We start from the raw sequence: 57,671 nt of genomic DNA, 5'->3' as shown, positions 1-57,671 counted from the left end.
GGCAAGACCGCGAGCGGCTCTGCATCGACCGATTGCGTCGCACGGAATATTCGGATCTCGCCTTTGACGACGAATGACGGGTAATTGTTGTAGCCAAGAAACGTAACAGTTTCGCCCGCAGCTGCAGTCCGTTGCGACTCGACCAGCCCGACATTCAGAACGGGTGTGACCACAAGTGTGTCTGCCCGGAAGCGTACCTCATGTTCGTCGGCTACCGTTGCTGTTTTTTGCACGGCTTGTGGCTTACGATTTACGTCTTCCCGCTCGCTCTGTGCCATCCCAGCGTCAGCCTGAGCAGGCGCTGGGGTGGCAGGTGGTTCTGAAGCGGACAATTCTGCTGCGACCAAAGCGGCTTTTGATACACTTGCCTTTGCTGAGGCGATCTGCGCGGGCGGCGTCTGCACCGCACGAGCAGGCCTAGGTTTTGAATCCCCGGCTACAGGAACAGGGGTGACTGGAGCGGCCGACATTCCGCTCCGGTTAGGAATCGCTTGAATGACAGGATTACTGACATAAATTATCGGAGCCGCAGAGGCAGCCAGCACGGCATTTGGTTGGGGTGAGACATTCTCTGACGCTTGCGCACTGACGCTTGATGCAGCCGTTGCGACAGCAAGAACGGAACAGCGCACAGCCCAGTTAGAACGACCGGTTTTGACACTAAGTGTGCGGTTCATCATCGTTTTGTTCCGTGACTTTTTCATGGCAATTTCTCCCCGCCCACTCCATCTCTTGTCGATGCGGGGGTCCCCAAACTGGTTTCTGTTTCAGCTGGAGCGACGCCAAAGTTAAGCTCGCCGAACTTGCCTCGCGTAAGGCGCATAGAGCGCGGATTATCGGTTGTGGTGTCCCAGCCAAGCGGCAGGGTCCGCGTGTCGACTTTCAATACGAAGTTGGAACCGATACGAGCGTCAGGAACGGCCGCGCAGGCGATGTGATATCGGCCAAATTCATCGGTGGTAATCAACTGGCCATTGACGGTGGCGAGGCGAACGCCAGGAACCCCTGGCTCGTTCTCGTCCTGATACCCATTGCGGTTGGCATCTTCGAAAACTTTGCCGAGCAATTCCGAACAATCGAACACTGCGCTTGGCACGATCGAAACGACGGCTGTACCACGGTTGGAAATTGCACTGCCATCGGCGCCATTCTGGGCGAGCCCGGTATTGACCTTTTCACCGCCAGTAACACCGGCACCAATAACTAGGGTCAGATTGTAGCTGACCGATCCGTTTGCCGGGATGACTTGGCCAGACCAAAGAACCGTCCGGTCGTTGACAGTCGGTTCGGTAGCCGCACCGGCGACGACCCCGGTTCCAAGCACATATTTCATGCCGGCAGGAAGAATATCGACGACGTTCACGCCGGAACGCTGGACGTTTTCGGTGTTGCGGACGGTAATTTCGTAAGGAACGACATCACCGACATTGGCCGACCGCTTAAAGCTCGTTTTGGTTACGATGAGCGGGGTCCGCGTCAGGAATGGATCCAGCGGAATGTGGTTGAAGATAATGTCCGGATCGCCTGCCTCCAGGCGGAACGTCAGATAGTAGGGCGGATTTGCTACCGTTGGCACAGTCGGCTCCGGATTGATCCGGACAGGCGCGGCAAGGCCGGTTGGATCAAACGGTCCTGGCTGCGGCGCAATTACAGTCGAAAGATCGTTAAAGCCGTTAGGCGGCGTGATGCTTATCGAATATTCGCTCTCGCCGACAGGACATTGGGTTGCGGCGCCTGGAATGATATCGAACCTGTATTCACCGCTAGCGCCCGTTATTTGGTTGCTTTGTGAAGGGTCCAGATAGCAAATTGTTGGTAGCGTATTGCCGTTGCGATCCAGCAGCGTGGCTGTAACGCCCGCGATCGGGGTTCGCGCCACGGAATCATAGAATATGCCTGATGGATCGATTGGCAAATTCTGGTCAATGACAGTTGTGTTTGCTGCCAGTGTCAAATCCTTGATGATGTCATAGACGACATTGTTTTCCGGATTGCGGAAGACAATGTCGTAGCCATCACCGCTCAACAAATCGGCTACAGCATAATTGCCGTTCGTATCGGTCCGAACTGTAGCAATAACTTCGCCATTGCGGCGAACTTCGACAATCCAGTTTCCGCGCCGTGTGTCGCCATTATCAAGCCCGCCATTCGCGTTATTGTCGGTGTAAACGGTACCTTCAATGCCGCTGCGTGCGGGTTCAACCACGATGGTAACCGTGCTGGTTGCGCAATTAGTCGGATTGAGCGTCTCGCAGATCTGGTATTCGATTGTGTAAGTTCCCGCGGGAACGTCTGGAGAAACTGAAACCGTGCCCGTCGCAGGATCGAGAACAACTCCTGGATTAGCGGCAGGTGAGGCAATCGTTGCGGTAATATGAGCCGGATCGACCGGCTTTCCGTTCAGCGTATCATTGGCAAATACATTAAGCGCGATATTGCTGCCGGTTCCAGCGCGGACAGGCTCCGGCTCATCGGCCGATGCCACAATCTCTGGCGCCAGAATCTCTATTGTCACAGTGCTGGTCGCACAATTGGTGGGGTTGAGAATCTCGCAAATTTGATAGGTAATCGCATAAGATCCAGCAGGCGTACCCGAGGGCACGTCCACAAGCCCGGTTGCCGGATCAAGGGTAGGTATGGGTGCGCCTTGGAATGCAGGCGTGGCGGTAGTCTGGATAGTCAGTTCAACGGTTTCCAGAGTGACTGGAACCCCGTTCAATTCGTCATTGGAAAGGACGTTGACGATGGCACCGCCGCCATCAGCGCCATTAACAGGATCAGGTGTATCGACATCTGCCACGATATCTGCGGCAGCAACTTCAACGCTGATTGTCGCAGTAACGCAATTGTCGGGGTTCAAAGTCTCGCAAATTTGATAGTCGAAACTGTATGTGCCAGCCGGAGTGCCAGCGGCCACATCGACATTGCCGGTTGCCGGGTCGAAGATGAGCTGGGTCGGAACGGCGGATCCGTCAGCCACGCTCAGCAAAACATTCGTAGGGTCGGCCGCCAAACCGTTGACGGTATCGCCGGTAAAGACATTGACCACCGCGATTGCTCCGTCAGCGCCATTAACGCCTGCTGCGACGTCGCCAACTGCCACAATCGGGCTTGCTGATACTTCTATCGTGACTGTGTTCTGCGCGCAGTTGGTCGGGTTCAACTCTTCGCAGATTTCATATGTAATAGTGTAGGTGCCAGCAGGTGTGCCAGCAGGCACATCAACCAGACCCGTTGCGGGATTCAGTGTAGGTACGGAATCACCCGCATTGGCTGCTACAGCAGCCGTCACCACGCGAATATCGACCGTATCTAGCGCTGCAGGCGCTCCGTTCAGCGTATCACCGTCCAGCACGTTCAGCACCGCCGGAGCTCCAACCGCGCCATTGACGTTCGATGCACGATCGGAATCAGCAACAATCACCGCGAACAGAGTATCAATCTCTGTAATCGCGTTGTCAGCTACGTTAGTTTCGATAGCCTGGCCTGGCGCGGTGACGGTGGCCGTGTTGGACACGTCCCCCGCCACCAGCACCGTAGGCACAGCCACAGCTACGAAAGGCAGGATACTGGTCAACATCCTAGCAAGCGGCAAGCTTGGCAAACCTAGATTGTTTTGAAGGTTATACATGAGCAATCCGCTTGCGCCTCTTGTTAACTTAGTTGACCGAACAATTGTAAGTGATGGTCACTGACTGACCGTTGCCGATCGTGCCGAGCGTGATGCCCGGTCCTGTCAGATCGCCCACGGTGAAGGTGCCTGCTGGCACGCCATCGCCGGTGATCGTCACCGTGTTGGTTGCCGTACAGGTCAGGCCTGCACCCGGAACATCGCGGACAAGCGCACCGGTTGCCGCATCCGGTCCCGCATTGGAGACCACCAGCGTGTAGGTGACGGTATCGCCCGACATGACGGAAGTGACGCCGTTGTCCTTTGTGATCGCCAGATCGACTGATGGTGCAACTTCGATAGTCGCGGTTTCCGTCGCACAATTGGTCGGGTTGATCGGGTCACAGATCTGATAATCAATCGTGTACGTTCCGGCAGGCGTATTCGCCGGCAGCTGCACCTGACCTGTCGCCGTATCCAACGTTGGCACTGGGCCAGCATTGATCGGTGTCGCTGCGGTCACCACGGTTACTGTGATATTGCCAGCTGTTACCGGCTGTCCGTTCAAAGTATCACCATCGAGCACGTCGAGAACATCGCTCCCACCGGTCACACCGTTCAGACCACTTACGGAATCGGCATCTGCGGCGATCGCCGGAGCTGCCACAGTGACCGAAGCCACCGCCGTATCGCAATTGGCCGGGTTGAGTGGATCGCAGATCTGGTAAGTAATTTCATACAGGCCAGCAGGAGTATTCGGCGCTACCGAAACAAGTCCAGTCGTTGTGTTGAGCGTTGGAACCGGACCGCCATTGATTGCGGTTGCTCCAGTAATGACGGTGACATCAACATCGCCAACAGTCACGTTCGCGCCGTTCAGCGTATCGCCGTCAATAACGTCGAGCACATCAGCTGCGCCAGCCGTGCCGTCGACACCGGTTACGCTGTCGGCGTCGGCAACAATTGCCGGTGCGTCGACCGTAACCGAAACGGTCGCGGTTGTGCAATTGGTCGGGTTGAGCGCCTCGCAGATCTGATAGACGATATCATAGGTACCCGCAGGGGTGCCCAGAGGAACAGATACCGAGCCCGTTGTGGTGTTGAGCGTTGGCACAGGGCCGCCATTAATCGGCGTTGCCGGAGTATCTACGGTCAGGACTACGTCTGCAGGGTTAACTTGGACGCCGTCGATGGTGTCGCCAGTGAGAACATTGACCACATCGTTTCCACCGTCAGCACCGTTAATGCCCGTTGCCGTATCATTGTCTGCGGCAATGACAGCCGCATCGACTGTGATTGTGGCCGTTTCGGAAGCACAATTGGTCGGGTTGATGACATCACAAATCTGGTAGACAATATCGTAAGTGCCCGCCGGAGTGTTTGGCGCGACAGAGATAAGGCCAGTCGAGGTATCGAGTGTCGGCACAGGGCCGCCATTAATCGGCGTTGCCGCAGTTGTGACCGAAACGGTGACATTGGTGGTGGTCGCAGCTGCGCCGCCCAGAAGGTCGCCATCCAGCACATCGAGCACGTTATTGCCGCCAGCCAGTCCGCTGATCCCGCTAACACTGTCAGCATCTGCTGTAATGGTAGGTGCGCTGACATTTACGGTCGCTGTGGCATCTACGCAGTTGGTCGGATTTGCGGTTTCACAAATCTGGTAATCGAATGTGTAAGCGCCCGCGGCGGTGCCAGAAACGACATCGACAGAACCATCTGCAGCGTCAAAAGTCAGGCCGGTTGGCACCGCTGTGATGGCGGTAATTGTCACATCAGCTGTCGTTGCAGCTGCACCGTTAAAGGTGTCGAGGTTTAATACGTTTAGAACATCAGTGGTTCCCGCAATGCCGAAGTCGCCAGTTGCGGTGTCATCATTGGCAACAATCGTCGCAAAGATTGTATCGGTATCGGTCGCACTATTGTTGGCGGTGTTGGTTTCAATCGCGCCCGATGGCGCCCCAATCGTGGCGGTGTTGGAGGCTTGCTGCGCATAGGCAGTACCCGGAACAGCAAGCGCGAGGAATGGCAACACACTTGTCAGCATCCGCGTGGCAACCGGACGGCTGACACCTGCGATGAAGGATTTGTTTTCAGAGTTTGCATTAAGGTTTTGCATGTTAATTCACCTGGCAAGAGTAAGTGAGGATGGCCGACTGGCCGGAAGCAAGCATTCCAAGAGTGATCCCGGAGCCGGCAAGGTTGGAAAAAGTGAAAGAACCGGCAGGAACGCCGTTTCCGGTGATAGCTACTGGAGCGTTAGAGGCGCATGTAATCCCTACGCCCGGAGCATCAGTAACAACGGCTCCTGTGGCCGAATCTGGTCCACTGTTTGTGGCGGTTAGAGAATAGGTGGTTGTCGAGCCTGCGAACACGGCGTCATCGCTTTGGTCGGCGTCCCCGTTCACCCCTGGTGTATTGGTCTTCTTGATCGACAAATCGACCGATGGTGCAACGGTGACCGAGGCATTTGCAGTCCGGCAGACGGTCGGGTTCAAAACGTCGCAAATCTGATAGTTGAAGCTATACACTCCCGCGGGAGTATTGGGTTTGACCCCGACCACCCCGGTTGCTGAATCAAATGTTAGTTGCGACGGCAAACTTGAAGCGGGTGCCACGCTGAGGATAGCGTTTGAAGTTGTTGCGGGGCCGCCGTTGACCGTGTCACCGGTAAGCACATTCAACACGGAAGTATTGCCCGCGAAGCCATTCACGCCGGTAGCTGTGTCATTTACCGCAGTTGGCGGCACATCATCATCGACGATTGTATGGACCGCGCTGGTGTTGGCGCTGCCTCCACACGAGGTGGTCGATGAAATGACGAAATTGGACGGGTCAGGTGTGATGCTGAGCTGAATTGTCTCGGAGGATTCAATCGACCCATCCTGAACAATCGAAAGCCCAAGCGGGATTCGCGCAGACTGATAGTCACCGGCTGGTATAGTGATAACAAAGCTATTGGTTCCGCTGGGCGTTGTGTAATCCGAACCTAAGGTGGCAGTTCCGCCTGTCACATTGACCTTAACATTGACGCTGGAAGTAAACGCGCCTGTCACGCGCAGTGCGGTAAGGTTTGGGCTAACGGCACCTTCCACAGCGGAAGTCGCCGCCGGATCAAATTCGATATAGGCGCCAAGTGTGATCTGGATGTCGTCGAGAAAATTACCGACAGAACCGGCATCGGTGGTTACGAACTGCATGCGCTGAACGCCCGAAGGTCCGGTATATGTAACACCCGTTGTATTCGCCCGAAAATCCCAAGCAGCCGCATTGGTTGCGACCGACGTTTGAAGGTTTTGGATAACAGCGCCTGTGCTGCTCGCGATCTGGAAGATTGCCGTTTGACTTGCGAGTCCACCGGCCCGTTTTCGGTGGGCAAAGCGCCACCGAATTCGCTCTCCATTCACCAAGCAGACGTTTTGGTAAAGCGCGCCAGGCCGGTTGGCATTCATTTCGGCGTGGACCGCTCCATCGGCCGATGTCACACTTTGGAAACCACTATCCCACAGTTCGATCTCGTTTGTGGTACTGGTCCAGCCTGGAACGCTGGCAGCGGGAATGATCTGAAAGTTCGGTGCCCCTGGCCCCTGCGGATCATTCGCTTCAAAACTGGGGTTTTCGATCGAGCGCTTCACTTGCGCGACAGCAACCGAAGGGGCGATTAAACCGCCCACGGCAGACAAAAGCACTAAACCGGCCTTTAATCTCAAGCTGTCTAAATTCTTGTCGAATATCATCGTGCAACCCTATTGCTGATCTTCTGACCAACTTTCTTGAGGCTGCTGACTAGATTGGAATGGTTAACGCACTCTTCAGATTAAGTACGAAACCCGCTCTTATACAATAATTTACAATTGAGTGGGGTTGGCGGCCTGAATGAGAAATTCACCAATTTTTCTCGCTATTTCAGATTATAACCTGCGAGTATCCGCTCAGTCCCGATGGAGTAGGGAACGAGCAATGCTGCGATAGGGCTGGCATCATCACGGCAATACACTCCGGCCAAATACAGAAAAAGGGACGAGCATTGCTGCCCGTCCCCATTTCTTGGCCGGTTCCTTGATTGACCGGCGGTAACTCAAACTGCCGGCACTGCCAGTCCTAGAACCCCACTTTTGCACCCAAACGGAAGATGCGGCCCAGCGGGTTCCCGATAAACGGATTGTAACCCAGCGGAATGCGCGCTTCGGAAGCTTGTGCATCAGTGAAGTTCTCGACGGAGAACTGCAATTGGGCATCGAACGACTGGATTGGCAAGTCATAAGCGGCATGGAAATCATGCTGGGTATAGCTTGAGATAGTCCGGCCGAAGTTGGTTCCGCCAGCACTCGTGGTCGCACATGGCGCGGGCAATGCTGGGCAACGTTCGTCATCGACCCCATCAATATAGCTTGCGCCATAACGCAGGTTGAGACCGCCCACATTGTAATTGACGTAGGCATTGCCGCGCCATGCCGCAATTGAACCGGGTAGGCGGTCAAGGTTGGCTAGGCCGACAGCGCTAAATCCATCGCGCAGCAGATTGCCGTTCAAATTAAAGTCACCAACATCATAGGTCAGAATATGGCTGGCATTTACGCCAAGTGACGCCGTTCCAGGCCCGATGTCCGTGGTAAAGCTGGCCGACATGTCCAAACCGGTTGTCTTGGTTTTTGGACCGTTGACCCACTGCGTGAAGATACGCGAGATATTAAGACCGGTAGTGGTTCCCTGAACACATGCGCCGCCATCAAATGTGATGAGCGGTGCGAAGGCGTTGCTACAAGTCGCTAAGCCGCCAGCAACCGGCACAACGTTGCTAGCAATTGCCTGTGCGTCGGTTGTGGTGATCTCGCCTTCGAAATCATAGCTCCAATAATCGACCGAGAAGTTGAAGCCGCCAAAATCAACGACTGCACCGATATTATAGGTGAAGGCTGTTTCAGGCCCTAGATCAGCAGGGTTCCCGGCAATGTCGACAGCCTTGAAATTACCCGCTGCTGCCGTAATTCCGGCCAAGGTTGTCACCGCGTTGTTAGACACTTGCGAGGCCAACGGACCACGGAATGTAGTGCCAACCGAACCACGAAGTACGAGGAAGTCTGTTGGCTCCCAACGGACCGCACCCTTTGGATTAAAGGTCGAGCCAATCGAGCCGCCATAATCTTCAAAACGGGCGGCTGCTGTAATTTCCAGCGTATCGGAAACCGGCACCTTCACCTCTGCGAAAATGGCTTTCACGTCTTGTTGCAGTGACTCCGGCCGTGAACCGCCGAGGAAGATGAAAGAGCCAGCACCTTCCAAAGGACCGCCGACGCAGCTCTGGTCGCCAAGAATAACACATGGATTGAGGTCCAAGTTCGATTCAGGGCGAAGCGCGCGTGAAATAAGATCGAGCTTGCGATATTGCGCGCCCGCCGCCCAGCCGATGTTGCCACCGCCTAGATCAACGTTGAATTCGCCGGAGAAGATTAAATCAGCGACGAAGGTTTCTTCGGTTTCTTCAACGCCGTTGGTGACTTGAAGAAAGCGGATCAGGTCGACACTGTTCTCGTTTCCGGGAACATAAAATGGGTTGGTTAGGCCCAATGAAGGATGGCCCGGACCCGCATTGATGAACGGGTTGAACCACATACAGGCACCCTGACCGGGCACACCTGTTGCGGGATTGCAATTTTCGCCGCCGAGGCCATTCAATGCATCTTGCAAACGCGAGCCGACAAAGCCGGGTGAGCTGCGGCGGCGTTGGTAGTTCGCCCAGGTAAGGGATAGCTGGCTGCGCAAATTGTCATTGATGTCTTTTTCGAAGGTTCCCGACAGGCGGTAGGCCTTGTTGTTGGCGGTTTGGCGTCCAGAGCCGCGTCCCGGATCGGTCGGGTTGCCAAGGTTGCCGAACGGACGCCACAGGAAGATGCCGATGGGACCGGCAATCGGAGCGGTCAGGCCAAGCTGATTGGCAAAGACTTGCGCGCCGGGATTGTCAGGTGAAACGGAGAAGCCGCCGCCGAGCCTTGCGCCGCCTGGCCCCTGAAGTGGCGGGTAGCCGGGTGAGGTGCCGATCCGGTCAAGATCGGTTTGTGCATAGGTGAATTCGCCGTGAAAGCGGAAAGTGTCGGTCAGATCGACGTCTGCCTGGACATATCCTTGGTATTGGTCGGTCTCTTCGATCAGATTGTCGAACGGAACGAAGCTGAAGCGGCAAATTCCGTCAGGCGTTCCGCCGGTTTCCGCGCAGCCAACATCGGGACGCGCGCCAACTCCCGGAATAATGAAAAACCCTGGCGTAGCCAGCGCCGACCAGGCCGATGGGTTCACCGAATAGGGCTGGAAGCCATACTCGCGCTCGGTTGTCGGAAGCTCTGACCGGTGCTGCCAACCAATGCCAGCCATAATGTTGAGGTCACCAAAGTTCTTTCCGATTAAGACTGAAGAAGTGTAATTGCCATCTGAGCCATCGATGAATTCGTAATCACCTTGGACTTGAACCCCTTCAAAATTCTTCTTGGTGACAAAGTTCGCAACGCCGGCAATCGCGTCAGATCCGTAGGTAGCAGCAGCGCCATCCTTCAGAATTTCAATCCGGTCTAGCGCGAACAGTGGGATCGAGTTTGTATCGCCATACCCGCCGCCGACTGCACCTGGCGCGGTCAAAGTCCTGCGGCCGTTAAACAGCACCAGTGTGCGGGTCGGGCCAAGCCCACGCAAATTGATTGAGCCTAAGCCCTGATTACCTTGCGCGGAGGGGGAAAACTGGTTCGAGTCGCCGAGCACACTGCCAACTTCAGGCAGGTTCTTGATGAATTCGAGCGGCGAGGAAATCCCGCTCTGGTCCAAATCTTCGCTCGAATAGACATCGACCGGAACGGCTGCATCTTCTGGAGTGCCGCGAATGAACGAGCCCGTTACAACGATCTGGATGTCAGAGTCATCCGCCGGGGCATCTTGTGCGTGAGCAATTGAAGGCACCGCCGCTGCGGACAAAATGAGCGCAGATACCGCGCTCGTATTGAGTAAGATCGACTTGTTCATTCCGTTCTCTCCCTATGGTATTCTTTTTTTGTAATGCCATCCTGCGCGCTGCAGACAGCCTTTGTCAAAACATTTGGTAATGAAGGTTGTGCAGTGGCGACAGGTCCGGCCTATCCGACTTTTCATTATCGTGATTGAAATCATTGGCTTATTGATAGTCGGTTGCACGCATTTTTCTAACAGGAAAGCTGACGAGAACGCTCGATTTGTATTTCATCACAGCTGCGACCAAGCCACCGAAGCAGCCAATCGATTCCAGAGGTTGAATTGCTGGATTGCTTTGCGGCTCAGTTTGGTTGCACATGGCCCAAATGCAATCTGCGGGGACACCACAATGGACATAATCGCATCAGGACTGGCTTTTGCCGAAGCACCACGCTGGCATGACGGGGCCTTTTGGTTCTCCGATATGCATGATGATAGAGTCTTCAAGATCCTGGCTAGCGGTTCGGCCGAGCTAGTTTGCAAAGTCGATGGAAGGCCGTCTGGCCTTGGTTGGTTGCCCGGTGGTGATATGCTGATCGTGTCGATGACTGATCGCCAGTTGCTACGCCGGGGTCACGATGGGGCAATGTCGGTTCATGCCGATCTTTCAGATATGATAGGAAAGCGGGCCAATGACATGGTCGTGGACCGGTGTGGCCGCGCTTATGTCGGGAATTTCGGCTTCCACACCGATGAAGATGAACCTGTCGCGCCGACTATTTTGGTTCGGGTCGACCCAGATGGCACTGTGCACCAAGCAGCCGACCAGATGGTGTTTCCTAACGGCACAGTAATCACGCCCAATGGCAAAGTGTTGATCATCGCAGAAACCTACGCCGCGCGGCTGACGGCGTTCGATATTGACGAGGATGGTGGTTTGAGCAACCGGCGGATTTGGGCGCAGTTTACCGATGGCTCGGTTCCCGACGGTATCGCTCTGGACGAGGAGGGAGCTGTTTGGGTGGCGTCGCCTACCAATGCACGCTGCGTTCGGGTCCGCGAAGGAGGCGAAATCTTGCAAACAATCGACACCGGTCAACAAGCCTTTGCCTGCGCATTGGGCGGCGATGACCGGAAGACTTTGTATATCGCGATTGCCGACTCTGCTGACCGGGAAGACTGCAGGGCAGGGCGCAACGGCAAGGTTATCACAACGCGCGTGGAAATTGCGGGCGCTGGCTTGCCGTAATATGATACCCGCTTAGCTGTCGCTCTTGATTTTGGCCAATTCGGCCAAGTTGGCGTTGTGCTGGGCTTTACCTATTTTGTAGCGGCTGACGGCCAAGATCATACAGCCCCACAACAGCAGTTGGCTAGGGGCGAGCAATGCACCCAATTGCCAGATCGTATCTTCAGGTACATCTTCCAATGCAGCATTCTGCGGGAAAGATATTGCCGACAGGACTATGCCGGCGGCGAATGCGCCTAGGCCCTGATTGGCTTTCCGGATGAAGGTTATTGCGGCGAAAAACACGCCTTCGCTGCGGCGGCCGGTCTTCAGCTCGCTTTGCTCGACGAGATCGGCAACCATTGAATAGAGAACGGCTTGCAGTGCGATAATCAACCCCAGATCGATTGTGTTGAAGGTGACAACAAGAGGGAACAGCAGAGGGTCACCATTGGCAGGCATCAAATCAAACAATCGCAAAATCACCGGCATTGGGGCGAGGCTGAACGCTATCGTCCCGAATATCACCACCGAATTCTTTTTTCCGAAGCGCCTAACCATTCGCGGTGCAATCAGTAGACCCAGAAAGGCGGAGATAAACACGAGAGCGGTCCAGAGAAATATCTGCTGCGCCGAGAAACCCCAGAAATAGGTAAGCATCAAGAAAGATAGCGCTGCAGTTAAGCCGGTCGCAACCGCGCCAAACAGGGTAGCTATAAATAGCGCCATGAAGCTTCGCTCGCCAAGTGTCTCGAACAATTCCCTGAATACAACTTTCAATCCGCGAATATCGCGTTCTGGCGGCTTGCGAAGATGCGGAATGTGATGATGGGTGCCGACAGCGGAAACCATGATCGCAGCAAAAATCAAGACAGACGCAATGATGCCGTAGGTTTGATATCCGTCCCTGTTCAGGGTGCCGACCGGGTATTGGGCCGTCGCGACCAACAACACGCCAAACATCAGCACGCTCATCAGATTTCCGCCGAACCAAGCAAAGAAAAGCCGCCAAGCTTGAACTGTGGTGCGCTCATCATAATCCTGCGTAAGTTCAGGCATCAGCGCGGAGCTGGGCGTTTCATAAAATGTGATGAAGGTGCGGATTAGTATCGCGAGCATAAGCAGATACCAGAACAGACCTGCCTGCCCCCATTCGGGCGGATTCCAAAGAAGAAAATAACTGACGGCCACTGGGATTGCAGCAGCATACATAAAGGGATGCCGTCTGCCCCAACGGGATCTGTAATTGTCCGACCAATAGCCGACCACCGGATCGCTGACAGCATCGACAACCAAGGCTAGTAAAATTGCCAGCCCGACCAATCCGGGTTCCAACCCGACAACGGTGCCGTAATACAGCAACAAGAAATATCCGAAGCCGTTTTCCTTGATGCCATAGGCCGATGCCCCGAAGCCATAAGCAACTTTGGTCCAAAGTCCCAGTTTTGGTGCGGTGCTGCTCATCAAGATTGCTCCAGCTAACTGAGGCGTCTGTTGGGGTTTATCGGTATGAAAAACCATTCAAACGCGATTGAACTCTTGCGTCAGATATCGTCGGCCGACACATATTCCTCTACGTCGATTTCACCCGCCATCCGGGCTACGGCTACTGCGACTGTTGCATCGCCGGTCACGTTGGTCATCGTGCGCATCATATCCATGATGTGATTGATACCAGCGACCAATGCGACCGTTTCCAATGGCACACCGATCGAGGTCAATACGAGCGTCAGCATTATCAGGCCTGAGCCTGGAATTCCCGCTGCGCCGACAGAACCAAGAGTTGCTGTAATTCCGATCAAAACATACGCAGTCCAGCTCAGATCAATGCCGTAAACATTGGCCCCGAAAATTGCCACGAGACCCAAATACATCGCTGTACCATTCATGTTGATCGTCGCGCCCAGCGCGATGACAAAGCTCGAAACCGACCGAGATACGCCCAAGTTTCGCTGAACGCACCGAAGCGTAACCGGCAGCGCAGCGTTTGAAGATGCGGTGGAGAAGGCCACCACTTGTGCATCAACAATGCCGCGGTAGAAATCTATCAGCGGAAGTTTAGCGATAAATTTGATGATGAAAGGGTACATAACTAGGATAATAATCAAGCAGCCGATATAGTTGAACAACACCACTTGCGCGAGGCTCTGCAAGACGTCGACGCCCAACGTGCCTGCGACCCAGACCATCAGCGCAAAGACGCCGAACGGCGCGAGTTCCATGACGATCATCGTCATGCGCTGCATCACCGCTGCGCCGGCATCCATCGCCCGCACGATCGGTTCGGCTTCCTTGCCCGCCATCAGCACAGAAATACCAAACAGCAGTGCGAAGATGATTAGCGGCAGGACCTGCCCTTCAGCCATGGTCGCGACCGGGTTGTCGGTTACCATGGAAAGGATCATATCGACGGCGGTTGTCGTTGAAGCTTCGGGCACCTCTGCGCCTTCGGGGAGCTCTACGTTCACCCCTTTACCAAGACCAAACAAAGTCGCCAATGTCAGACCAAGCGTCACGGAAAATGCCGCGGTCCCGGCGAATATCATCAACGCTTTGCCGCCGACATTCCCAAGCTTCTTAAGATCACCAAGCGCGGCAATCCCCGATACTAATGAGAAGAAGATGAGCGGCACGATCAACATCTTGATCGCCCTGATAAATAAGTCGCCAATCCACTTGATGCTGGTCGGGTCTGCCCCGCCAAACAGGCTAAATTCCTGCCAGACCCAGCCCAGGCTCGTCCCTAGGATCAATGCCCCGATCACGCGTTGCCATAATGGAATGGAAAACCACATTTTGAACATCACAGATCCCTGTTGAACGAGCGGTCTATCCGCTTCTATCGGGGCGGACCATCATCGAAACGGCCCTATCAGTCAAACGGCTTGTGGATTTTCATCCATTGCTTAGTTCTTTGAACTTAAGCCTGCACCACTTCTTGCCGGATAGCGCCGAAGATTGAGTGGCCGTCTTTGTCCTTCATTTCGATGCGAACCATGTCGCCCGGCTGCATAAAGCGAGTCTTCGCAGCGCCATCGGCAATTGTTTCGATCATGCGGATTTCTGCGATGCAGCTATAGCCAAGTCCGCCTTCGGATACAGGCTTGCCCGGGCCCCCATCTGCGCCTTTGTTGGACACTGTGCCCGATCCGATTATTGCACCAGCGCCTAATGGGCGGGTTTTGGCAGCGTGAGCCACCAATTGAGCGAGGTTGAACGTGGCATCTTGGCCCGCTTCGGCACGGCCAAACGGCTCGCGATTATATTCAACCAGCAGCGGCAAATGGATCAGGCTGTCAGACCATGCGTCACCCAATTCATCAGGCGTAACAGCCACGGGTGAAAACGCGCTGGAGGGTTTCGATTGGAAAAAGCCAAAACCTTTTGCCAATTCACCGGGTATTAGTCCGCGTAAAGACACGTCATTGACCAGCATCAGCAATTTAATGTGACCCGCGGCATCCTCGGCAGAAACGCCCATTGGCACGTCATCGGTAATAACAGCAACTTCGCCTTCCATGTCACAGCCCCAAGCGGTGTCGCCCAATGGGATATCGTCGCGCGGAGCGAGGAAAGTATCACTGCCGCCCTGATACATTAGCGGATCGGAGTAAAAGCTTTCCGGTACTTCGCTACCGCGCGCTTTGCGGACCAATTCGACATGGTTGATATAGGCGCTGCCGTCGGCCCATTGATAGGCGCGGGGCAAGGGGGAGTGTGCTTCGCTTTCGTGAAAGCGTTCGCACGGAACGGTTTGATGTTCGACATCGCGATACAGCACTTCCAGATCGGGTGCGACGCGATCCCAATTGTCGAGCGCATATTGCAACGTCGGGGCAATATTTCCAGCTTCGCAATAGCGCGTGACGTCTTTCGAAACGACAACCAACTTACCATCGCGTGTACCGTCTTTGAGCGTTGCAAGTTTCATAGCAGTCAGTCTCCTTGGGGGGCTTTGTAATCCGGGCTATCCGGCTGGTTGTCAGGGTATGCGCGCTCAAATTCGGGCAGGGCGAGGCAAGCCGCTTCGATACGCGTGGTGTATGGTTTGTCGCTTAGATCGTAGCTAAATTTACGCGCATTGTAGAGCTGCGGCAGCAATACGACTTCGAAAAATCCGGGCCGCTCAAACAGGAAATCGCCCGTGCCGATTTGCGCCAATCGTTGCTCGACCGGATCAAGTGTGCGCGCCAGCCAGTGGCGATACCATACTGCGACTTCTTCTTCAGAATGACCTAGCGGGTCCGCTAGGTAACGCAGCACCGGTAAATTGTTCACGGCGTGGATCTCGGTCGCAACGGCATAGCCCAGCTCGCGCGCGGTGTAGCGGTCTTCCAAATCACTCGGCAGTAGGGGCGGCTCTGGATAGGCTTCGTCAAGCCATTCGAGCAGCGCCATCGATTGCGCGCGGTCGCGGCCATCTGCTTCCAGCATAGGGACCGAACCAAAGGGATTGCGGCTGGTATATACCGTGCCCTTTTGCTCTGACGTCCGCAGATCCACCGGCAGATTTTCGTATTCGAGGCCCTTCAAATTCAGCGCAATTCGCAACCGGTAGCTGGTTGAGCTACGGAAATATCCGTGAAGCTTCATCAAAACGCAGCCAGTCCTGTGATGGCGCGGCCAAGGATTAACGCATGCACATCATGCGTGCCCTCGTAAGTATTCACCGTCTCCAAATTCACCATGTGCCGGATGACATGATATTCGTCGCTAATACCGTTGCCGCCATGCATATCGCGCGCTTGGCGGGCAATATCGAGCGCCTTGCCGACATTGTTGCGTTTGACGATGCTGATCATCTCCGGCGCAAATTCACCACGATCCATCAGGCGCCCGACTTGCAGCGATGCCTGCAGGCCAAGACCGATATCGCTCATCATGTCGGCCAGCTTCTTTTGATACAGCTGTGTATTGGCGAGTGGGCGGCCAAATTGCTTGCGGTCCAGACCATATTGCCGAGCGGCGTGCAGGCAGAATTCCGCTGCGCCCATTGCGCCCCAGCTGATGCCGTAGCGTGCTCGATTGAGACAGCCGAACGGGCCCTTCAATCCCTGGACATCGGGTAGTAATGCGCTGGCGGGGAGCTTGACCTCGTCCATCATGATCATGCCGGTGGTCGAGGCGCGCAAACTGAGCTTACCTTCGATCTTCGGTGCGGAAAGGCCTTCCATGCCTTTCTCTAGCACAAAGCCGCGAATACCGTCGCCGTGCGCCTCGCTTTTCGCCCAGACGACGAAAATATCGGCGAAAGGAGAATTGGAAATCCAGGTCTTAGCACCGGAGAGTGAGTAACCATCGCCGTCTTTCTTGGCGTAAGTCCGCATCGAGCCGGGGTCAGAACCTGCGTCGGGTTCGGTCAGGCCGAAACAACCGATCAATTCGCCGCTAGCAAGACCTGGCAGATATTTCTGGCGCTGTTCCTCGCTGCCATATGCCTGGATTGGATACATCACGAGGCTGGACTGGACCGAAGCCATCGAACGATAGCCGGAATCGACGCGTTCAATCTCGCGCGCGATCAGACCGTAAGCAACATAGCTGGCACCTGATCCACCATATTCTTCGGGCACGGTTGCGCCAAGCAACCCTGCTTGACCCATCAGCGGGAACAATTCAGGCGCGCTCGTTTCGTTTCGGTAAGCCTGCTGAACACGGGGCTGCAATTCATCCTGAGCGAAGCCATGAGCGGCGTCGCGTATCATGCGTTCTTCTTCGGTCAGCTGGGACTCCAGATTGAACGGATCTTCCCAATTAAACGGCACCATTCCGGCCATGATTACTCCTGAAACTAATGTTTTCGTTCTCTTGCAGCCTTGCTTGTGGGCCGCAAGTGCAATGACTTCAAGGGGTGTTTCGCTGCGCCGCCTGATGCAATGCCAATGTGCGCTCGGCCTCACGCAAGTGAAGCATTTCTGTCATTTTTCCGCCTACTTTAATTACGCCTTTGCCGGTATTGCCAGGATCAGCGAAAGCATCGCGGATGGCCAGCGCACGTGCGACCTCCGCTGGCGAAGGGCTAAACGCTGCATTGGCGATTTCAAGCTGGTCGGGGTGGATCAGCGTCTTGCCGTCGAAACCTAGCTCGGCCGCTTGGCGGCATTGGGCGCCAAGGCCTGCCAAGTCGGCAATATCGTTGAAAACGCCGTCGATAATCGAAAGCCCGAATGCGCGGGCACCGACCACCGCTTGGGTCAATAGCGGCAGGAAGGGGGTGCGATCAGTGTCCAGTTTGGCCCGCATCTCCAGCGCGAGATCATTGGTGCCCATGACATAGGTCGTAAGGTTTGCTGCCTTCGCCTTGGCTGAAATTGCACTCAATTGGGTGAAGGCGATGCAAGTTTCGAGCATGGCCCACAGTTCCGGCCCGCCACCCAATTGCTGGCGATAAATTTGTGCTTCGTCCGGGTGGCACAGCTTGGGGACCAGTACTGCAGCCGGGCCGCAGCCAGCCATCGCGGCGCAGTCTGCAGGTCCCCATTCGCTGTCGAGTGCATTGACGCGCACCACCAGCAATCGGTGGCCAAAGCCACCTTCACTTACCGCTGCAACCGCTGCCGCACGCGCTTGTGCTTTGGCTTCGGGAGCAACCGCGTCCTCCAGATCTAGGATTACCGCGTCGCAATCCGCCGCACGCGCTTTGGCAACCGCGCTCGCACGGTTGGCGGGCAGGTAGAGAACGCTGCGGAGCGGGCGGATTTGGTTCATTTCTTCCGGTTCGCCAGCAGATCATCGACCACACTAGGGTCTGCGAGCGTTGAAGTATCACCCAGATTGCTTACGTCATTTTCCGCTATTTTGCGCAAGATGCGCCGCATGATCTTGCCGCTGCGCGTTTTCGGCAGGCCAGGGGCAAATTGGATTGCATCGGGCGTGGCAATCGGGCCGATTTCCTTGCGGACCCATTTGACCAATTCGGCGCGCAAGTCTTCTGTATCTTCGACATCGGCATTGGTCGTGACGTAAGCGTAGATGCCTTGCCCCTTAATGTCGTGCGGCATACCGACAACTGCAGCTTCCGATACGCTGTCATGCGCGACCAGAGCGCTTTCGACTTCGGCGGTGCCCATTCTGTGGCCCGACACATTGATCACGTCGTCGATCCGGCCAGTTATCCAGTAATAGCCATCTTCGTCGCGCTTGCAGCCATCGCCAGTGAAATACATGCCGGGGAAGGTGTTGAAATAGGTCTGGAAGAAGCGGTCGTGATCGCCGTAAACCGTCCGCATCTGCCCAGGCCAACTGTCAGTGATAACTAGTGGGCCATCGGTAGCGCCGGCCTGGATGTTACCGTCATTGTCGACGATTTCCGGCTTGACCCCGAACATCGGCTTGCTTGCGCTGCCGGGCTTGAGAGCGGTCGCGCCGGGCAACGGCGTGATCATCGCTCCGCCGGTTTCGGTTTGCCACCATGTATCGACGATCGGGCAGCGGCGGTCTCCGACCACGCGATGATACCAGTCCCAAGCTTCGGGATTGATTGGTTCACCGACAGAACCAAGCAGGCGCAAGCTTTTGCGGCTGGTCTTGGTCACCCATTCATCGCCCTCGCGCATCAGGGCACGCAAAGCAGTCGGCGCGGCGTAGAAAATTTCCACCTGATGCTTGTCGATGACTTCCCAGAAACGCGAGTGATCGGGGAAATTGGGCACGCCTTCGAACATTACCTGCGTCGCGCCATTTATCAGCGGCGCATACACCACATAAGAGTGCCCAGTGACCCAGCCCACATCGGCCGCGCACCAATAGACCGGCATTTTGCCATCTGCGTTGGGTTTGTAATCAAACACATACTGATGCGTCATGCTGGTCCACACAGCATAGCCGCCGGTGGTGTGGAGCACGCCTTTGGGCTTTCCGGTCGAGCCCGAGGTATACAGAATAAACAACGGGTCCTCGGCATCCATCAATTCAGCAGGACAATCGCTGGATGCACCATCCATCACCTCAGTCCAGTCGACATCGCGACCCGACACAATTTGAACATCGGCGCCCGTCCGGCGCAGCATAATTACGGTCTCGACCGCCACTTTGTCGCACGCCGCATCGACATTGGCCTTCAGCGGAATCGGTTTCCCACCGCGCAACCCCTCATCGGCCGTGATTACGATATTGGACTGACAATCCTCGATTCGGCCTGCCAGCGCGTCGGGGCTGAAGCCGGCAAAAACCACCGAATGAACCGCGCCAATCCGCGCGCATGCAAGCATCGAAATTGCGGCTTCGGGAACCATCGGAAGATAGATGGTGACCCGATCGCCTTTCTTGACGCCGCGTGACTTCAGAACATTGGCGAAACGGCAGACATCACGGTGCAATTCGCGATAGGTGATTTTCCGAACGGTCTCGGAAGGATTGTCAGGTTCCCAGATAATCGCGACCTGATCGCCGCGTGTTTCCAAGTGCCGATCAAGCGCATTGGCTGTGATGTTGAGCTTGCCGCCTTCAAACCAGCGAATATGGAAATCTGCTTCGTCGAAGGAGGTGTCTTTGACGGTATGGAACGGTTCGATCCAGTCGATCCTTTGCGCCTCGTCGCGCCAGAAACCAGCCGCATCATCAATCGAGCGTTGGTACTTTTCCAAATAGGTCGCGCTATCGATCAGCGCGTGTTCTGCCCATTCAGCTGGAACTGGAAAAAGTGCATCGCTCATTAGTCGTTCCTAATCAGAGTTTGCCGAATTTATCTTCATATCCAGCCGTATCGCCAGCATCGAGTAGCCTCGCCTGCTCCGTCCAGTTGTCGCGCCGGATGCGGCCTTCAAACCGGCCCAACTTGGCATCTATCTGATCGATGTCGGCATCGTTCCATCCGGCTATTTGAGCGAACCGTGTAATCCCAAGTTCATTGAGCAAAGTCTTTAACTTCGGACCTACACCCTTGATGCGGGTCAGATCGTCACCCTTTTCGGCCTTGATTGCAGCGGGGGCAATTGTTTGAGCAGCAATTGTTTCGGCTGGCACTACGATAGCTGCTGGTGCTCCTACGGGCGGAACGACTGGCGCAGTCGCAGCAGGCGGCGCGTCGATTAACGCCTGATTGCGCGATGCGGGACCCTTGCCTTCGTCGAGCACGTCGCTTTTGTCGGTCTCAACTTTGGTGCGGCGTAGCGCGACAAATATCCACCACGCGACGATCAGTCCGACCACCACAGCAATCACAAAAAGCGGCCAATTGGCCTGCACCAGTTCCATCACAGTGTCGTATCCTCTTCAATCTCGATAATCTGTTCATCAGGCGTGCGGCCCCAGATCAGCCAACCCATAATCAAGCCGATTGCGTAAGCAGCGAGCAGCAGAACCATCAATTCAAACCAGATCGGCATTTCTTATCGGGCTCCCGGAGTGTCGACCGGCGTTGGTTGCAGCGGTTCGGTCGCAATCACTGAAAATTCGATTCGCCGGTTTGCTGGATCGGATGCATCAAGCCCTTCGACCGGATTGCGCGAGCCAACGCCTCTTGCTCGCAATCCGTCGCGCGGAATGCCGCGGCGGATCAGCGCGTTTCTTACTGCGTTTGCGCGTTCGCGCGATAATGCCAGATTGCCTGGTTCCGGCCCTGAATTATCGGTGTGCCCGACAATCGCGATTATACTGCCAAGGCAAGGGCGCAAAGCAGCCTCCACTTCATCAAGTAATTCGCGGCTGGAACTGTCCATCGAACTCGACGATTCTTCGAATCGGATTGTCCGTGCACGCAGCAGGCTTTCCACATCTTCCTGACAATGCATCGGCGTCCGCGCTTGCTCGCCGCGTTCGACGATTGCTGTGCCATCAGCCCAACGTATTCCGCCAACACCCGCTATTGCCGCAACTGCTTCAGCAACTTCGGCGCGATTTGCCTCGTCCAATCCCTCGCCGCCGGTGAGAACCGGATGGCGCGAGGGCCAATCGTTTATGGTGCTAAAATCCGCGGTAACATCACCGCCGCCAACCTGTTCGATCACGATTTTCGCCTTCGCTGCAAGCTCCTCTGCCATGGGCTGGGAGGTGAATCCTGCTCCGACAAAGGCAAGCGCCGCTGTTGCGAGTGCGCCGGAAATCAGGGCTATAGTCGGTCGGATCGGCATGGAGGCATCTTAACCGCCCGCAGCCCATCCGGAAAGAGCCTAGCGCAAGCTATCCGCCGGGCTGATCGGCCAATCCTTCGGCAATTTCGGCCAATTCGGGGAAATCCTGCCGCCAGTCATCGCCATTGCTACCAGTCATTTTACCAATATCGCCGAAATCATAGCTACCGTGCAATTTATCTCCGCACAAATTCTGGATTCTGGCGCATACTTACAGAACCGCAATGTTGGACTTAGGGTTACACCTGTAACCTAACACACCTATCGCAAGCTATTGAAAGAGAATAATTATCTTGTTGGGTTTCGGGTTACACATTTGCTCGGGGTACGCCGCGCGCGGCTGGTCGGGTGCTGTCGGATAGGTCATCAAACGACGATAGCGAAAGCGGTAGATGTAGGAAAATTCCTTGTATTCGGAATAGCTTACCGAGCACTGGTTGCTCTATTCCGGCTCAGCAGATCTTATTGTCGGGATCATGCTATCTATCGAACCTTGCCCGACTTCCAGCCCACGCACCAGATATAGCGCGCAAGGTACTTGATCACGCCCGAGGCTTGACCACAGCGCCGACATCTCGGTCACCGCCAAATCCTGCCATTCAAACGACAGACGGTCCAACCCGGAAGGTAGGTCGGAAGAAGTCTCGCGTGACATCCGGGGATGCGCAGTAAATTGGGCAATTGCCCCCTCCAATGCCGCAAGCGATTTCGTGTAATCTTGGTAATGCGCCGAAACCATTATCATCAATTTCAAATGCAGCGATGGCTGCGCCGGGGCACGGGGGCCGCCGCCGCGGACAGGGGCTGCCATGTTGGATATCGAAGCCTCGCGCTGGAGTTGGACTAGGCTTAGATAAAGTCCCTCGGGCTGCTCTGCGGTAGGAGGGGTGGCGAGATAAACGGACTGAAGGTCAGAGCCGCTCTCGCGGCGCAATTCCCGGTTCAAATGTTCGGCAAGAAAACCCAAGGTTTCAGCAATCATCGATGCCCTCATTTCCTAATTATTCCGCGAGATTATCAACCATCCGATTTCGACAAATTCTTCCGGAACAGGACCCTATCCTCCGGCCCGAACCCTTTGTGCCAGATAATCCAGCCATAGGTGAGCAATATTGCAGGGATACCGAATATCAGTTCGGCCCATTCTGGCAGGAACGTGGCCGCGAATCCGACGACAACCGCAGGGCCAGCTGCCCAGACCAGCGCCCAGCGCCAATTGTTGATCGGATGGCCAAGGATGCGGCCAAGCAACCACGCCTTGACCAGCGAGGATAGGCCCAGCGAAATGGCAAGCGCTAGCGCGGCAGCAGCAGCCTTGAATGGCTCGCCATATTCCAGATGGACCACGAGCATTATCAGCGCGATTGTCAGTAACGCTTGGAACACGATCGTGCTGATCGAAATCCACAAATTGCGCACTCTTGCAACATAGACCAGCACCGCTTCCGAAACGACGGCAGTTCCCGCGACGACTTCCGCCACCAGAAGGAAGCCGAGCGCGCCAGTACCGCCGACAAACTCGGGTGCAAACAGACCCATCACGCCTTCGCCCGGAATACCCAGAGCAAGGCCGATGCCAGCCTGTGCGGCCAAAATCCAGAAACCGACCTGGCACACTTGCTGCGCGATTGCGGCGTAATTTCTGGTCTTCAAATTCTTGGTGATCACCGGGCTCAGGATTGGTTCAAAGCTGGTTTTCAGTTTCTGCGGCAAGCTGGCGATTTGCTGCGCGGCCCAGTAAATGCCGACCGCAACCGGTCCTGCGAACCAGCCGAGGATGAGAATGTCGAGCAGTCTTGTGCCGCGTTCCACCGCATCTGCGGTCGCCAGCGGAACAGCGCGCCACACCAGCTTGGCCATGTAGATCGGATGAGGGCGCCAACCTCTGGGCAGACCATAAGTGCGCAGAAATGACCAAAGCCCAACGAGTAACCCCGCATAGATCGACACCAGATAGGCCATCGTAAGCCCGCTATTTTGGATCCAGCCGACATAGAAAAATGCGCCAGCCGCAATTGAAATCGTCCATGGTTCGACCACCGCGCGCGCGCGAACAGTGGTGGCAATGTCATAACGATAGGCCTGCGCGGCAAGGACAATCTCTGTCAGTGCAAATGCCGGAATGGCGAACACCAGCAGCTTGTCCATATCGCTGTAATCGCCATTGGGATAAAGCAGTATCGGTGCGAACCACAGGATCAGCATCGGGATTATGGACAGCATCACCGCCAGCAGCATTGCGTCAAAAACCAGATTGGCGGGGCGATCGTCGCTCTCCTCCAGCCGCTGCGCTAGCCCGCGCTTTTCACCCATCGAACAGATCAGCGAGGTAATCTCGATAACTACCAGCGCATAGGCGAAAATGCCCAGCGCCTCTGCGCCATAAAGCCGCCCGGCAATGAACATGAACGGTATCCGAGCCGCAAGTCGCAGCACAAAGCCGAACATATTGGTTCGCCCGCCTTTGGCCAAGGCGGCGATGTCGCCCTGATCCGCGGGTTCAGTCGGGGCAGTGGCGTTCATGCGTCGCTGTCGTGTTCGGCGCGCAAGGGGCGGGCAAGCAATTGGGTCACAACGGTCTGTGCAGGCTCGCCGGCCAGCAAACGTGTTACGCCTTCGACAATCGGCATTGCGACGCCGCGCTTATGCGCCAGTTCATTGAGAACCGGCGCCGTATGCGCGCCTTCTGCGACGGTCTTGCGGTCGGCCATCAGCGCCTCGGGCGATTGCCCTTGGCCCAGCGCTTTGCCGAGCGAGAAATTGCGGCTGGAAGTGGAGGAGCAGGTCAGCACCAAATCGCCCAGGCCGCATAGGCCGGCAAGCGTTTCGCTCTGCGCACCCAAGGCTTCGCCAAACCGCAGCATTTCGGCATAGCCGCGCGCGATCAGCGCAGCGCGCGCATTCTGGCCAAGACCCAGTCCGTCGACCACACCGCAGGCAATCGCGAGCACATTCTTGACCGCTCCGCCAATTTCCGCGCCCACGACATCGTCCGAATAATATGGGCGGAATTGCGGACGGGCGATAAGCGGTTTGAGCCGTTCCCATTGTTGTTTGCCGCCACTGCAAGCGAGCGTGACCGCCGTCGGCAGTCCGGCTGCGACCTCATGCGCAAATGTCGGGCCGGACAGGATTGCGATGTCGCTGCCGGGTGCGGCGTCTTTCGCAACGTCGTTCATCAGTCTGCCGGTGCCTGCCTCTATGCCCTTGCTGCACAAGACAAGGTCTGCCGGGTGCGCCTTCATGGCACCAAGGACAGCGCCCAGATGCTGTGCCGGAGTAACTGCAAGGATGGCCGAGCACGGTGCCAGATCAGCCAAGTTTTCGGTTGCGCGAATTGCTTCAGACAATTTGGCAGATGGCAGGAACAAGCTGTTGCGGTGCTGCGAATTTATCTCTTCAACGAGCTCGCTCTCGCGGGCCCACAACACGATCTCGCGGCCATCCGATGCAAGCATTTGTGCAAGCGCAGTGCCCCATGCGCCGCCGCCGATTACGCCAACAGGTGTCATACTCTCGCTCATCCCTTCGCACCTGCACCGCGTACGGGTTCAGCTTCGGGATCGAGCGGCCAACGCGGCCGCGCGACAAAATCAAGCGGGTCCGATTGACCCAAGGCAAGCCGCTCGGCACCTGCCCAAGCGATCATCGCGGCATTGTCGGTGCACAGCGCCATGGGCGGCGCGACAAAGCGCATATCGTGTTTCGCTGCGAAACCTTCGAGAGCGCTGCGGATCGCCGCGTTGGCCGCTACGCCGCCTGCGACAACCAAGGCTGGCATTGGCTCGCTGGCGTCAAGCGAAACCCGCAAGCGGTCGAGCAGGCAGTCAATTGCTGCCTGCTGGAAACTCGCTGCAAGGTCAGCGTCGGAGTGCTCGCCAGATTGTTGCGCGCGCATAACCGCGCTTTTCAGGCCTGCAAAAGAGAAATGGGGCTCCCCGCTGCCGACCAGTGGGCGGGGGAGGGGGACTGCTTTCGCATCGCCCTCCAGCGCCAGTTTCTCGACGGCTGGTCCGCCGGGATAGCCGAGGCCCAAAATCTTGGCGGTTTTGTCAAACGCTTCGCCCAGTGCATCGTCGATGGTGGTCGCAAGGCGGCGGTATTGACCAACGCCCTCAACCCGCAAAATCTGGCAATGGCCGCCCGAAACCAACAGCAAAGCATAGGGAAATTCGAGTGATGCATCAGCAAGGCGTGGCGATAAAGCGTGGCCTTCAAGATGGTTGATCGCGATCAGCGGAACATCGCTGGCCATTGCGAGCGCCTTTGCGCTGACCAATCCGACCATTACCCCGCCAATCAGGCCGGGACCAGCGGTTGCTGCAATCGCGTCCAGATCGGCCAGTTCCAAATCAGCTTCGTCCATCACTTCGGCGATCATCGGGGCCAGTTTTTCTGCATGGGCGCGTGCGGCAATTTCGGGAACAACTCCGCCATAGGGGGCATGCGCCTCTATCTGGGAGGCGATCCGCTGCGACACAATTTCCCGCTCGGTGGTGACCAACGCGACGGCTGTCTCGTCACAGCTGGACTCAATTCCAAGGACAATACCCATGGCTCTTTCCCTTAGCGACATGGCCCGTTAGAGCAAGCTTACCTATGACCAAACAGCCAAAATTACGCCTTGGAACACGCCAATCCCCGCTCGCGGTAGCGCAGGCAGAAGAGGCACGAGAGCGTCTGTGCCAGGCTCACGGTTGGGACGAAGCTGATATCGAGCTCGTCAAAGTGCGCGCCAGCGGGGACAAAATTCAGGACCGCCCGCTGGCCGATATCGGAGGTAAGGCGCTGTGGACACGCGAGCTGGATATCTGGCTCGCCGAAGGCAAAATCGACGCGGCGGTCCATTCGATGAAGGATGTCGAGACAATCCGGCCTGACAGCCTGACGATTGCCGCGATACTCCCCCGCGAAGACGTGCGTGACGTGCTGATAGGCGCGCGGTCTATCCGCGAAATTCCGCAAGGTGCGAGAATCGGCACCAGCGCACCGCGCCGCGCGGCTCAGATGCTGCACCAGCGGCCCGATTGCAGCATTGTTTCGTTTCGCGGCAATGTTGCCACGCGGCTGGCTAAACTTTCTGCGGGCGAGGCGGATGTGACCTTGCTCGCTGCCGCTGGTCTTAACCGAACAAACCGGCAGGGTACCGGCACCGCGCTCGATCCTGCCGAATGGCTTCCTGCCCCGGCGCAGGGTGCAATCGGTATCGAATGCAACACAGCTGATGCGCAAACACGCGCATTCCTCGCCGCAATCGACGATGCTCCGAGCAGACACTCAGTAATGGCCGAACGTGCTATGCTCGGAGCGCTGGGCGGAACCTGTCACAGCCCGATTGCAGTTATGACGACCCGTGATGGTGAGATGCTCGCGCTGAGAGCCGCAATTTTCAGCGCGGATGGTTATGAACGGGCCGAAGGCACAATCCGCATGGCTCCCGGCGATATGGCCGCTGCTGCTGGGCTTGGCCGCGATTTGCTCAGCCGCGCGCCGATCTCAATCACAAAGCTGTTTGAAGGCGGCTGATTGTGTCGCAGGCGCGCACTATCGTATGTATCAGGCCAGAGCCGGGGCTTTCGGACACCGTCGTCAAGGGCCGGGAATTGGGGCTGACCATCACAGGCGTCCCGCTGTTCACAATCGAACCGCTTGATTGGGTTAATCCCAAGCGCGAGGATTTTGACGGAATTCTGCTGGGCAGTGCCAATGCGATCCGTCAAGGCGGAGAGCAGTTGAAGCATCTTAAACGACTGCCTGCCTATGCGGTCGGCCGAACAACCGCGAAGATCGCGCAAGCGGCTGGCTTCACCATCCAAGTTGTGGGGAAGGGCGGGTTGCAGGCTCTGCTCGACAATTTACCCGTCCGGCCAATCCGCCTGTTGCGCTTGGCGGGGGAGGAAAAAATTCCGCTTTCACCCGCCTCTTGGCAAGAAATCGTGGAAAGAATTGTCTATCGTTCGGTCGCTTTGCCGATGCCCGATACGCTGCCTGCCATATTGGCAAACCATGCGATAATAGCGCTGCATTCAGCAAGCGCAGCTGAGCATTTTGCAAGTGAATGCAGACGGTTGGCAATAGATCGCGGCACTATAGCTGTGGCAGCTCTCGGCCCCAGAATAGCTGACGCAGCAGGCGATGGCTGGGCTGAAGTCGCCGTGGCGGCTGCGCCCGATGATGCCGCTTTGCTGGCCATGATTCAAAACATGTGTAAATAACGAGATAAGGTCGCACTTGCTATACAACCGCATTTGAAAGCGGGCCGAAGAACGGAAATTGATGGACCGACAAATCTCAAGTCCCCGAAAGAACGGGTCCTGGCAGGCGATATTGGGCGTCACACTTTGCGCTTTCTTGCTTGGCGCTCTGCTGGTCGGGTACTTTACGTGGGACGGCGAGCCAACTCGGGGCGACGTTGCAGTAGAAAATGAAGCTGTGGGCGTAACTGCCGACGCTATTGTAGATGATGAAGGGCCCAGCCCGGCCCCGTCGGAAGCGGCGACCGTGGAAGATGCGGCGCAAGCAACCGAAGCAGTCGAACGCGTAGAACAACAACAAGGCGGCCTAGACCAGCGATTGGCGGCGGCAGAACAGCGTCTGGCGCGGCTCGATCTTCAGGCTCAGGCAGCATCGGGCAATGCCGGACGGGCAGAAGCTTTGTTGATTGCATTTGCTGCGCGCCGTTCGCTCGAACGCGGCGCAGAGCTTGGCTATCTGGCGGACCAATTGCGGCTACGGTTCAGCGATGCTCTGCCCAATGCGGTCAACACAGTGATTGAAACATCGCGCAATCCCATCACTATCGATCAATTGATTGCACAGCTTGATGGCGTGGCACCGGATCTGACTGTGAACAGTGATGAAGGCGCAATTGAAAGTTTGAGGCGGGGGTTGAGAGAGATGTTCATCATTCGCCGTGAAAGTACGCCGTCGCCGCAGCCCGAACGCCGGGTAGAGCGAGCACGACTATTTCTGCAAAGCGGCCGTGTTTCTTCCGCGATTCAAGAAGTTGAGAGCCTGCCTGGTGCAAATAATGCCGAGTCCTGGATTGCAGATGCGAAACGGTATGCAGCGGCCCAGCGGGCGCTAGATCTGATTGAAACTGTTGCCGTGGTCGAGCCGGAGCGTCTGCGCGATGGCAAAGGAACCCCCATCAAACAGCCCGGACCGGGCCAGCAATCACCCACAGAGCAATAGTCAAAAACTAGCCGGTTTTCTATCAAGGCAATTCATGCCTTTAGCAGTTCGGGCATATCGCCGGTCATGCCGCGTGCTTCATCCATGAACCAGTTTTTCAAGATAGGGGTGCGCTGGACGCCGGCCATTCCCAGCCGCCGCGCTGCAGATGCGGTCTTGCCCGGTACCCCGAACAAGCGGGTGAGCCCGTCGGTGGCGAGTGCGACCATAAAACTGTCGAGACCGCGCCAGCGTTCATATTTTGCCAGCAATTGTGCGTCACCTGGCTCCAGCCCCAGCCGCATTCCCTCTGCGAGTACATCAACCAACGCGCCAACATCGCGCAATCCAAGGTTCAGTCCTTGTCCTGCAATTGGATGGATACCGTGCGCGGCATCGCCAATCAGCGCGAGCCTGTCTGATGTAATCTTTGCGGTATGATGGAAGCCCAGCGGATAGGATGATCTCGGTCCTACGGAGGTAATCTCACCAAACATCGTGCCCATCCGCTTTGCGACCTCTGCCAGAAAGGCGCGGTCGGATAGTTTTAAGGTGCCTGCCGCATCAGCCTCATCCACCGTCCAGACCAGCGCACTACGATGTGTGCCATCGGGCAGATCGAGCATGGGCAATAGCGCAAATGGTCCGGCGGGATAGAATATTTCCCACGCTACCTGATCATGCGACTTTTCGTGTGTCAGTCCGGCGATTATAGCACGGTGGCTGTAACTCCATTTGGCAATAACAATGCCTGCGTCATCGCGCGTTGGTGACCCGCGCCCCTCTGCTGCGATCATCAGATTGGCACGCAGGGTCTGTCCACTGGCAAGCGTAGCACTAACGCCGTGCGCGCCGCGCTCGCGCGCTGTTACATCGGCCCTCGCGTGCCAAGAAATGAGCGGTTCTTCGCTTGCTGCTTCGAACAAAGCCAGGCGCAACTCGCGGTTGGCGAACATCCGGCCCAACGTGCCTTCATGCGGTTCAGGCGTAAAATCGAGCGCCCCCGGCTTCATCTGGTCGGTCACCGCAATCGAGGCAATCGGCGATCCGTGCGGTTCAAGGCGCGGGGCTAGCCCGATATTGGTAAACAGGTTCCAGCTGGCGGTGGAAATGGCAGATGCGCGTCCGTCAAAACCTTCTGCGGTCAATTCTGACGGATCGGCGCGATCCACCACATGGCTGGAAATGCCTTTCTTCGCGGCAGCCAGAGCCAGTGTCATGCCAACCAATCCGCCGCCCAAAATCAAAAGGTCGCGCTGTTCATCCATTGTGGTTTTCCATGCGTGTTTAAAATGCCGGGCGAATATTGCCGCTGTTTGGTTTGTCCTAGAGGTAACGCTGCCTGGCAAGCAAGCGTTCCTCGCTTGCGAAGAATGGTCTGTGTGATAGTGTTCTGGCTAATTGAGGGGGCAGTCGTCAAACGAGACTGTTCAAGCGATCCGCATCACTATCGGGGCACTATCCAACATATCATGACAAACGCATCTACGGGGCAATATGCGGATGGCGGTAATGCGCCGGGCATTGGCAAATTTTTCGCGGATAGGCGCCTGCTTCTGGCGATTGCTCTGACTGCGCTAATTGCGGTCTATTTCTGGACTCAATCGCGCTATCCGGCGCTTGACGAAAAAGCCATGATGGGCGGCGGCACCAACGTCAGCGGCATCGCTTTTGATGAGCTACTTGAATGGATTCCGGGCAGCGGCATATTGTGGGAAATTACCGTCAATTCGGTCAATTGGATGTACACCAATTGGAAGGGGATGACGTTCGGCGTGTTGTTTGCCGCTTGCGCGCTAACCTTGTTTGGCCTGATTGAGCGGCGCGGGTTTGAAAATCCGTTCGCCAATGCGGCGCTGGGGGCAGCAATCGGCACTCCGCTGGGGGTATGCGTAAATTGCGCGGCACCGATCGCGCGCGGATTGCACAGCTCGGGAATGCGGCTGGAAACGACGCTAAGCGCTTTGGTCGCGTCCCCGACTTTGAACGTAATAGTGGTCAGCATGACATTCGCGCTGCTGCCATTTCATGTTGCTATTGTGAAGCTGGTTGCGGCGCTGGGCTTCGTGTTGATCGGGGTTCCGTTGCTGACGCGGCTATTGGGCAAATCGGGGTATAAAGAAACCGCGCTCGATGCTGCGCATGACGAGCTGGACAGCCGCCGCGGATGGTTGACCCGCAAGTTGGAGGCGCTTCGGCCATTACCGGTTCCGGCATCGGACATCGACAATTGGGGCAAGGCTTTGCTCTGGCTTGGGCGGACATTTGGCCGCAATTTGCTATTTATTGTCGCGGTCACAGTTCCCTTGATGATATTGGCTGGTGTGCTGGGCTCGATCATGGTCACCTTGCTCGATTGGGATGATTTTCGGCGGATTGTCTCTGTTCCCAAAGGTGAAATCGGCATTTTGCTGGCGATGTGCGCGATTGCGGTGGTGGCGATTATCCTGCCGGTGCCGATCGCGTTTGACGTAATTCTCGCGGTTATTCTGATCAATGCCGGTTGGCCGGTAAAATTTGTTATGCCGCTGCTGTTCGCACTCGGCTGTTTCAGCATCTATTCCTACATGATTGTGGGCAGGGCAGTGTCCTGGAAAATCGCCAGCGGAATGATGGCCTCTTTGGCCGGCTTGGCAGTTTTATGCGGGGTAGTGGTCAATTACGCTGACAAATATGTGATCCTTCAGGCGCATGAAGCCAACATTGGCTATCTCGCTGATTTCGAATTGGAGAAGCCGGTGGCCGGGCCATCCAATGCGGTGGACTTTGCGGATCTCGATCCGGCTAAGCGGGTAGAGCTGGCTGCAGCTGATGCTGCGATAGAACATAGTGGGCCGGGTGCGGTGTCGGCTTTGACCGCGACGCCCTTCGCTGATGGTAAAAATAACGCAAAAGTCGGCTTTCAACGATTGATGGGCCCTGAAATCGGTCTCGATGTTACACCGTATCCGGTCGGGTTGGACGTGCTCGAACCCTATCTGATGTTTTGGGCAATGGCCGCGGGCGATATCGAGCAGGACGGCTGGGTTGATTTGATAATGGCGCGCAACCCGTCGGTTGGGGGCTTGCAAATGTTTTCCAATCGCGGGGGCAAATTTGTCGAAGTGAAGCTCGATCTTGGGCCGGTATCGGAGCAATTTGTCGGTTCGGTCGTTCTCACAGATTTGAACGACGACCGGCTGCCCGATTTGTTCGTCTCCAGCTTCCTGCATGACACGCAAATATTCTGGAATAACGGCGGTAAATTCGATTATGACAGGCGAACCGTGCTGCCAAACGGGCAAGCCGGACTGGTCGGCGCACCGGCCTTTGCTGATTTGGACGATGATGGTGATTTGGACATCGTCGCAGCCAATTGGACATTGGGCACCACCGGCAACAACAACAACCCCTATCTAATCTCATCGACTGATCGAATTTTTTGGAACGAAGGCGTCAGCAAATTTACTCCGCAAACTCTTGTGGGTATCCCCGGCGAATCGCTCAGCTCACTGGTCACAGATATTAATCAGGATGGGCACATGGACATCATGATTGGCGATGATGTTTCAACAGCGGACAAGATTTATCTGGGCCGCGGCGGACGCCAATTTGAATTGATGACCAAGTCGGAAGGGTTGGTCCCCTATCTGACTACAACCACCATGAGTTACGACATGGGGGATATCGACAATGATTTGCAGCAGGAGCTGTATTCGGCGCAGATTGCAATGCCGAGCCGGCAGATGCAATCCATTCCCTCATTGGCCTATTGCGAAGACAATCAGTTGAACTTGCAATCAAAGGGCGCGTGCTTTGTCGAAATACGCAATCGCGCGATGCCGATCGATCTTGCCCATTCGCTCTATTCGCGTTGCAACGAAATTACCGTTCCTAAATACAAAGCATTATGTGCGGCCACCAGCGCCATCCAGCGCTCCGGTTATTTGGCCGATACAAGTTTCTGTTCGAAATTGGCCGGGTTGAGTGATGAATTTGTGAGGCATTGCGAACGCGCCGCGACCGAGCGGTATCCGAACGCTGCTGAGGCGATTGAAAAATTGGATTACCTTGGAGGCATCAGGGGGCGCAATGTTTTGTTGAAGATTGACGATGCGGGCGTGTATCAGGATCGTGCTCTTGACTTCGGAGTGGACCGCCCCGGCTGGAGCTGGAATTCGCGCTTCGTCGATCTCGATCAGGATGGCTGGCAGGATCTGTTTGTCGGGTCTGGGATGATCTACCACCGAACCACGGTGGCCAATGCATTCTACCGCAACCAAGGCGGCAAGAATTTCATTCGAGAAGAAGCGCGCTTCGGGCTGTCCGACGGAATGGCAACCTCCAGCTATGCTCTGATAGATTATGATCGGGACGGCGATATGGATATCATCCGTGCCTCGGCGCTGACGCAGCCAATTATTCACCGAAATGACGCACCTTCCGGCCGTGCGCTGTGGGTGCGGTTGGAAGATGAGCTGGGTAATCGGGCAGGTGTCGGGTCGCAGGTTTTGCTAAGCTTGGCGGATGGAACGCGGCAAATGCGTGAAATTCGCCAAAGCGGCGGGTTTGCTACCGGTATCTATCCGCAGGCGCATTTCGGGTTGGGCAAGTCAGGCAAGGTGAGCCGCGTCGACATTATCTGGCCGGATGGCACCAAGACCGGGTTGACCGGCGATTTCGCGGCAAACAGCGAATTGATTATCCGCCGCGCGCCCTAGCTGATGTCGCTGCCAGTATTGGCTACGAAATGATGGGAAGTCAGGAATCTGGTATATGCCGAATACCAATCCTGAAAGGCGCGGACATAGCTGGCATCGGCAGTTGCGGCATCCAGATGTCGCCCGAAATGCCATGGCTTTGCAGGACCGTTGAAATGCAGCACCTTGGCTTCAGACATTGGCGCGATGGCAGCATTCCTCAGGGCTGAGCCATGGCCAACCAGATAATTATGCGAGGCACCGGCAAGAGTAACCTGCCTTCCAAACATTTTGTTGTAAACTGCCTGATCAGTGTGCTGGGTCGCGATTTCACCCCAAACCTTGTGGTCCAAATGGCCGAGCAAGGCGGCCCAGTTTTCCGGTGTGCGAAGTTCCGGCCTGATCAGCATCAGACCGGCATTGAAGGTCGCAAAGCCATCTCTCACCGGCGTTCTTGTCTCAGAGCCATCCAATTCAGCCAAGCTGCTTTGGTCGCGGCCCGATCCGATTAGCTGCGCCCGATCCCCACAGGCGATGATGGCACCATCCATTGCCAACATGGCATCTATGCCTGAGCGGAACAGCAAGTCGCTGTCGCAGAATAACACGTTGCCCGCGCGGGCAGGATTGAAAGCCTCAAGTGAAAAGAACCGCCGGGCACGTCCTTGAAGCTTGGGAACGCTGCGGGTCAAATCGGCAATCGAGCGCGCCAATTTTTCCGATGGCTCGCTAAAGCCGATCCTCTCGAAACTTACCGAAAGCTGATATTTGTCTTTGTCGGCTAAGTCGTCCGCCAAGACAGCGATATCGCCATCGAAGTCAGGATGCGCCTGAAGGAAGGAATGCAGCATCACCCAAGTGCCCGGCAAATAGTCGCGCGATGTCACCGTCACCAGAGTGTCAATTTTTGCGGGGGCAGGTTTGGCCAAGGTCAAAACAGCAGGAACTGCAGCGCCCGGCGCTTGTAAGACAAGTTGGCTCGCACTGCTTCCTCCGGTCCGCGCAAGTCGGCGATCAACCGCTTGAGATCGACATATTGATCGCGTTCGCCCCTGCCATTCTGGCCTTCTAACAGATCAGCGCATCGGTGGAATGCCTTATGAAGGTGAGGAATTGCAGCCTTTACCCGGGCTGGCTCGGCTTTCTGCGTGTTGCGGCGAATTATGTCAGGAATGGCCGGGTCGATCATCTCGCGCATGATCCACCGCCGCGTGCCATCGCGCAAGAACATATGTCCGGGCAAAGACAATGCAAATTCCATCACTCTGCGATCAAGCAAAGGATAGGCATATTGAATGAATTTTGGCTGGGCAGATAGCGCCCAAGACTCCAGCCGGGAAGCGAGGTGGTTTGTATCAATCAAGCCAGCCATCACATGTTGCGGGCTGCGAAAGGAAATGGGTGCGTGTTTGAATTGGCCGATCAGGCTCGTATAGTCCGGCGATAGATAGCTGCTCTTGGTCCTGCGCTTCATCCCTGCTGATTGCACGCCTTTGCCCAATTCGCGCAAACCGTTTCTAATCCCCTTCAGCAAGGCTACCACGCCGGGGTTGTTTGAAACCCTGCTCAATTCGCGCCAATCGCCGCTGGTTAGCAATTGGGCGTGATAGCCGCGGCCATTGAAAGACAGGCCTTCGTCTCCGCCCCAACCGGAGAGAATTAAGCTGATTGACTGTTGCTGCGCATGATCCTGTATCGCGCCTTCACTGATTAGGATGCCTGCATCTATGCCCCGGCTCCAATCTGCTCGCAAAAGCGCCACGATGGAATCCTTATCCGCCACTGGAGCAAAGGCCTCGATCTGCAAGGCGTCGCGCGCTGCTTCCACCACGATTGACTCGTCGTCTTGGGGCATATCCGCAGCGCGCAAATGCCATGCATAGCCAATCGGCTCTGCACGCCGAGATTGTCGCAATAATCGGGTTGCTGTTGCCGCAACAGCAGAAGAATCAAGCCCGCCGCTCAAATGGACTGCAACTCGCTCGGCAGCACAGATGCGGTCTTCAACTGCGGTAGCAAAGACCGATCGTGCCGCTTCGACATATTCTGCTTCGTTATGCAATGTTAAAGGGGAGATGTCGCGAGGGTTCCACCAGCGCTCGATTTGGTGTCTCTTCGGTCCAACCTCCAGCGTATGACCTGGGGCCAGCTTTCGGATGCGCCTGTGGAATGTCCGGTCAGAGGATGCGAAAGTGTTATCGACGAGCGCCATCGCGGCAAATTCTGGGTCGATGCTATTGAGCGATGGGTCCGCAGCAATCAATGCGTCAATGTTACTGGCAAAGTGCATGCGATCGCTGCCAAGCGCGTAATAAAGTGGCCGGGCGCCTATGTGATCGCGCCCGCAGAATATGCTGCCTGCCTGCTGATCGATAATTACAAATGCAAAATCACCAGTTAGGTGGCGAATGCAATTAGGTCCCCACTTGCGGTACGCGCCGAGGATTAGATCGGCATCACTATCGGGCCGGGATTCACTCAATTGAGAAAGCAGTGATGCCCGGTCATCAATCCGCGCGTCTGCAAAGATCAACAAATTACCGGACTGCAAGCCACCAATGGACCTGCTGTCACCAGCCGTGCCGATCGGTGCCCGGTTTAGACTTGCCGTGATCATGGTTTCGGAAATAGCGCTATCGGTAAAAGAAGGGCAATGCCCCAGGCGCAAGAAATCACTGCCAGCAGATTGCTGATTCTATTTTTTCGGGCCTGAAAAGTAAGCGCGATAGCTAAACGGCAATCCGGACTAGCCAGAAATGCCGGTTAGTTAGCTAAAGTGTTTAGGATGTCGCGTAGAATATATTTTCTGTAGCACGAATATTGCCCGATCCGCCGCGTGTGCTGCGCACTGGTGTCACAGTAGTGACATTTGGCTTAGTCCAAGTCGCAGTTTTCGCTTGCGGGCTGCGCTCGTTCTGATGCTGTGTCATAAAATACCCCAAAATTAAAAATCGTGCGACCGACTATGGTCGCCTTTTTGCTTAAAATTACTGACTTTGCAAGGAAATTGGTGAATCTACCTTAGCTTTGAAAACTAACCAGCTTAAGCTGGTTTAATTCTGTCAGGAATTCAATCGTATCAGCGGCGCAAGTCTCTGCATCAACGTCGAATTCCCTTTGCACGTTCTCGCATAGCTGAGAGATAGTAAGGTCTCCGTCGATTTGTTTCCAGATTACCGATCCGGTCTGATCAAAATGAAAATATTTCCCGCTATCGATATCCATCAATGACATACCGTCAGCTACCTCGCTGAACAGCACATCCTCATTCCGTTTCACAACGCACTTAGCCGACAATTTGTTTTCCGCCATTTCGTCCCATCTTTCGTGTTCAAATCTATGGTCCAGCTGAGCCCGGTTTGCCGCGATCACACCCTATAGCCAAGCTCTTCGATAGCGCTCGCGTGTTGTTCTCGCACCTCAATTTTCTGCTCTTTACTCAGCTTTTTGTGTCCATCACCAATTCTGCCTCCACGAAAGAACGGCCTTTCCGAGGACGGCCGCTCGTTGAATCCGCTCTTGGTTTCGTCGCTTTGCAAGCGGTCTATTCGGCATCTTTCCACTGCGGCCAATAGCCGAGATTGATCGATCTCAATTGCACAAAAGCGAAGGACATCGGCAAAGTGCCGTTCGGTATCGCCGTGCAAATCTTCATAGCGCAGCAGATGCACCGGAATTTGATTTTGATCCAGCCAGCTTTGCGCATTGACGGACCAGCTTGACATAAATTGCGGCACCATCAGGCCGCCTTTGTTGGGCCATATGTCCAATCCCGCCTCGGCATCGGCCATCCGTGCTATCGTCCAATCGAAATCCCGTCCTTCATGATGGGCAAGCGACGGGACCACATCCACCGGATCGCGGACGATATAGATTGCTCCGGCGCTGGCCTCCGCCGGGAATAGATGGGTGCCGTCATGCGAAACGCGACAGGCGCTGTGAGTTTTGATGAAATATGGGGGCTGCGCGTGTTGCGCCAAATGGCGGTGCAATTGCGCTTGATAGGGAATCAGTTCCCTATCGCTCATTTCCGCCGAACTGATCCCTGCGTGATCGTCGAGCAATTGCCGGTCAAACGGATCCTGCTGGCCGATCAACGCGTTGATATCGAATTCGTCGTCGGGATAGCAATAAGCGGTTAGCAGGCTGCGCAGCCATGTGTTGCCCGATTTCGGGTAGGATGCGAGCCAGATAATGGACCGGCCATCTCCGAAACGGGCGGTAGCCTGTTTCATCTCGCTGGCTCGAAAGCGTTGCCTGCCTCGATCAGTTCAAGGCTACGAAGAATTGTTTCGGCAATTTTACGAGGAGGAACTGCTTGGGCAGGGCGTACAATTCTGACCATTGGCAATTCTTTGACCGCATCGGCAACAGTTTGAAACGCAAACCGCCGCATCTCCATTCCATCGATAAAGTTCTTGCGAAAGATGAACCGGCTTAGCGATTCAACTTTATGGGCTGGTGCGATGCCCTCACAACTTAATTCGCTGGCGTTGCTCGCTGATATATAGGCGATCCCGCGAATAGGTTCGGGCCTATCGTGAAAGGTGCCGCTGGGGAGGTAGAATTTCTCCATATCGCTGCGCACTTTGGCCAGGCCTTGCGGAGTGTGTCCCAGGGTTTTGAGCGAGTCCTGCCATAGCCGGATGGAAGGAAAAGCGGGAATCGCCATCGGAACGCCGCTGTCTGAGATGGTCAACCCGGTCACATCATCCGCCATCATCGGCAGGCCCAGTTCCAGCAATCCGCCAAGCGTGGTCGATTTGCCAGCGCCGGACCGGCCCATCACCAGCACCGCGCCTTTATCTGTGAGCACGCAGCAGGAATGGATCGGAAGGATTCGCCGCTGCATCAGCGCTGCGCCCAGACATGTGCCCAGCAAAACCGAGACAATTTGCGTGTCATCAGCGCTGGATTCACGGTGGTATAGGACCGAATTACCATCGGTAACCAGAAACCGGCCAACCTCAAAAAAGTGGCTCATGAATCGGCCTGGCCCGGCTTCCCAATTGCGAAATTTGTTCGCGCCCCCTGCGCCCACAGGAACGCGCCCTTCTTCGAAGACAATATCGGCAGCTGAGGTTGCATCGGGCGCTGCCAATTGCTCGAGAGCGGGTAGCGTAATATCTGAATTAATTGTCAGGCCATAGGCTTTATAGGTCGGCATTAGCGGCGGTGCCTCCGTCTGGTCTGACTGTGGTTTGCTGATAATCGCCCTCGAATACTTCAAAGATGAAGTGGATTCGGTCCTCGCTACCTTGGTTGACCGCGCCGTGAGAAATGATGTTGTTGACCTCGTACGCTTTGCCAACGTCTAGATGGAATCGACCATCACCAACCAGAAATTCGGCTTCGGGATTGGTCACCAGCGGGATATGGATTTTGTGCACGCGCTGGTTTGAACCAGCCCCGTCATAATGCGGATCAATCTGGTGTCCAGCAGCCAATTTGGCCAGCATTGCCTTGGGAAATTGCGGGTTGCGAAAGCCATATGGCGCAATCGCTTGCTGCATTAGCGGCATCAAGACGGGTTTCCACACATCCCAAGCTGGATTGGCATAAAAATCTTCAGGGTCGCGGTTCTCGCTTATGAAGCGGAATACTAGGTGCTGCGTGTGGTGAAATACGGCAAAGTCGTTCTCCTTATGCCGGTCCTCCTGCCCCCATGTCTCCGGCGATATACGGCTGGCAAGTGCAATCAGACGACTGACTTCGACAGTAGCCAACTCGCGGATATCTGTAGGTTTTTTGACCCGTGGCGGCACGTTTAAACTCCCCTTTTGCGCGCACCTGAAGCACGGCAATGGTCTGTGGCATATTTATGTTTCGATTATCCGATAGTCAAAATGTGACAGCAGTTCCGCATTGGGCCGGAAAACTTCATTGGCGGCGGCAATTTCCTCGGCAGACAGGCGGGCAATCTGTTCTGTGTTCATGTCTCTTAAGGGTTCGTCATAAGTTCCTTTAATCGCGAGCTTTTGGGCAAGGTCGAGTGGGCCGATCTCTGGCAAGAAGTTGGAGATCTGGTTGGAAATCTCCTGCGGTGATGCGCACAAATCCTCGTACCGGAAGTCGATAGATATCTCTGCATATTCCGAAATATTATGCCTCTGCGCGGTTAGGCAAGTGACCAGATGCCGTGCTGCAACTGTTGCCAAATCAGGGCTCCGGTTAAGGAAGCCGGCGCGGTCATGGCGGCGCAGAATGCCCTCCATCGCGGCGTAGGGATTGCGGACCATGAATAGAAAGGCGGCCCCGGCAAAATTGTTAGCCAGCTGATCTGCAATCAACAGGAACGGCGGCGCTTTGGTGTGGAAAATCGGGGCATCGTCGCGCTTCGCCGATGCATGGTAATACCACGCTCTTTTGGTCCGGCTCCAATCATAATCCGGGCTGTCGCGAAAATGAGCGATGCTATCTTCGCTGCTGCCCCATATTAAGGGCCACGGGCTTTCCAAAGTCGATGGGCCGGCAAAGCCGATCATATGTTGGCCCTCTTTCTCCAAACTCCAAACCGCAGGCGAAGTTGCCAATGCGCGGGAGAGATAGGTGGAGCCACTGTTGTTGGGGCACAGCAGAAACAGATGTGTCTTGATTGCATCGCGGCGGCGTTCAATCACAGCCGCACTCATGCTTCTAAAACCCGGCCATTTTCCAGGCGCAATACGCGGTCTGCATGGCGCAGGGTTTCGGCGCGGTGGGTGATCAGCAGGATCGAAAACTGGCTGCGTAGTGACCGCAAGCCTTCAAGCACCAGATCCTCCAGACGCGCGTCGAGAGCATTGGTCGCTTCATCCAGAATGAGTAGCCGGGGGCGGCGCAGCAAAGCTCTTGCCAGACAAATTCGCTGGCGTTCTCCTCCCGACAGCGACTGGCCTCGCTCACCGGCTCTGATGTCCAGCCCTTCGCGGCCATCGCTGGTAAGACCGTCAATCGCAGCTATTCTGATCGCTTCCCCTATGTCGCCTTCATCGCTGGTTCGTGCGCACCACATCAAATTTTCTTTGATGCTGGCGTCAAACAGGAACGGGTCTTGCGGCAGATAAGCCAACTGGTCGCGCCATTGCCGCATTTCCTGTTCGCTGCGAACTGCCTCTCCATCGGCAAATACCGTGCCTTTATCTGGCCGCAACAAGCCAGACGTGATGTCTAGCAATGTCGTCTTTCCAACGCCTGATGGCCCAACCAATGCGACAATCTCGCCAGCGGTAATTTCAAACGTTGCGCCGTTCAAAATCTTCTCGCCCGTGTCTGGATAGGTGTAACTGACATTTTCCAGCCTTAGTGAGGCCGGGCCAGACCTGTCTGATAAGGTGCAATTGGTAGCAGCGGGCGGAGCTGCCACCTGCCTTAATTCGATAAGAGTTCGATTGAGCTCGGTAAATGCGGGCAATGCATTTGCCAGCGACTGTCCAGTTTGCGCGATCATCTGGACCGGGCCGACCAGTCTTGCCAACACCAGAATCGTCACCGCAAGCACCGAAAGCGGTGTATTCAGAACGAACACGCCAATCAGCAGGGCGGCAATGACCGCCACGCCGGCGGCCATCTGGAACCAGCCACGCGCGACGATTTGGGAAGACATAAAGGCGGTTTGGTTTGTCCTCACATCGCGGATCGAGCCGGAGAACCTTTCAAGGAAATCTGCTTCAGCATTGTTCAATCTGGCCAGTTTTTGGCTCGACATGAAATCGCCGAGTACGCCGTAAATCCTGCGCCCCGACTTGGTCAGCTTCTTGCCCAATCGTCCCGCTTTACGCATCAGCGGGAGAGTGAACAGCAATGACACGCCTAGCAGCGCAAACACCAAGATCAACAGCATGGGCGAAAGCGCAGCAATAATGCCGAGTTGAACCACACTGAGCGCGATCATAGCCGCGGAACGCAGCATCTGGTCGGTGCTGGATGACAGTCGCGAAACGTCGTTGGTTATCGCATGTTCGAAATCGCTTCTCCGAAGCGCGCTGACGGTGGCCCAATCAGCATTGCCAATTGCGCTGAGCAAACGCGTCCTCCACCGGTCTACATAGGAAACCCCTAGGCTGAACAAGAGTGTGTCGCGCCGCCACATAATCAGATTGCGGATCGCCAGGATGATCAAGAACCCTGTCGTCAGTGCCAAAGCCCTTGAAAATTCCGTGACTAGGCCAATCCCGGACATTGCCGATAATGCAGAGCGTCCAAGTTCCGTGTCCGCATTGCCGGTGATAAGCGCAGCGAGCGGCAAAATTGCGAGAAGGCCTATCCCTTCGACAAGGGCACCCAAGACGACCAGTGTTGCAGCCCACGGCATCTGTTTGCCGGAATCGCGCCAAATATCGGCCAAATATGCTTTGAATGGTCCCATTGCGCGATGGGCCTTGCCAGATGGAAAGAAAGGCAACAAGCAGTTGTGGTTTAGCTGGGGGCTGTGGTGACCAAATTACTGGATAGAGAGCAAAGGTTGCTGGCCATGTTGCTAGCGACAATGCCGGGCGTTTCACCCTTTGCGCCTGAATTTTCGAGCGGTTCGCCCAATATGGACTGGACGCGCTTCGAGGCATTGGTGACCCGTCATCGCGTAGCTGCACTGGTCCATTCGGGTTTGGCAGCGGCACCGCACATCACTCCGCCATCAGATATGTGTGACCGCTTCGCGGCATCCACATCGGCAAATGCGCAGGTTTTTATGCGCGGGGTGCATGTCGCCGGATTGCTGACCACAGCGATGCGCGAAGCGGGCATCGCTTGCGCGGTTCTTAAAGGGATTGGCGTTGCCGCGCATTATTACGACCAGCCGTCAGATCGTGAGATGATCGACATCGATTTGCTGGTCGACCCGAACCGGTATGAGGAAGCGGAGACCATTGTCCGAGCGCACGGGTTTGACCGATTCTATCCGAAATTTGCTTTGGATCATAGAAAACGCGCCAGTTTTCGCCGATTGCACAATGCCATGACTTTTATCCGGCGCAACGACGGGCTGCAAATCGACCTTCATTGGCGCAAGGTCCAAAATCCGGTCTTGATGGCCCATCTCGACGCCAATTGGACCCGCCTGCTGGTCGAGGATGAAGCAGCAGGCCTGCCTATTCCGATGCTCCGGCCTGCCGCCCATGCCCTCTATATTGCCGCGCATGGGATCAAGCATGGCTGGGTCCGGTTGAAATGGCTGGTTGATATTGACCGTGTAATTCGCGGGATGACCTCTGACGAAATTGTAGAAATGCTCGATTTGGCAGAGCTGGGCCAGTTGGGAAAAATGCTGGCGGCCTCGCTCGATTTATCGCAGCGTATATTGGGAACGCCGTTGCCCAGCAACTTGCAGGATTTGGTTTGCAAGCACGATACGGACGAGATTATCGCATTGCAGATGCCGATGATTTTCGCTGAATTGCCCGCCCGCGAGCACAGCCTGAAGGACTGGCGCCACTTCATCCAACGTATACGCCATTCTATGCTGTTGCATGATGGGCGCGGATATCGCCGTGAGGCTTTGCTGCGCGAACTTGCCCGGCCCGCAGATCTCGAAATATTGTCGCTGTCTCCAGCGCATTTGTGGCTGCTATCGGTACTCTCCCCTATCCTTGGGATTGGGCGATTGTTCCGGCGCTAGAATTTCGGTCAATCCCGCTTCTGTGATCCCAAAATGGCATAATCTTCCGGGTCGCAATTGCCAGTTACCATTATATCACCAGCCATCAACCAGGCGTGAAATTCGCGGTTAACCTCGGCCTCCCTGCGGGTGCCCAAAAACAATTCAGTCGGTATGTTGCGGCGGCTCAGCATCCACCGTGCGGTAAGCGCTTGCGGCAGGCAGACGAATTTGACCGGCACATTGCGGCCAACGCGCTTAATTGTGCGCAGTACCATGCGCGCCTGCTCCCGCTGGGGTTTGCCCAATTGCTCCGCCTCGCAAGGTTGGTAGGTTTTGATCGCCACCTGCTTGCGCCATTTGGAAAGCGGCACGAAATCGACAACAATCCGCGCTATTGCCAGCAATATGCTGGCCTCGAGAAAGGCGAATTTTTCGCTAGCGGGCAAATCGCTGAAGGTCCGGATTTTTCGCGCGATTGGCATTGCTGGATGGCGGCTTTCATTAGGCAGCGATTGCGACTTGCCCGTCCAAGCACTAGATGGCCGATTGTGCAACACGCAAAGAGATTACCTGCCATAAAGGTCAAACGCCAAATGGCGCACCGATTTGCGGTTCTGTTAGCTATGGCGTTGGCGATGTGTTTCGCGCCAGCCGCGTTTGGACAGGCACTGTCTCAAACCCCGATCCAGAATGCCCCGCGCACTGCGCCTAACCTCACAGCAAATTTGGTCGCAGAAGGTGCCGCAAAACCCGGCCAGCAAATCATGCTGGCTATGACCTTCGTACCTGTTTCCGAAGAATGGCACGGCTATTGGAAGAACCCGGGAGACGCCGGGTACGGAATGGAGCTGGATTGGGAGTTACCAGAGGGCTGGAGTGCAGGAGAACCGCTGTATCCTGCGCCGGACCGATTGCTGATCAGCGGTCTGATGAACCATGTTTTCAAGGGGGCATACGCGGTTCTGATACCGGTCACTGTGCCTGTTTCGGCGAGGGTCGGACAAACCGAAAAAGTCGGGCTTTCCGCACAATGGCTCGCTTGCACCGACCGGATATGTGTGCAGGAGCAGGGCAGTTTTTCGCTCAAGATTGCGGTCGGCTCCGGCCCCACCGACGGCCGCTTTGCCGAATGGCGTGGCGCAATCCCGCCGATGATCGAAAGCGCCGCAACTTTCCAGATCACGGGCGAAAATTTGCGGATTGCGATCCCCATGCCTGCCGGGCTTGATCTGGGTGCGCCGCATCTTTTTCTCGCCAACAGAAGCTTGAGTCAGGGCCTTCAACCGTCTTACGCAGCGAGGCAGAAATTCGCCTATGAAGGCGACAGGCTGGCAGTAGAAATTCCGCTGAAACGTTTGATCTTACCCGAAGGTTATGCCGATGAAGACAGCGGCGCACCCGAAGAGGTGGAAGGCATTCTGTCATTTGGCGATGGCCGTTCAATCCAGTTCAAAGCCGTAGCTGGCCACGTGGATGCAAGCTTCATAAATTCCGAAGGTGACGCGCCTGCGCTCGGCTGGCTGCTGCTAGCGGCACTGGCGGGCGGGCTGATCCTGAATGTGATGCCCTGCGTGTTCCCGATCCTGAGCCTGAAGGCGATGTCGCTCGTTCGAGCAGGAGGAAGTGAACGTCAGGCGCGCAGCGAAGGCCTGGCTTACACTGCCGGGGTCGTGATGGCCTGTGTCGGGCTTGGCGGCATGATGCTGGCTCTGCGCGCAGCAGGACAACAAGTCGGTTGGGCGTTTCAATTGCAGGAGCCAGCGGTGGTCGTTGCTTTGCTGGTGCTCGCGGCAGTGATCACCGCGAATCTTGCAGGCGTTTTTGAATTACCATCACTTAATGCAGGGCCAATTGCGAAGGGACGGCGAGGAAAGCCAGCCAGCGCCTTTGCCACGGGTTTGCTGGCAGCGGTCGTGGCCACCCCTTGCACGGGGCCATTTATGGCGGCGGCGATGGGCGCGGCTTTATTGCTGCCGTCAGCGCAGGCTTTGCTGCTGTTTGCGGCGCTGGGATCGGGACTGGCCCTGCCATTCCTGCTGCTTGGTTTCATCCCGCGACTGCGCAGAATGCTTCCCAAGCCGGGGCCGTGGATGGAGCGTTTTCGCAGATTAATGGCGATCCCCATGGGCCTAACCGCGCTGGCGTTGATCTGGTTGGTTTCGCGGCTGGGTGGCACAAAATTCGCATTGGTCACTCTGGTGCTGGTTGCAGGTATCATAATAGGCCTTCTCATCACTGGAAGGTTGCAGCGCAGCGGTAAAATCGCATGGCCTGCTTTCGGCCTGATCGCAGCCCCGTTTCTGATTTTTGCGGGCTTCGCCTTGCCCGCCACCCATTCCCAAGCTGGTGGCTCGGCGGCGGAATCTATCCTGGATCCGGTCAATTACAGCGCGGACGCTTTGGCTGAGGCACGGGCTGCTGGTCAGCCAGTGTTCCTGTGGTTCACCGCCGATTGGTGCGTCACCTGCAAAGTGAATGAGCAAACCTCGATTGAGCGGGAAGAAACCCGCGCTGCATTTGAGCAAGCCGGAGTTGTTGCGATGCGTGGGGACTGGACGCAGCCTGATGATGCGATCACGCAATATCTGACCGAGCAGGGCGTTGCTGGCATCCCGCTATATGTTTGGTATTTGCCAGGCGCGGAAGCGGAAATTTTGCCACAAATCCTGACGTCCGATATTGTGACCGAACCTATTCGCCGGAAGGCTGCGACAGCTGGCGGCAATGGTCAATCAATTGGGCTGGACGCGGGCTTGGATTGAGCACAACGCTGCCTGCGCCAGGTATGGTCGCTTCGATTTTTCGTGGGCCTGTGAGGACATCAAGATCTGGATTGCGCGGATCATAATACCCTTCCCATAACCAAACCTTGCCATTCCACACTGAATCGACAGGCAGGCGGGCAATATGGCCATTGCCGATCAGCGCCATCAGCCCCTTCGCCTGCGGGTCGGCGGCAATAAAGCGAGTGATATGAACCTTGTAAGCGGCACCCGCTTTCTCGCAGCCCAATGCAAAAATCGCTGGCTGCCCCGTATTGCCGTAAAGCATCCGGTCAGGCTGGGTGCTGTCAGCCCAAATTGCGCCTTCGGTGTTCGGCGTGTCGATAGGCATGGATGGAGCCTCTCGGCGATCATCAATCGCAATTCGTTCGACATATTCATCGGCGGCAGGCGGCTTGCACGCGGCCAGCGCCAGCGCCGCGCTGACCGACAAGGCATGGACAATTGCTCGCAGCGGTACTGGTGGATAGGGGCGCAGCGGGGCCATCACTTCCCCCACTTCCGCTGCGTTTGACCATAGCCCATTTTGCGTGTGCCGGGCTTGCCTTCCATCGACCGGCCCACAATGGGGGCTGTCTTGTCCGCATCGGGAATACCGAGTTCATTGGCTTCCAGCTTGCGGATTTCGTCGCGCAAGCGGCCCGCTTCTTCGAATTCAAGGTCGGCGGCGGCGTCGCGCATCCGCTTTTCGAGGTCTTCGATATAGCCGCGCAAATTATGCCCGACGAGGTTGTTGACCTTTTCATCGCCAATATCGACCGTAACCCCGTCTTTGCTGGCGGTGTGGGCAACGATGTCCTGAATGTTGCGCTTGATGGTAGTCGGGGTGATGCCGTGTTGTTCATTGTAAGCGCGCTGTTTTTCGCGGCGGCGGTCAGTTTCAGCCATCGCACGTTCCATGCTGCCGGTGATCCGGTCTGCATAAAGGATTACTTTGCCATCGACGTTACGCGCGGCGCGGCCAATTGTTTGCACCAGTGAAGTTTCGGAACGCAGGAAGCCTTCCTTGTCGGCATCCAGGATCGCCACCAACCCGCATTCGGGAATATCAAGCCCTTCGCGCAGAAGGTTGATACCGACCAACACATCATAGACGCCAAGCCGCAAATCGCGGATTAATTCAATCCGTTCGAGCGTCTCGACATCGCTATGCATATAGCGAACGCGCAGACCCGCCTCATGCATGAACTCGGTCAAATCTTCGGACATCCGCTTAGTCAATGTGGTGACCAATGTGCGGTAGCCTTTCTCGGCAGTCTGGCGGCACTGGTCGATGCAATCCTGCACCTGATCTTCGACGGGCCGAATTTCCACCGGAGGATCAATCAGGCCGGTCGGGCGAATGATTTGTTCGGCAAAAACGCCGCCGGTTTGCTCCATCTCCCAATTGCCGGGCGTGGCGGAAACCGCGAAGGTTTGCGGCCGCATTGCGTCCCATTCGTTGAAGCGCAGCGGGCGGTTGTCGATGCAGCTGGGCAGGCGGAAACCATGTTCGGCCAGCGTCAATTTGCGGCGGTGATCGCCTTTCGACATTGCGCCGATTTGTGGGACGGTCTGATGACTTTCATCGACGAACAGCAAGGCGTTTTCGGGCAGATATTCGAACAATGTTGGCGGCGGTTCGCCCGGCAAACGTCCGGTCAGGAAACGGCTATAATTCTCGATGCCTGCGCAGCTGCCGGTGGCGGCAATCATTTCCAGATCAAAATTAGTTCGCTGCTCCAGCCTTTGCGCTTCCAGCAGCAGGCCTTCTTCGTTCAATTCCTTAAGCCGTTCGGACAGTTCGAACTTTATCGCGTCGGCCGCCTGTTTCATGGTCGGGCCAGGGGTCACATAATGCGAATTGGCATAGACGCGCACGACTTCCAGACTGGCGCCTTTGCTGCCCGTCAGCGGATCGAATTCGCTTATCTCCTCGATATCATCGCCGAAGAAGCTGACCCGCCATGCCATATCCTCATAATGGCTCGGGAAGATTTCCAGATTGTCGCCGCGCACCCGAAACGTGCCGCGGGTGAAAGCCGCGTCATTGCGCTTATATTGCATAGCGACCAGCTTGCGGATCATCTCGCGCTGATCGACGGAGGTGCCGGTCTTGATGTCAAAAATCATTGCCGAATAGGTTTCGACCGAGCCGATGCCGTAAATACATGATACCGATGCCACGATTATCACATCATCGCGCTCTAGCAGCGAGCGGGTGGCCGAATGGCGCATCCGGTCAATCGCCTCGTTAACGCTGCTTTCCTTTTCGATATAGGTGTCGCTGCGCGGGACGTAGGCTTCTGGCTGATAATAGTCGTAGTAACTGACGAAATATTCGACGGCGTTATTCGGGAAAAAGCTTTTGAACTCTCCGTATAGCTGTGCGGCAAGGATTTTGTTGGGCGCGAGGATCAGGGCAGGGCGCTGGGTTGCCTCGATCACTTTGGCCATGGTGAAGGTTTTTCCGCTGCCGGTCACGCCCAGCAAAGTTTGCGTCTTGTCCCCGTCATTCGCACCAGCGACCAGATCGGCAATGGCGGTTGGTTGATCACCAGCCGGCTCATATTCGGAAATCAGCTCGAATTTCTTACCCGGCATTGATTTTTCCGGGCGCGCAGGTTTGTGCGGGACAAAATCGCCGCTGGTATCGGGTTCTTCGAGGCCGCGGCGGATAACGAGTTCTGACATGCGGGAACATATGGGGGGTGTTGTGCCAGTGGGCAAGTTGTGGGTGGCGACAGCCAAAGATGTTTGCACTATGGGGTATGCACCGGGAAAAATTTGAAACGAGGCCGCATTTTGAGCAGCACCAAGCCGCAACCCCCAAAACCCCCTAAGGTTGATTTGTCGCGCCGGATCGAATTGGCGCGTCAGGGGAATCCCGACGCGGCCGCTCGTCCGAAAATCCGTCACACGCTCGCTGAAGCGCGAGTTGTGGTCGAACCTGCGCTCAGGCTTTTCCGGAAAATGGATATTGAGGCTGCTGTCACCCCGCGCACGGTAATGCTGCTGCCTGGTTTTGGCACCCATCCGGTCCGTATGAAATATATGGCCCAGCAGCTTGAGAGAGCGGGTCACACGGTCAAGCGATGGGGCATGGGATTCAATTTCGGACCCACATCAGAAAATGTCGCATTCCTCGAAGAACGGCTGGCGGATATTCACCAGCGTTACGGAAGGGATGTAGTGCTCGTCGGCTGGAGCCTAGGCGGATTATTCGCACGCGAACTGGCCAAGCGCCATCCCGATCAAGTCGCCAAAGTCGTTACTATGGGCTCACCATTCTCCGGCGACCCAAGGGCAAATAATGCTTGGCGGATTTATCAGTTCATCGCAGGGCATCGGGTGGATAATCCGCCGATAGAGGGTGACGTAGGTCAGAAGCCGCCGGTTGAAACGGTTGCATTCTGGAGCGCGCGCGACGGCATTGTCAGCCCGCGAAGCAGTTGCGGTAAGGTTGGTGAGCGCGATCGCGCGGTTGCCTTGCGCTGCAATCATATCGGCTTCTCCTACTCGCCCGAATGCATACGAGCAGTTTTGCGGGAACTCGAAGAAGTTTGAAGCTTTGGGTTTACATCAGCATCAATCACTGTAGCCATAGTGCTCGGTTTTAATCAGCTAGTTTCAAGGGGTCCGTGGGCATCGCTCATTCCAATTTTGATGAAATGCACACCGCGGACGGCTCCGTTCGCCCCGCTTACGAGGGATATTGCGACTGGCAAAATGGCCAGGACCAGTCCTATCTGCGCCGCAAGCACAATGAAGCCGAAAGCAATTTCCGCAAAACGGGCATCACCTTCAATGTCTATGGCGAGGATGCTGCAGAAGAACGATTAATTCCGTTCGATATGGTTCCGCGCGTAATTGGTGCCGGCGAATGGCGCAAATTGTCACGCGGCATCGAACAGCGCGTCAGCGCGCTCAATGCTTTCTTGTATGACCTTTACCACCGGCAGGAAATAATCCGGTCGGGCCGGATCCCTGAACGGTTGTTTCGCAACAATGCGGCGTGGCTGCACCAGATGGTTGGTTTTAAGCCGCCGGGCGGAGTTTATACGCATATCGTCGGGATAGATCTGGTCCGCACCGGACCCGACGAATGGTTCGTGCTGGAGGATAACGCCAGAACCCCGTCGGGCGTCAGCTATATGCTGGAAAACCGCGAAACGATGATGGCGATGTTCCCCGAGCTGTTTTCGAAAGTCGAAGTGGAGGCGGTCTCGGATTATCCGCGCCGTCTCGCGCAGAGCCTTGCCGCGTGCGCGCCGCCAGCGACCAAGGGACGTCCCAATGTAGCCGTGTTGACTCCCGGAATTTATAACAGCGCCTATTTCGAACATTCGTTTTTGGCAGATCAGATGGGCGCCTATCTGGTCGAAGGCAGCGATTTGCGCGTGGTTGATGGCCGCGTGCAGATGAGGACAACGAGAGGCTACAAGCCGGTCGATGTGATCTACCGGCGGGTCGATGATGATTATCTGGATCCGCTAACGTTTAATCCCGACAGTGCATTGGGCATCCCCGGAATTATGGATGTTTATCGCGCGGGCGGCGTAACAATTGCCAACGCGCCGGGAACAGGCGTTTGCGACGACAAAGCTGTCTACAGCTTTATGCCTGAAATCGTCGAGTTTTATACTGGCGAAAAACCACTGCTGCCCAATGTCCAGACATGGCGGTGTTCCGACCCAGACAGTCTCGGCTATGTGCTCGACAATCTTGAGGAACTGGTGGTCAAGGAAGTCCACGGTTCGGGCGGATACGGTATGTTGATCGGTCCAACCGCTTCGAAGAAAGAGATCGCCGAATTCCGCAAGAAGCTGACCAATAATCCGACAAATTATATCGCCCAGCCCACATTGGCTTTGTCGACTTGTCCGATCTTCACCAAGAGCGGCCTTGCACCGCGCCATGTGGATTTGCGGCCCTACGTACTGGTTTCGCCGAATGGCGTCGATATTACTCCTGGGGGTCTGACACGTGTGGCGTTGAAGAAAGGGTCTCTGGTTGTGAATTCCAGTCAGGGCGGCGGGACTAAAGATACGTGGGTGCTGAAAGACTGATGGCGGCTGAGACACATCAAGGAACGCAAGAATGCTAGGCCGCACAGGAAACGGGTTGTTCTGGATGTTCCGCTATCTGGAACGCGCAGAAAATACCGCCCGGCTGCTCGATGCCGGGCTACGCATGGCGTTGACTCGCGATTTCGCGACGGCGGATGCGGAATGGCGCTCGGTAATTGCGACTACCGGACACAAGGCTGCGTTTGAACAGCATGGCGGTGAATATAATGGACCGCAGGTGTGGAATTTTATTCTGCGCAACAAGGATAACCCGGCTAACATTCTCGGCACGTTCGAACAGGTCCGGACCAACGCGAGAATGGCGCGAAATGCCATCAGCGGCGAGGTGTGGGAAGCGATCAATGAAAGCTGGATGCAGCTGAAGGACATGCTGTCTGCGCCCGTTCAGCAGAATAATCTTGGATATGTCGTCAGCAGTATCCGGCGGGCCGGGATGCAGGTTCACGGGGCAATGGCAGGATCAATGTTGCGCGACGAAGGGTTCCACTTTGCCCGAGCGGGCACGTTTGTCGAGCGCGCCGACAGCATCGCGCGGATCCTTGACATCAAATATTATCTGTTGTTGCCGTCACTGTCCTATGTCGGTTCAACGATGGATGCCGGGCAATGGGACAATATCCTTCGTTCGGTGTCGGGTGACCGCGCGTACCGTTTCCTGAATGCCGGGCAAATCGACGCGCGCGGTATTGTTGAATTTCTGGTGCTTGATGACCGTTTTCCGCGCAGTCTGGCTTTTTGCCATTCTGCCTTACGCCAAAATTTGGCGGCACTTGCGCGGATCCACGGAAAAGAGGGCGAGTGCAATGTGTTGATGCGTGATGCGGACACACGCATTTCCGGCATGACCATCGACGATATCTTCGAAAAAGGCCTGCACCAATTCCTGCTGGAATTCAGCCACAGCAATTCGGCGATCGCGGCAGCAATCGCTGAAGATTACAGGTTTATCGCGTGATCTTATGAGACTTTCGATCAAACATACCACGCGTTACCGCTTTTCCGATCCGGTGGTCCATGCATTGCAACGGCTAAGGCTGACGCCGAAAGCTACGCAAGGGCAGAAAATCCTGAAATGGGATATGACCTATGAGAACGCGCATGAGGAGCTCCAATATGAGGACCAGCACCACAATACGGTAACGCTGGTTGCGGTCGAGCCCGAAGCGCGTGAAGTGATCGTAAGATGCGAAGGGCTGGTCGACACAGAGGATAATGCCGGCGTGATCGGCGTACATTCGGGCCATATGCCTCTATGGAGTTTCCTTGGCCAAACCGATTTGACTCGGCCTGGTCCGAGTATGAAGAAATTGATCCGCGAACTGGAAGCCAAGGGCGAAACCAAGATCAATATTCTGCACAGCCTGTCGCAAAGCATTCGCGATCGGGTGGAATATAAAACCGGCGAAACGCAGGTTGAAACAACCGCAGAAGAAGCGATGAAGCACGGCAGCGGTGTGTGCCAAGACCACGCCCAGATTTTCATCGGAGCAGCGCGCGCATTGGAAATACCCGCGCGTTATGTCAGCGGCTATTTGATGATGAATGACCGGGTGGAGCAAGAAGCAACCCACGCTTGGGCAGAAGCGCATGTTGACGGGCTTGGCTGGGTCGGGTTCGATGTCTCGAATGTAATCAGCCCAGATCCGCGGTATGTCCGGGTGGCAACCGGGCGCGATTACCGCGATGCAGCCCCGATTACCGGCATCAGCTTCGGTGCGCGAAGCGAAGATCTGCAAGTTGCAGTGGCGGTCGAGCAGCAGCAGGTCGTCCAGCAATAAAGACATTAGACCGCGCGACAGTTGCAGTGTAACTGAGGCCTTCCAGTTTGAGAGTCGGCCATCAGCAACACGGCCATCCGAGGAATATTCAATGACATATTGTGTGGGAATGATGCTCGACAAGGGCCTCGTCATGATGAGCGATACGCGGACCAATTCGGGCGTGGATAACATTTCAGTGTACCGTAAGATGTTCACCTGGAAAGTTCCGGGCGAACGGATCATTTCGGTCATGACCGCCGGAAACCTGGCTACCACCCAGAATGTCATTGGCCAGCTGGAAGAACGCACAAAAGCGCCTGAAGATCGCGATAACTCGCTGCTTAAAGCGTCGACGATGTTCCAGGTCGCATCGGAAATTGGCAGGTTGCTGCGTGCAACAGTGCAGGAAACGCAGGATGGGAATGGCGCGCGCGGTAAGGGGCGGTTCACCGCATCGATTATCTTAGCGGGGCAAATTGATGGCATGGAGCCGCGCCTGTTCCTGATCTATCCCGAAGGAAACTTCATCGAAGCCAGCTTCGACACGCCCTTCCTGCAAATTGGCGAAACCAAATATGGACGTCCAATTATCCTGCGCGGATATGACCGGAATATGAACTTTGAAGACGCAGTCAAACTGCTGATGGTCTCGTTTGATTCCACGCTTAAAGCCAATTTGTCAGTCGGCCTCCCGCTTGATCTGATGGTTATTGAACGTGACCAGTTCGAACCTGCGCACGAGCGCCGGATCACGCAAGACGACCCCTATTTTCAGGCGATTTCGTCCAGTTGGGGTGATGCCCTGCGCTCTGCGTTTCATTCTTTGCCCGATTATAAGTTCGATCACGAATAGATTTCTTCGCGATTTGTATGGTTTTAACAAAATTTGGACAATAAAAATCCATTTCGGATATTGATTTTTTGATATTTTTACGAGGTAATACTCAGTCTAATTACTGATCGTAAAAGTCGGTATTGGTGTTACTACGGAGTGCGCAATGCTGCGTATGTGGCCACAAGTACGGCCATGGAAAATCATTATATCATTCACATAGTTGACCCGTCCAGTAAAGTAAGAGGCGAGTTGTCACGGGTCGCATTTGACCTTGGTTATCATGCAGAAGTCTATGCAGATCTTTCTGAACTTGCCGAACGCCCGTTGACGGAAGGGATCATCGTTGCGCGTGATGATCCCGAAACTGGCGGTATCGAGAATTTGATGGCCGAACTGACCAATGCTGGCGTTTGGCTTCCGCTAATTGCTTTGTCAGATGTGTTGCGTCCAGGCCGGATTGTTGCTGCGACCAAAGCTGGCGCACTCAGCTATATCGGCTTGCCAATAGACATGGCAGAGCTCGACCGAACATTGACCGGCATAGCCACCGAAGCAAATGAATTTGGACTTGCGCAGCGCAAGCTTATCGATGCGCGCAACAGGATATCGCAGCTTTCCAATCGTGAACGCGAAGTGCTGGATTGGTTGACCAAGGGGCTTAGCAACAAGGCGATTGCGCGCGAATTGGATATCAGTCCGCGAACTGTCGAAATCCACCGGGCAAAAATGATGAGTAAGCTTGGGGCGCACCATCCCGCCGAAGCGGTAAGGTTGCGGATGGAGGCCCAAATTACCGCGCGTGTTTCTGCGTGATGGTCAGCGCAGCGTTCAGCGACAAAAATTGCTGTCGCCCGTCTCGAGGTGAAAGTGGTCTTTATGCGCCGCATTATATGCGGGCCCAAGCACTGTACCGAAGCGCTTGCAGGCACTGCGGTGAATAGTCTTGAGAAACTCACGTTCGGCCTGCGTGCCGTTGTTCCAATCACCTGCAACGCTGATCCGACGCCCGTCCGCAAGGATGAACGCAGAAATGTCGATGGCCTGCGCGTTGGAGTGGGCGGAGCGGCGACTGGTGCCTGAAACATTGCGGCAATTGTAACTGCCCATGGTTTCGATTCTGGCAAGCGGGCTGCCGAGCATCCGCTGTGCAGCACGGTCGACCCCGAAACGGGCCCAGCCTGCAAATGCGGTTGCGGTCGGACAAGCAACGGGACCGAGATTGGCGAGGGCAAAGCTGGCTTGGTCTCCGCGCAGATCGGACAGACGCACAGCGTTTAAAGTTGAACATCCTGCACCATAATATTGGTCAGGGATGGCCGCGAAGCGCGAGCCGGTTTGACCAAGCTGGGCGAGGCACTTTTGCGCGATGGGAGTGGCAGGCATGGTACCGCCATTTGCAGCAATTTTCGGCTTGGCAGCGCCGCTATCACCCTTAGGCAGTAGGTTGCAGCCGCTCAGGGCGAACAATAAGGCAATCAGGGCGAAAGGCCGAAACACGGTGAAGACCATGGCGGATATATGGTTAAGGAAGCCCTAAACATGGTGAGGCAGGTGCTTGGCAAAGCCATTTACTCGGGCGTGTCGACCTGTTCCCAAAGCTCGATTTTTATGCCGTCCGGGTCGAGGAGCCACGCAAATTTGCCATATCCTTCATCGACACTGTCGAGAATTTCAACGCCGCGTGTCTTCAAGATTGCGACGAATTCATCAAGTTTGTCGACACGCAAATTGATCATGAAGCTGGCAGTACCCGGCTTCATATATTTGTCGTCACTAAAGTGGCTGATGAGCGAATAGGGCTGTTCCCCTGTTTCCTCAGACCAATTGAGTTGCGGGCCATATTCACCATCAAGCCCGAGTTTCTCGCGGTACCACTCGCGCGTCGCCTTGGGATCTTTTACAACGTAGAAAACGCCGCCCAATCCGGTGATTTTAGCCATCTATGCCTCCTGTTTTCGGGTAGCCATGCTGACCAATACGATAGCGATCCATGCTGCTGCGAAGCCGGGAATAATTTCGTAGATGCCTTGGCCACCCATAAACGTACCGTTCCAGCCGAGCCAGATCCACAACATCACAGTCGCGGCCCCTATGACCAGGCCCGAAACCGCGCCTGCACCGGTCATCTTGTCCCAAGTCAGCGAAAGAATGATCAGCGGCCCGAAGGCTGCGCCAAATCCCGCCCACGCATTCGAAACCAGCCCCAAAACCTGACTATCCGGATTGCTGGCAATCGCCAGTGCAAGCAGTGCGACCAGCAATACGCTGAGCCTGCTGACGGTCACTGTCTCGCGCTCGCTCGCCTGCTTGCGCAGGAACAGCCGGTAGAAATCCTCTGTCAGCGAGGATGAAGCGACCAGCAATTGCGAGCTGATCGTGCTCATAATCGCTGCAAGCAGTGCCGCGAGTAGGAAGCCGGTGATCAGGGGATGGAACAGCAAATCGGCGAGGATGATGAAGATTGTCTCGGGGTCTTCCACCGTAATACCGTTTTGTTCGGCATAGGCGCGTCCGGCAATCCCGATACCGATCGCACCGAGCAGCGCGACACCCATCCAGCTCATTCCGATAATACCTGCGGTTTTTACCGCAGCCACGCTGCGAACGGCCATAAACCGCACGATAATATGAGGCTGTCCGAAATAGCCGAGACCCCAAGCGACCGCGCTGACGAAGCCGATAAATGTCAGCCCTCCAAACAAATCAAGATATTCGAGGTTGCCTGTAGCTGCCGCAGCATTTGCCGCCGCGCTTAAGTCCGTTCCGCCCATGATCACCACCAGTGGCATCAACACCAGCGCGACCACCATAATGCAGCCCTGGACAAAGTCAGTCAGGCTAACTGCAAGGAAACCGCCCACCATAGTGTATGCAAGCACGACGCCGGCCGTCAGCCAGATGCCCAGCGCATAGTCGCTGATGCCAATGTCGCCGAACATAGCTGCAAAGCTCGTTTCGAACAGCTTCCCGCCGCCAACCAGACCGGCTGCAGTATAAACCGCGAAAAAAGCGACGATAATCAGCGCTGAAATGACCCGCAGCAGCACGGCTTTGTCAGGGAAGCGGTTGGCGAGAAATTCCGGGATGGTCAGCGCGTTTCCCAGATCCTCTGTCTGTTTGCGAAGGCGCGGCGCGACGACAATCCAATTTATCAACGCACCGACGAACAGGCCGATCCCGATCCATGCCTCGACCAGGCCAGACGCATAGAGCGCGCCCGGCAAACCGAGCAGCAGCCAGCCCGACATATCCGATGCTCCCGCTGAGAGTGCCGCAACCGCAGGATGCAAATTTCGCCCGGCGAGCAGATATCCTGCGCTGTCCGATGTCGATTTGCGCCAGGCATAAAGCCCGATGGCGATCATCAAAATGAAGTAGATTGCGAGCGAAATGAGCGTGCCTGTTTCCATGCGCTGCGCATTATCAGCCTATCGCGTGTCTGGCCACCTGGCGGGCCAGTGAAGCCACACTAAGGCCGCGTCTGGCCCTGGCCGTGGACCAGATATTTGAAACTGGTCAGCTGTTCCAGTCCGACGGGGCCGCGCGCATGCATCTTGCCGGTCGCGATGCCGATTTCTGCGCCCATGCCAAACTCGCCGCCATCGGCAAATTGAGTTGATGTATTGTGCATCACTATCGCGCTATCAATGGCGGTCATAAATTGGCGTGCAACGGCATCGTCTTCGGTCAGAATTGCATCGGTGTGACCGGAAGAATGCTTCGCCACAAATTCGATCGCTTCGGTCAGGCCGCTGGCGATTTTTACCGAGGCAACCGCGTCCAGATATTCGGTGTCGAAATCCTCATCTGTTGCGAGGAGGATGCGGGCATCAATCGCAACAGCTTCTGCATCTCCGCGCAGCTCGCAATCGGATAGCTCATCGGCCAATATTGGCAGAAATTCGGCTGCAATAGCGCGGTCAACTACGATACTTTCGGTCGCGCCGCACACTCCCG

General features: G+C 55.8%; 50 protein-coding genes (2 of these 50 only partly in view). 13 read left to right on the top strand and 37 right to left on the bottom strand.

The window, feature by feature from the left end; genetic code table 11:
• The 5 genes from GRI36_RS12125 to GRI36_RS12105 all read right to left on the bottom strand — a co-directional run.
• Window positions 1–404, bottom strand: partial view of a hypothetical protein gene (locus GRI36_RS12125; RefSeq protein ID WP_160598690.1) — the beginning only. 3,118 nt of this gene lie to the left of the window's left edge; the window shows 404 of its 3,522 coding nt (coding positions 1–404); the start codon lies at window positions 402–404; its stop codon lies beyond the left edge, outside the window.
• 296 nt (window positions 405–700) lie between these two features.
• Window positions 701–3,631: a DUF11 domain-containing protein gene (locus GRI36_RS12120; RefSeq protein WP_160598689.1), complete on the bottom strand. Its 2,931-nt coding sequence runs from the start codon at window positions 3,629–3,631 to the stop codon at window positions 701–703.
• Window positions 3,632–3,659: 28 nt separating this feature from the next.
• On the bottom strand, window positions 3,660–5,726 hold the full coding sequence (locus GRI36_RS12115) for a beta strand repeat-containing protein (protein WP_160598688.1): 2,067 nt from the start codon (window positions 5,724–5,726) through the stop codon (window positions 3,660–3,662).
• A 1-nt stretch (window position 5,727) separates the two neighbouring features.
• Entirely contained in the window at window positions 5,728–7,296 is a 1,569-nt protein-coding gene (locus GRI36_RS12110) for a DUF11 domain-containing protein (RefSeq protein ID WP_160598687.1), read from the bottom strand.
• Between the two features lie 412 nt (window positions 7,297–7,708).
• Entirely contained in the window at window positions 7,709–10,615 is a 2,907-nt protein-coding gene (locus GRI36_RS12105) for a TonB-dependent receptor plug domain-containing protein (protein ID WP_160598686.1), read from the bottom strand.
• A 334-nt stretch (window positions 10,616–10,949) separates the two neighbouring features.
• On the opposite strand from GRI36_RS12105, the gene GRI36_RS12100 reads away from it, so the two are divergent.
• A complete protein-coding gene (locus GRI36_RS12100; protein ID WP_160598685.1) occupies window positions 10,950–11,789 on the top strand; it encodes an SMP-30/gluconolactonase/LRE family protein in 840 nt (279 codons plus the stop codon).
• Window positions 11,790–11,801: 12 nt separating this feature from the next.
• On the opposite strand, the gene GRI36_RS12095 is transcribed toward GRI36_RS12100, so the two are convergent.
• From GRI36_RS12095 to tsaD, 15 genes are all read right to left on the bottom strand, one after another.
• On the bottom strand, window positions 11,802–13,232 hold the full coding sequence (locus tag GRI36_RS12095) for an MFS transporter (RefSeq protein WP_160598684.1): 1,431 nt from the start codon (window positions 13,230–13,232) through the stop codon (window positions 11,802–11,804).
• A gap of 80 nt (window positions 13,233–13,312) precedes the next feature.
• A complete protein-coding gene (locus tag GRI36_RS12090) occupies window positions 13,313–14,572 on the bottom strand; it encodes a dicarboxylate/amino acid:cation symporter (RefSeq protein WP_160598683.1) in 1,260 nt (419 codons plus the stop codon).
• 116 nt (window positions 14,573–14,688) lie between these two features.
• Entirely contained in the window at window positions 14,689–15,699 is a 1,011-nt protein-coding gene (locus GRI36_RS12085; RefSeq protein ID WP_160598682.1) for a fumarylacetoacetate hydrolase family protein, read from the bottom strand.
• A 5-nt stretch (window positions 15,700–15,704) separates the two neighbouring features.
• Complete coding sequence (gene maiA, locus GRI36_RS12080) at window positions 15,705–16,361, bottom strand: maleylacetoacetate isomerase (RefSeq protein WP_160599227.1); 657 nt, start codon at window positions 16,359–16,361, stop codon at window positions 15,705–15,707.
• Window positions 16,361–17,536 carry an acyl-CoA dehydrogenase gene (locus tag GRI36_RS12075; RefSeq protein ID WP_160599226.1) on the bottom strand — a complete coding sequence of 392 codons (1,176 nt, stop codon included), beginning with the start codon at window positions 17,534–17,536 and terminating at the stop codon, window positions 16,361–16,363. Before GRI36_RS12075 ends, maiA begins: the two co-directional genes overlap by 1 nt.
• 76 nt (window positions 17,537–17,612) lie before the next feature.
• Window positions 17,613–18,476 carry an HpcH/HpaI aldolase/citrate lyase family protein gene (locus tag GRI36_RS12070; protein ID WP_160598681.1) on the bottom strand — a complete coding sequence of 288 codons (864 nt, stop codon included), beginning with the start codon at window positions 18,474–18,476 and terminating at the stop codon, window positions 17,613–17,615.
• Complete coding sequence (gene acs, locus GRI36_RS12065) at window positions 18,473–20,422, bottom strand: acetate--CoA ligase (protein ID WP_160598680.1); 1,950 nt, start codon at window positions 20,420–20,422, stop codon at window positions 18,473–18,475. The genes GRI36_RS12070 and acs overlap by 4 nt, the downstream gene beginning before the upstream one ends.
• Before the next feature lie 13 nt (window positions 20,423–20,435).
• Window positions 20,436–20,966, bottom strand: a complete 531-nt coding sequence (locus GRI36_RS12060) for a hypothetical protein (RefSeq protein WP_160598679.1) — start codon at window positions 20,964–20,966, stop codon at window positions 20,436–20,438.
• Entirely contained in the window at window positions 20,963–21,094 is a 132-nt protein-coding gene (locus GRI36_RS13970) for a hypothetical protein (protein ID WP_268893858.1), read from the bottom strand. The genes GRI36_RS12060 and GRI36_RS13970 overlap by 4 nt, the downstream gene beginning before the upstream one ends.
• Before the next feature lie 3 nt (window positions 21,095–21,097).
• Complete coding sequence (locus tag GRI36_RS12055) at window positions 21,098–21,838, bottom strand: OmpA family protein (RefSeq protein WP_160598678.1); 741 nt, start codon at window positions 21,836–21,838, stop codon at window positions 21,098–21,100.
• 49 nt (window positions 21,839–21,887) lie between these two features.
• On the bottom strand, window positions 21,888–22,013 hold the full coding sequence (locus GRI36_RS13965) for a hypothetical protein (RefSeq protein WP_268893857.1): 126 nt from the start codon (window positions 22,011–22,013) through the stop codon (window positions 21,888–21,890).
• Between the two features lie 267 nt (window positions 22,014–22,280).
• Window positions 22,281–22,820, bottom strand: a complete 540-nt coding sequence (locus GRI36_RS12050) for a Pvc16 family protein (RefSeq protein WP_160598677.1) — start codon at window positions 22,818–22,820, stop codon at window positions 22,281–22,283.
• A gap of 35 nt (window positions 22,821–22,855) precedes the next feature.
• On the bottom strand, window positions 22,856–24,361 hold the full coding sequence (locus tag GRI36_RS12045; RefSeq protein ID WP_160598676.1) for a lipopolysaccharide biosynthesis protein: 1,506 nt from the start codon (window positions 24,359–24,361) through the stop codon (window positions 22,856–22,858).
• On the bottom strand, window positions 24,358–25,362 hold the full coding sequence (locus GRI36_RS12040) for an NAD(P)H-dependent glycerol-3-phosphate dehydrogenase (RefSeq protein ID WP_407985673.1): 1,005 nt from the start codon (window positions 25,360–25,362) through the stop codon (window positions 24,358–24,360). The genes GRI36_RS12045 and GRI36_RS12040 overlap by 4 nt, the downstream gene beginning before the upstream one ends.
• Window positions 25,359–26,393 (bottom strand): tRNA (adenosine(37)-N6)-threonylcarbamoyltransferase complex transferase subunit TsaD, encoded by a 1,035-nt coding sequence (gene tsaD / locus GRI36_RS12035; RefSeq protein WP_160598675.1) that lies wholly within the window; start codon window positions 26,391–26,393, stop codon window positions 25,359–25,361. Before tsaD ends, GRI36_RS12040 begins: the two co-directional genes overlap by 4 nt.
• A 44-nt stretch (window positions 26,394–26,437) precedes the next feature.
• On the opposite strand from tsaD, the gene hemC reads away from it, so the two are divergent.
• From hemC to GRI36_RS12020, 3 genes are all read left to right on the top strand, one after another.
• Complete coding sequence (gene hemC / locus GRI36_RS12030; RefSeq protein ID WP_160598674.1) at window positions 26,438–27,364, top strand: hydroxymethylbilane synthase; 927 nt, start codon at window positions 26,438–26,440, stop codon at window positions 27,362–27,364.
• Between the two features lie 2 nt (window positions 27,365–27,366).
• Window positions 27,367–28,053: a uroporphyrinogen-III synthase gene (locus GRI36_RS12025; RefSeq protein ID WP_160598673.1), complete on the top strand. Its 687-nt coding sequence runs from the start codon at window positions 27,367–27,369 to the stop codon at window positions 28,051–28,053.
• Window positions 28,054–28,165: 112 nt separating this feature from the next.
• Entirely contained in the window at window positions 28,166–29,032 is an 867-nt protein-coding gene (locus tag GRI36_RS12020; protein ID WP_235902252.1) for an MICOS complex subunit MIC60, read from the top strand.
• 32 nt (window positions 29,033–29,064) lie between these two features.
• Here GRI36_RS12020 and GRI36_RS12015 read toward each other — a convergent pair whose 3' ends face one another.
• Window positions 29,065–30,279 (bottom strand): FAD-dependent monooxygenase, encoded by a 1,215-nt coding sequence (locus GRI36_RS12015; protein ID WP_160598671.1) that lies wholly within the window; start codon window positions 30,277–30,279, stop codon window positions 29,065–29,067.
• A gap of 204 nt (window positions 30,280–30,483) precedes the next feature.
• Here GRI36_RS12015 and GRI36_RS12010 point away from each other — a divergent pair, with 204 nt between their 5' ends.
• Complete coding sequence (locus GRI36_RS12010; protein WP_160598670.1) at window positions 30,484–33,711, top strand: FG-GAP-like repeat-containing protein; 3,228 nt, start codon at window positions 30,484–30,486, stop codon at window positions 33,709–33,711.
• Here the strand turns inward: GRI36_RS12010 and GRI36_RS12005 are convergent.
• The 9 genes from GRI36_RS12005 to GRI36_RS11965 form a co-directional block, all read right to left on the bottom strand.
• Entirely contained in the window at window positions 33,708–34,583 is an 876-nt protein-coding gene (locus GRI36_RS12005; protein ID WP_328598388.1) for a glycosyltransferase, read from the bottom strand. The genes GRI36_RS12010 and GRI36_RS12005 overlap by 4 nt on opposite strands.
• Before the next feature lie 38 nt (window positions 34,584–34,621).
• On the bottom strand, window positions 34,622–36,307 hold the full coding sequence (locus GRI36_RS12000; RefSeq protein ID WP_160598668.1) for an asparagine synthetase B family protein: 1,686 nt from the start codon (window positions 36,305–36,307) through the stop codon (window positions 34,622–34,624).
• 163 nt (window positions 36,308–36,470) lie between these two features.
• Complete coding sequence (locus GRI36_RS11995) at window positions 36,471–36,620, bottom strand: hypothetical protein (protein WP_160598667.1); 150 nt, start codon at window positions 36,618–36,620, stop codon at window positions 36,471–36,473.
• A gap of 91 nt (window positions 36,621–36,711) precedes the next feature.
• Window positions 36,712–37,002, bottom strand: coding sequence for a PqqD family protein (locus tag GRI36_RS11990; protein WP_160598666.1), 291 nt, complete (start codon window positions 37,000–37,002; stop codon window positions 36,712–36,714).
• Between the two features lie 56 nt (window positions 37,003–37,058).
• Window positions 37,059–37,925, bottom strand: coding sequence for a sulfotransferase domain-containing protein (locus GRI36_RS11985; RefSeq protein ID WP_160598665.1), 867 nt, complete (start codon window positions 37,923–37,925; stop codon window positions 37,059–37,061).
• The gene (locus tag GRI36_RS11980) at window positions 37,922–38,857 is read right to left on the bottom strand and encodes a hypothetical protein (protein WP_160598664.1); all 936 of its coding nucleotides are present in this window, start codon (window positions 38,855–38,857) and stop codon (window positions 37,922–37,924) included. Before GRI36_RS11980 ends, GRI36_RS11985 begins: the two co-directional genes overlap by 4 nt.
• Window positions 38,844–39,455, bottom strand: coding sequence for an aspartyl/asparaginyl beta-hydroxylase domain-containing protein (locus tag GRI36_RS14040; protein WP_160598663.1), 612 nt, complete (start codon window positions 39,453–39,455; stop codon window positions 38,844–38,846). The genes GRI36_RS11980 and GRI36_RS14040 overlap by 14 nt, the downstream gene beginning before the upstream one ends.
• A gap of 54 nt (window positions 39,456–39,509) precedes the next feature.
• Window positions 39,510–40,310: a sulfotransferase gene (locus GRI36_RS11970; RefSeq protein WP_160598662.1), complete on the bottom strand. Its 801-nt coding sequence runs from the start codon at window positions 40,308–40,310 to the stop codon at window positions 39,510–39,512.
• Window positions 40,311–40,318: 8 nt separating this feature from the next.
• On the bottom strand, window positions 40,319–42,037 hold the full coding sequence (locus GRI36_RS11965) for an ATP-binding cassette domain-containing protein (RefSeq protein WP_160598661.1): 1,719 nt from the start codon (window positions 42,035–42,037) through the stop codon (window positions 40,319–40,321).
• Between the two features lie 66 nt (window positions 42,038–42,103).
• On the opposite strand from GRI36_RS11965, the gene GRI36_RS11960 reads away from it, so the two are divergent.
• The gene (locus tag GRI36_RS11960) at window positions 42,104–43,285 is read left to right on the top strand and encodes a nucleotidyltransferase domain-containing protein (RefSeq protein WP_160598660.1); all 1,182 of its coding nucleotides are present in this window, start codon (window positions 42,104–42,106) and stop codon (window positions 43,283–43,285) included.
• 8 nt (window positions 43,286–43,293) lie between these two features.
• On the opposite strand, the gene GRI36_RS11955 is transcribed toward GRI36_RS11960, so the two are convergent.
• Window positions 43,294–43,749 (bottom strand): lasso peptide biosynthesis B2 protein, encoded by a 456-nt coding sequence (locus GRI36_RS11955; protein ID WP_160598659.1) that lies wholly within the window; start codon window positions 43,747–43,749, stop codon window positions 43,294–43,296.
• A 111-nt stretch (window positions 43,750–43,860) separates the two neighbouring features.
• Between GRI36_RS11955 and GRI36_RS11950 the strand changes: the two genes are divergently transcribed.
• Window positions 43,861–46,029: a protein-disulfide reductase DsbD family protein gene (locus GRI36_RS11950; protein ID WP_160598658.1), complete on the top strand. Its 2,169-nt coding sequence runs from the start codon at window positions 43,861–43,863 to the stop codon at window positions 46,027–46,029.
• On the opposite strand, the gene GRI36_RS11945 is transcribed toward GRI36_RS11950, so the two are convergent.
• Both GRI36_RS11945 and uvrB read right to left on the bottom strand, forming a co-directional pair.
• The gene (locus GRI36_RS11945; RefSeq protein ID WP_160598657.1) at window positions 45,959–46,537 is read right to left on the bottom strand and encodes a hypothetical protein; all 579 of its coding nucleotides are present in this window, start codon (window positions 46,535–46,537) and stop codon (window positions 45,959–45,961) included. The two genes, GRI36_RS11950 and GRI36_RS11945, sit on opposite strands and share 71 nt — an antisense overlap.
• Complete coding sequence (uvrB, locus tag GRI36_RS11940; protein ID WP_160598656.1) at window positions 46,537–48,723, bottom strand: excinuclease ABC subunit UvrB; 2,187 nt, start codon at window positions 48,721–48,723, stop codon at window positions 46,537–46,539. The genes GRI36_RS11945 and uvrB overlap by 1 nt, the downstream gene beginning before the upstream one ends.
• Window positions 48,724–48,834: 111 nt before the next feature.
• Between uvrB and GRI36_RS11935 the strand changes: the two genes are divergently transcribed.
• From GRI36_RS11935 to GRI36_RS11910, 6 genes are all read left to right on the top strand, one after another.
• Window positions 48,835–49,596 (top strand): esterase/lipase family protein, encoded by a 762-nt coding sequence (locus GRI36_RS11935; RefSeq protein WP_202392167.1) that lies wholly within the window; start codon window positions 48,835–48,837, stop codon window positions 49,594–49,596.
• 104 nt (window positions 49,597–49,700) lie between these two features.
• Window positions 49,701–51,098: a circularly permuted type 2 ATP-grasp protein gene (locus tag GRI36_RS11930; RefSeq protein WP_202392272.1), complete on the top strand. Its 1,398-nt coding sequence runs from the start codon at window positions 49,701–49,703 to the stop codon at window positions 51,096–51,098.
• Window positions 51,099–51,129: 31 nt separating this feature from the next.
• Window positions 51,130–52,074, top strand: coding sequence for an alpha-E domain-containing protein (locus GRI36_RS11925; RefSeq protein ID WP_160598654.1), 945 nt, complete (start codon window positions 51,130–51,132; stop codon window positions 52,072–52,074).
• Between the two features lie 4 nt (window positions 52,075–52,078).
• Window positions 52,079–52,897, top strand: a complete 819-nt coding sequence (locus GRI36_RS11920; RefSeq protein WP_160598653.1) for a transglutaminase family protein — start codon at window positions 52,079–52,081, stop codon at window positions 52,895–52,897.
• A 91-nt stretch (window positions 52,898–52,988) separates the two neighbouring features.
• A complete protein-coding gene (locus GRI36_RS11915; protein WP_160598652.1) occupies window positions 52,989–53,732 on the top strand; it encodes a proteasome-type protease in 744 nt (247 codons plus the stop codon).
• 174 nt (window positions 53,733–53,906) lie between these two features.
• Window positions 53,907–54,527 carry a response regulator transcription factor gene (locus tag GRI36_RS11910; protein ID WP_160598651.1) on the top strand — a complete coding sequence of 207 codons (621 nt, stop codon included), beginning with the start codon at window positions 53,907–53,909 and terminating at the stop codon, window positions 54,525–54,527.
• A gap of 15 nt (window positions 54,528–54,542) precedes the next feature.
• On the opposite strand, the gene GRI36_RS11905 is transcribed toward GRI36_RS11910, so the two are convergent.
• From GRI36_RS11905 to GRI36_RS11890, 4 genes are all read right to left on the bottom strand, one after another.
• Window positions 54,543–55,211, bottom strand: a complete 669-nt coding sequence (locus GRI36_RS11905) for an extensin family protein (RefSeq protein WP_407985672.1) — start codon at window positions 55,209–55,211, stop codon at window positions 54,543–54,545.
• A gap of 71 nt (window positions 55,212–55,282) precedes the next feature.
• Complete coding sequence (locus GRI36_RS11900; RefSeq protein WP_160598649.1) at window positions 55,283–55,654, bottom strand: VOC family protein; 372 nt, start codon at window positions 55,652–55,654, stop codon at window positions 55,283–55,285.
• Entirely contained in the window at window positions 55,655–57,124 is a 1,470-nt protein-coding gene (putP, locus tag GRI36_RS11895) for a sodium/proline symporter PutP (protein WP_160598648.1), read from the bottom strand.
• Window positions 57,125–57,183: 59 nt separating this feature from the next.
• A protein-coding gene (locus tag GRI36_RS11890) for a glutamate-5-semialdehyde dehydrogenase (protein ID WP_160598647.1) crosses the window boundary here: on the bottom strand, window positions 57,184–57,671 show its end. It continues 775 nt past the right edge of the window; the window shows 488 of its 1,263 coding nt (coding positions 776–1,263); the start codon falls outside the window, past its right edge; it ends in the stop codon at window positions 57,184–57,186.

Origin of the sequence: Pontixanthobacter gangjinensis (assembly GCF_009827545.1) — a bacterium.
GTDB classification, from domain to species: Bacteria; Pseudomonadota; Alphaproteobacteria; order Sphingomonadales; family Sphingomonadaceae; genus Pontixanthobacter; species Pontixanthobacter gangjinensis.
The sequence above is the reverse complement of the archived record's forward strand: the minus strand, read 5'-3'. Positions and strand labels throughout refer to the sequence as shown.

Coding starts and splice junctions, on each gene's coding strand:
- GRI36_RS12120 (WP_160598689.1), bottom strand. CDS start 3,631: ATGTATAACCTTCAAAACAATCTAGGTTTGCCAAGCTTGCCGCTTGCT.
- GRI36_RS12115 (WP_160598688.1), bottom strand. CDS start 5,726: ATGCAAAACCTTAATGCAAACTCTGAAAACAAATCCTTCATCGCAGGT.
- GRI36_RS12105 (WP_160598686.1), bottom strand. CDS start 10,615: ATGAACAAGTCGATCTTACTCAATACGAGCGCGGTATCTGCGCTCATT.
- GRI36_RS12100 (WP_160598685.1), top strand. CDS start 10,950: ATGGACATAATCGCATCAGGACTGGCTTTTGCCGAAGCACCACGCTGG.
- GRI36_RS12095 (WP_160598684.1), bottom strand. CDS start 13,232: ATGAGCAGCACCGCACCAAAACTGGGACTTTGGACCAAAGTTGCTTAT.
- GRI36_RS12090 (WP_160598683.1), bottom strand. CDS start 14,572: ATGTTCAAAATGTGGTTTTCCATTCCATTATGGCAACGCGTGATCGGG.
- GRI36_RS12085 (WP_160598682.1), bottom strand. CDS start 15,699: ATGAAACTTGCAACGCTCAAAGACGGTACACGCGATGGTAAGTTGGTT.
- maiA (WP_160599227.1), bottom strand. CDS start 16,361: ATGAAGCTTCACGGATATTTCCGTAGCTCAACCAGCTACCGGTTGCGA.
- GRI36_RS12075 (WP_160599226.1), bottom strand. CDS start 17,536: ATGGTGCCGTTTAATTGGGAAGATCCGTTCAATCTGGAGTCCCAGCTG.
- GRI36_RS12070 (WP_160598681.1), bottom strand. CDS start 18,476: ATGAACCAAATCCGCCCGCTCCGCAGCGTTCTCTACCTGCCCGCCAAC.
- acs (WP_160598680.1), bottom strand. CDS start 20,422: ATGAGCGATGCACTTTTTCCAGTTCCAGCTGAATGGGCAGAACACGCG.
- GRI36_RS13970 (WP_268893858.1), bottom strand. CDS start 21,094: ATGCCGATCTGGTTTGAATTGATGGTTCTGCTGCTCGCTGCTTACGCA.
- GRI36_RS12055 (WP_160598678.1), bottom strand. CDS start 21,838: ATGCCGATCCGACCGACTATAGCCCTGATTTCCGGCGCACTCGCAACA.
- GRI36_RS12050 (WP_160598677.1), bottom strand. CDS start 22,820: ATGATTGCTGAAACCTTGGGTTTTCTTGCCGAACATTTGAACCGGGAA.
- GRI36_RS12045 (WP_160598676.1), bottom strand. CDS start 24,361: ATGAACGCCACTGCCCCGACTGAACCCGCGGATCAGGGCGACATCGCC.
- GRI36_RS12040 (WP_407985673.1), bottom strand. CDS start 25,362: ATGAGCGAGAGTATGACACCTGTTGGCGTAATCGGCGGCGGCGCATGG.
- tsaD (WP_160598675.1), bottom strand. CDS start 26,393: ATGGGTATTGTCCTTGGAATTGAGTCCAGCTGTGACGAGACAGCCGTC.
- hemC (WP_160598674.1), top strand. CDS start 26,438: ATGACCAAACAGCCAAAATTACGCCTTGGAACACGCCAATCCCCGCTC.
- GRI36_RS12015 (WP_160598671.1), bottom strand. CDS start 30,279: ATGGATGAACAGCGCGACCTTTTGATTTTGGGCGGCGGATTGGTTGGC.
- GRI36_RS12010 (WP_160598670.1), top strand. CDS start 30,484: ATGACAAACGCATCTACGGGGCAATATGCGGATGGCGGTAATGCGCCG.
- GRI36_RS12000 (WP_160598668.1), bottom strand. CDS start 36,307: ATGATCACGGCAAGTCTAAACCGGGCACCGATCGGCACGGCTGGTGAC.
- GRI36_RS11995 (WP_160598667.1), bottom strand. CDS start 36,620: ATGACACAGCATCAGAACGAGCGCAGCCCGCAAGCGAAAACTGCGACT.
- GRI36_RS11990 (WP_160598666.1), bottom strand. CDS start 37,002: ATGGCGGAAAACAAATTGTCGGCTAAGTGCGTTGTGAAACGGAATGAG.
- GRI36_RS11985 (WP_160598665.1), bottom strand. CDS start 37,925: ATGAAACAGGCTACCGCCCGTTTCGGAGATGGCCGGTCCATTATCTGG.
- GRI36_RS11980 (WP_160598664.1), bottom strand. CDS start 38,857: ATGCCGACCTATAAAGCCTATGGCCTGACAATTAATTCAGATATTACG.
- GRI36_RS11965 (WP_160598661.1), bottom strand. CDS start 42,037: ATGGGACCATTCAAAGCATATTTGGCCGATATTTGGCGCGATTCCGGC.
- GRI36_RS11955 (WP_160598659.1), bottom strand. CDS start 43,749: ATGCCAATCGCGCGAAAAATCCGGACCTTCAGCGATTTGCCCGCTAGC.
- GRI36_RS11950 (WP_160598658.1), top strand. CDS start 43,861: ATGGCGCACCGATTTGCGGTTCTGTTAGCTATGGCGTTGGCGATGTGT.
- GRI36_RS11945 (WP_160598657.1), bottom strand. CDS start 46,537: ATGGCCCCGCTGCGCCCCTATCCACCAGTACCGCTGCGAGCAATTGTC.
- uvrB (WP_160598656.1), bottom strand. CDS start 48,723: ATGTCAGAACTCGTTATCCGCCGCGGCCTCGAAGAACCCGATACCAGC.
- GRI36_RS11930 (WP_202392272.1), top strand. CDS start 49,701: ATGCACACCGCGGACGGCTCCGTTCGCCCCGCTTACGAGGGATATTGC.
- GRI36_RS11925 (WP_160598654.1), top strand. CDS start 51,130: ATGCTAGGCCGCACAGGAAACGGGTTGTTCTGGATGTTCCGCTATCTG.
- GRI36_RS11920 (WP_160598653.1), top strand. CDS start 52,079: ATGAGACTTTCGATCAAACATACCACGCGTTACCGCTTTTCCGATCCG.
- GRI36_RS11915 (WP_160598652.1), top strand. CDS start 52,989: ATGACATATTGTGTGGGAATGATGCTCGACAAGGGCCTCGTCATGATG.
- GRI36_RS11910 (WP_160598651.1), top strand. CDS start 53,907: ATGGAAAATCATTATATCATTCACATAGTTGACCCGTCCAGTAAAGTA.
- GRI36_RS11900 (WP_160598649.1), bottom strand. CDS start 55,654: ATGGCTAAAATCACCGGATTGGGCGGCGTTTTCTACGTTGTAAAAGAT.
- putP (WP_160598648.1), bottom strand. CDS start 57,124: ATGGAAACAGGCACGCTCATTTCGCTCGCAATCTACTTCATTTTGATG.